Source organism: Microbacterium sp. LWO12-1.2 (genome assembly GCF_040675875.1).
Taxonomy (GTDB): Bacteria; Actinomycetota; Actinomycetes; order Actinomycetales; family Microbacteriaceae; genus Microbacterium.
In genome coordinates, this window is record NZ_JBEGII010000001.1 from 2139398 (window position 1) to 2196259 (window position 56862).

The 56862-nt window shown below is 68.4% G+C and carries 52 protein-coding genes, 2 tRNA genes and 1 other RNA gene (2 of these 55 only partly in view); 16 read left to right on the plus strand and 39 right to left on the minus strand.

Features of this window, described 5'->3' with window-relative positions:
• Together MRBLWO12_RS10265 and MRBLWO12_RS10270 are read right to left on the minus strand one after the other, a co-directional pair.
• A protein-coding gene (locus MRBLWO12_RS10265; protein ID WP_363555141.1) for a type II secretion system F family protein crosses the window boundary here: on the minus strand, positions 1-249 show its 5' portion. It extends 663 nt beyond the left edge of the window; only the first 249 of its 912 coding nucleotides appear in the window; its start codon is at positions 247-249; its stop codon lies beyond the left edge, outside the window.
• Positions 243-1256 carry a TadA family conjugal transfer-associated ATPase gene (locus MRBLWO12_RS10270; RefSeq protein ID WP_363555143.1) on the minus strand — a complete coding sequence of 338 codons (1014 nt, stop codon included), beginning with the start codon at positions 1254-1256 and terminating at the stop codon, positions 243-245. The genes MRBLWO12_RS10265 and MRBLWO12_RS10270 overlap by 7 nt, the downstream gene beginning before the upstream one ends.
• Positions 1257-1640: 384 nt before the next feature.
• Between MRBLWO12_RS10270 and acs the strand changes: the two genes are divergently transcribed.
• On the plus strand, positions 1641-3608 hold the full coding sequence (acs, locus tag MRBLWO12_RS10275) for an acetate--CoA ligase (RefSeq protein WP_363555145.1): 1968 nt from the start codon (positions 1641-1643) through the stop codon (positions 3606-3608).
• 65 nt (positions 3609-3673) lie between these two features.
• On the opposite strand, the gene MRBLWO12_RS10280 is transcribed toward acs, so the two are convergent.
• Together MRBLWO12_RS10280 and MRBLWO12_RS10285 are read right to left on the minus strand one after the other, a co-directional pair.
• A complete protein-coding gene (locus tag MRBLWO12_RS10280) occupies positions 3674-4132 on the minus strand; it encodes a RidA family protein (RefSeq protein ID WP_363555147.1) in 459 nt (152 codons plus the stop codon).
• On the minus strand, positions 4129-4353 hold the full coding sequence (locus MRBLWO12_RS10285; protein ID WP_363555149.1) for a hypothetical protein: 225 nt from the start codon (positions 4351-4353) through the stop codon (positions 4129-4131). Before MRBLWO12_RS10285 ends, MRBLWO12_RS10280 begins: the two co-directional genes overlap by 4 nt.
• Positions 4354-4441: 88 nt before the next feature.
• Between MRBLWO12_RS10285 and MRBLWO12_RS10290 the strand changes: the two genes are divergently transcribed.
• From MRBLWO12_RS10290 to MRBLWO12_RS10310, 5 genes are all read left to right on the plus strand, one after another.
• Positions 4442-7009 carry a transglycosylase domain-containing protein gene (locus MRBLWO12_RS10290; protein ID WP_363555151.1) on the plus strand — a complete coding sequence of 856 codons (2568 nt, stop codon included), beginning with the start codon at positions 4442-4444 and terminating at the stop codon, positions 7007-7009.
• Positions 7003-7944 (plus strand): metallophosphoesterase, encoded by a 942-nt coding sequence (locus MRBLWO12_RS10295; protein WP_363555153.1) that lies wholly within the window; start codon positions 7003-7005, stop codon positions 7942-7944. The genes MRBLWO12_RS10290 and MRBLWO12_RS10295 overlap by 7 nt, the downstream gene beginning before the upstream one ends.
• A gap of 56 nt (positions 7945-8000) precedes the next feature.
• Positions 8001-8077, plus strand: a tRNA-Pro gene (locus tag MRBLWO12_RS10300).
• Between the two features lie 194 nt (positions 8078-8271).
• Entirely contained in the window at positions 8272-9027 is a 756-nt protein-coding gene (locus MRBLWO12_RS10305; RefSeq protein WP_363555155.1) for an HAD-IIB family hydrolase, read from the plus strand.
• 38 nt (positions 9028-9065) lie between these two features.
• Positions 9066-9908, plus strand: a complete 843-nt coding sequence (locus MRBLWO12_RS10310; protein WP_363555157.1) for a DUF1295 domain-containing protein — start codon at positions 9066-9068, stop codon at positions 9906-9908.
• Between the two features lie 39 nt (positions 9909-9947).
• Here MRBLWO12_RS10310 and MRBLWO12_RS10315 read toward each other — a convergent pair whose 3' ends face one another.
• From MRBLWO12_RS10315 to ffs, 16 genes are all read right to left on the minus strand, one after another.
• Positions 9948-11207: an alpha-hydroxy acid oxidase gene (locus tag MRBLWO12_RS10315; RefSeq protein ID WP_363555159.1), complete on the minus strand. Its 1260-nt coding sequence runs from the start codon at positions 11205-11207 to the stop codon at positions 9948-9950.
• 67 nt (positions 11208-11274) lie between these two features.
• Positions 11275-11997 (minus strand): FadR/GntR family transcriptional regulator, encoded by a 723-nt coding sequence (locus tag MRBLWO12_RS10320; RefSeq protein ID WP_363555161.1) that lies wholly within the window; start codon positions 11995-11997, stop codon positions 11275-11277.
• Positions 11998-12218: 221 nt separating this feature from the next.
• Complete coding sequence (locus tag MRBLWO12_RS10325) at positions 12219-12872, minus strand: thymidine kinase (protein ID WP_363555163.1); 654 nt, start codon at positions 12870-12872, stop codon at positions 12219-12221.
• Positions 12873-12878: 6 nt separating this feature from the next.
• On the minus strand, positions 12879-14306 hold the full coding sequence (gene mqo, locus MRBLWO12_RS10330; protein ID WP_414685516.1) for a malate dehydrogenase (quinone): 1428 nt from the start codon (positions 14304-14306) through the stop codon (positions 12879-12881).
• 219 nt (positions 14307-14525) lie between these two features.
• Positions 14526-15596, minus strand: coding sequence for an aspartate-semialdehyde dehydrogenase (locus MRBLWO12_RS10335; RefSeq protein ID WP_363555167.1), 1071 nt, complete (start codon positions 15594-15596; stop codon positions 14526-14528).
• A 218-nt stretch (positions 15597-15814) separates the two neighbouring features.
• Entirely contained in the window at positions 15815-17095 is a 1281-nt protein-coding gene (locus tag MRBLWO12_RS10340; protein WP_363555169.1) for an aspartate kinase, read from the minus strand.
• Positions 17096-17198: 103 nt separating this feature from the next.
• The gene (locus tag MRBLWO12_RS10345) at positions 17199-18122 is read right to left on the minus strand and encodes a DMT family transporter (RefSeq protein ID WP_363555171.1); all 924 of its coding nucleotides are present in this window, start codon (positions 18120-18122) and stop codon (positions 17199-17201) included.
• A gap of 34 nt (positions 18123-18156) precedes the next feature.
• Positions 18157-18750, minus strand: coding sequence for a recombination mediator RecR (gene recR, locus MRBLWO12_RS10350; protein WP_141871047.1), 594 nt, complete (start codon positions 18748-18750; stop codon positions 18157-18159).
• The gene (locus MRBLWO12_RS10355) at positions 18750-21173 is read right to left on the minus strand and encodes a DNA polymerase III subunit gamma and tau (RefSeq protein WP_363555174.1); all 2424 of its coding nucleotides are present in this window, start codon (positions 21171-21173) and stop codon (positions 18750-18752) included. The genes recR and MRBLWO12_RS10355 overlap by 1 nt, the downstream gene beginning before the upstream one ends.
• Positions 21174-21226: 53 nt before the next feature.
• Positions 21227-23737 carry a glycoside hydrolase family 65 protein gene (locus MRBLWO12_RS10360; RefSeq protein ID WP_363555176.1) on the minus strand — a complete coding sequence of 837 codons (2511 nt, stop codon included), beginning with the start codon at positions 23735-23737 and terminating at the stop codon, positions 21227-21229.
• Complete coding sequence (locus MRBLWO12_RS10365; protein WP_363555178.1) at positions 23734-24492, minus strand: HAD family hydrolase; 759 nt, start codon at positions 24490-24492, stop codon at positions 23734-23736. The genes MRBLWO12_RS10360 and MRBLWO12_RS10365 overlap by 4 nt, the downstream gene beginning before the upstream one ends.
• A 104-nt stretch (positions 24493-24596) precedes the next feature.
• Entirely contained in the window at positions 24597-25817 is a 1221-nt protein-coding gene (locus MRBLWO12_RS10370) for an acetate/propionate family kinase (protein ID WP_363555180.1), read from the minus strand.
• Positions 25814-27931, minus strand: a complete 2118-nt coding sequence (gene pta, locus MRBLWO12_RS10375) for a phosphate acetyltransferase (protein WP_363555182.1) — start codon at positions 27929-27931, stop codon at positions 25814-25816. The genes MRBLWO12_RS10370 and pta overlap by 4 nt, the downstream gene beginning before the upstream one ends.
• Before the next feature lie 38 nt (positions 27932-27969).
• A complete protein-coding gene (locus tag MRBLWO12_RS10380; protein WP_363555184.1) occupies positions 27970-28632 on the minus strand; it encodes a hypothetical protein in 663 nt (220 codons plus the stop codon).
• A complete protein-coding gene (locus tag MRBLWO12_RS10385) occupies positions 28629-29243 on the minus strand; it encodes a rhomboid family intramembrane serine protease (protein ID WP_363555186.1) in 615 nt (204 codons plus the stop codon). Before MRBLWO12_RS10385 ends, MRBLWO12_RS10380 begins: the two co-directional genes overlap by 4 nt.
• A 41-nt stretch (positions 29244-29284) precedes the next feature.
• An RNA gene (gene ffs / locus MRBLWO12_RS10390) (signal recognition particle sRNA small type) lies at positions 29285-29381 on the minus strand.
• Positions 29382-29533: 152 nt separating this feature from the next.
• On the opposite strand from ffs, the gene MRBLWO12_RS10395 reads away from it, so the two are divergent.
• From MRBLWO12_RS10395 to MRBLWO12_RS10405, 3 genes are read left to right on the plus strand one after another with little or no spacing between them, the layout of a single operon-like run.
• Positions 29534-30511 (plus strand): AAA family ATPase, encoded by a 978-nt coding sequence (locus MRBLWO12_RS10395; RefSeq protein WP_363555188.1) that lies wholly within the window; start codon positions 29534-29536, stop codon positions 30509-30511.
• 10 nt (positions 30512-30521) lie between these two features.
• Positions 30522-31712, plus strand: coding sequence for a DUF58 domain-containing protein (locus tag MRBLWO12_RS10400; RefSeq protein ID WP_363555190.1), 1191 nt, complete (start codon positions 30522-30524; stop codon positions 31710-31712).
• A complete protein-coding gene (locus MRBLWO12_RS10405) occupies positions 31699-33966 on the plus strand; it encodes a DUF3488 and transglutaminase-like domain-containing protein (protein ID WP_363555192.1) in 2268 nt (755 codons plus the stop codon). Before MRBLWO12_RS10400 ends, MRBLWO12_RS10405 begins: the two co-directional genes overlap by 14 nt.
• Before the next feature lie 22 nt (positions 33967-33988).
• Here MRBLWO12_RS10405 and MRBLWO12_RS10410 read toward each other — a convergent pair whose 3' ends face one another.
• Both MRBLWO12_RS10410 and MRBLWO12_RS10415 read right to left on the minus strand, forming a co-directional pair.
• Positions 33989-34882, minus strand: coding sequence for a rhodanese-related sulfurtransferase (locus MRBLWO12_RS10410; protein ID WP_363555194.1), 894 nt, complete (start codon positions 34880-34882; stop codon positions 33989-33991).
• A 9-nt stretch (positions 34883-34891) separates the two neighbouring features.
• Positions 34892-35635, minus strand: coding sequence for a DeoR/GlpR family DNA-binding transcription regulator (locus MRBLWO12_RS10415; protein ID WP_363555196.1), 744 nt, complete (start codon positions 35633-35635; stop codon positions 34892-34894).
• A gap of 56 nt (positions 35636-35691) precedes the next feature.
• Between MRBLWO12_RS10415 and MRBLWO12_RS10420 the strand changes: the two genes are divergently transcribed.
• Entirely contained in the window at positions 35692-36054 is a 363-nt protein-coding gene (locus tag MRBLWO12_RS10420) for a DUF4406 domain-containing protein (protein ID WP_363555198.1), read from the plus strand.
• A gap of 81 nt (positions 36055-36135) precedes the next feature.
• Positions 36136-36223 (plus strand) — tRNA-Ser (locus MRBLWO12_RS10425).
• Between the two features lie 190 nt (positions 36224-36413).
• Here MRBLWO12_RS10425 and MRBLWO12_RS10430 read toward each other — a convergent pair.
• From MRBLWO12_RS10430 to MRBLWO12_RS10465, 8 genes are all read right to left on the minus strand, one after another.
• On the minus strand, positions 36414-37016 hold the full coding sequence (locus tag MRBLWO12_RS10430; protein WP_363555200.1) for a GNAT family N-acetyltransferase: 603 nt from the start codon (positions 37014-37016) through the stop codon (positions 36414-36416).
• A gap of 30 nt (positions 37017-37046) precedes the next feature.
• Positions 37047-37676, minus strand: coding sequence for a phosphatase PAP2 family protein (locus tag MRBLWO12_RS10435; protein ID WP_363555202.1), 630 nt, complete (start codon positions 37674-37676; stop codon positions 37047-37049).
• A gap of 31 nt (positions 37677-37707) precedes the next feature.
• Positions 37708-39093: a multidrug effflux MFS transporter gene (locus MRBLWO12_RS10440; protein ID WP_414685472.1), complete on the minus strand. Its 1386-nt coding sequence runs from the start codon at positions 39091-39093 to the stop codon at positions 37708-37710.
• A 170-nt stretch (positions 39094-39263) separates the two neighbouring features.
• Complete coding sequence (locus tag MRBLWO12_RS10445; protein ID WP_363555204.1) at positions 39264-40418, minus strand: cystathionine gamma-synthase; 1155 nt, start codon at positions 40416-40418, stop codon at positions 39264-39266.
• A gap of 75 nt (positions 40419-40493) precedes the next feature.
• Positions 40494-41870 (minus strand): cystathionine beta-synthase, encoded by a 1377-nt coding sequence (locus tag MRBLWO12_RS10450; RefSeq protein ID WP_363555206.1) that lies wholly within the window; start codon positions 41868-41870, stop codon positions 40494-40496.
• Between the two features lie 95 nt (positions 41871-41965).
• A complete protein-coding gene (locus tag MRBLWO12_RS10455) occupies positions 41966-42931 on the minus strand; it encodes a carbohydrate ABC transporter permease (protein WP_363555208.1) in 966 nt (321 codons plus the stop codon).
• Complete coding sequence (locus tag MRBLWO12_RS10460; RefSeq protein WP_363555210.1) at positions 42931-44070, minus strand: carbohydrate ABC transporter permease; 1140 nt, start codon at positions 44068-44070, stop codon at positions 42931-42933. Before MRBLWO12_RS10460 ends, MRBLWO12_RS10455 begins: the two co-directional genes overlap by 1 nt.
• Positions 44071-44178: 108 nt before the next feature.
• The gene (locus MRBLWO12_RS10465) at positions 44179-45492 is read right to left on the minus strand and encodes an ABC transporter substrate-binding protein (protein ID WP_363555212.1); all 1314 of its coding nucleotides are present in this window, start codon (positions 45490-45492) and stop codon (positions 44179-44181) included.
• A 289-nt stretch (positions 45493-45781) separates the two neighbouring features.
• Here MRBLWO12_RS10465 and MRBLWO12_RS10470 point away from each other — a divergent pair, with 289 nt between their 5' ends.
• A complete protein-coding gene (locus tag MRBLWO12_RS10470; RefSeq protein ID WP_363555214.1) occupies positions 45782-46786 on the plus strand; it encodes a LacI family DNA-binding transcriptional regulator in 1005 nt (334 codons plus the stop codon).
• A gap of 109 nt (positions 46787-46895) precedes the next feature.
• On the opposite strand, the gene rplL is transcribed toward MRBLWO12_RS10470, so the two are convergent.
• The 3 genes from rplL to MRBLWO12_RS10485 form a co-directional block, all read right to left on the minus strand.
• A complete protein-coding gene (rplL, locus tag MRBLWO12_RS10475; RefSeq protein ID WP_141871027.1) occupies positions 46896-47273 on the minus strand; it encodes a 50S ribosomal protein L7/L12 in 378 nt (125 codons plus the stop codon).
• 48 nt (positions 47274-47321) lie between these two features.
• Complete coding sequence (rplJ, locus tag MRBLWO12_RS10480; protein ID WP_141871026.1) at positions 47322-47810, minus strand: 50S ribosomal protein L10; 489 nt, start codon at positions 47808-47810, stop codon at positions 47322-47324.
• A gap of 303 nt (positions 47811-48113) precedes the next feature.
• Positions 48114-49160 carry a hypothetical protein gene (locus MRBLWO12_RS10485; RefSeq protein WP_363555217.1) on the minus strand — a complete coding sequence of 349 codons (1047 nt, stop codon included), beginning with the start codon at positions 49158-49160 and terminating at the stop codon, positions 48114-48116.
• A 297-nt stretch (positions 49161-49457) separates the two neighbouring features.
• Between MRBLWO12_RS10485 and MRBLWO12_RS10490 the strand changes: the two genes are divergently transcribed.
• Complete coding sequence (locus MRBLWO12_RS10490; RefSeq protein ID WP_363555219.1) at positions 49458-50153, plus strand: YqaJ viral recombinase family protein; 696 nt, start codon at positions 49458-49460, stop codon at positions 50151-50153.
• 37 nt (positions 50154-50190) lie between these two features.
• On the opposite strand, the gene MRBLWO12_RS10495 is transcribed toward MRBLWO12_RS10490, so the two are convergent.
• The 5 genes from MRBLWO12_RS10495 to MRBLWO12_RS10515 are packed head-to-tail and all read right to left on the minus strand — an operon-like array spanning position 50191 to position 53382.
• A complete protein-coding gene (locus MRBLWO12_RS10495) occupies positions 50191-50766 on the minus strand; it encodes a hypothetical protein (protein WP_363555221.1) in 576 nt (191 codons plus the stop codon).
• Positions 50763-51410 (minus strand): hypothetical protein, encoded by a 648-nt coding sequence (locus MRBLWO12_RS10500; RefSeq protein WP_363555223.1) that lies wholly within the window; start codon positions 51408-51410, stop codon positions 50763-50765. Before MRBLWO12_RS10500 ends, MRBLWO12_RS10495 begins: the two co-directional genes overlap by 4 nt.
• Positions 51407-52081, minus strand: coding sequence for a signal peptidase I (locus MRBLWO12_RS10505; protein WP_363555225.1), 675 nt, complete (start codon positions 52079-52081; stop codon positions 51407-51409). Before MRBLWO12_RS10505 ends, MRBLWO12_RS10500 begins: the two co-directional genes overlap by 4 nt.
• A gap of 37 nt (positions 52082-52118) precedes the next feature.
• Positions 52119-52745 carry a SipW-dependent-type signal peptide-containing protein gene (locus MRBLWO12_RS10510; protein ID WP_363555227.1) on the minus strand — a complete coding sequence of 209 codons (627 nt, stop codon included), beginning with the start codon at positions 52743-52745 and terminating at the stop codon, positions 52119-52121.
• A 7-nt stretch (positions 52746-52752) separates the two neighbouring features.
• A complete protein-coding gene (locus MRBLWO12_RS10515) occupies positions 52753-53382 on the minus strand; it encodes a SipW-dependent-type signal peptide-containing protein (protein ID WP_363555229.1) in 630 nt (209 codons plus the stop codon).
• A gap of 283 nt (positions 53383-53665) precedes the next feature.
• Between MRBLWO12_RS10515 and MRBLWO12_RS10520 the strand changes: the two genes are divergently transcribed.
• Both MRBLWO12_RS10520 and MRBLWO12_RS10525 read left to right on the plus strand, forming a co-directional pair.
• Positions 53666-55375, plus strand: coding sequence for an MDR family MFS transporter (locus tag MRBLWO12_RS10520; RefSeq protein WP_363555231.1), 1710 nt, complete (start codon positions 53666-53668; stop codon positions 55373-55375).
• Complete coding sequence (locus MRBLWO12_RS10525; RefSeq protein WP_363555233.1) at positions 55362-55835, plus strand: MarR family winged helix-turn-helix transcriptional regulator; 474 nt, start codon at positions 55362-55364, stop codon at positions 55833-55835. Before MRBLWO12_RS10520 ends, MRBLWO12_RS10525 begins: the two co-directional genes overlap by 14 nt.
• Positions 55836-55840: 5 nt before the next feature.
• On the opposite strand, the gene MRBLWO12_RS10530 is transcribed toward MRBLWO12_RS10525, so the two are convergent.
• Positions 55841-56719 carry a LysR family transcriptional regulator ArgP gene (locus tag MRBLWO12_RS10530; RefSeq protein WP_363555235.1) on the minus strand — a complete coding sequence of 293 codons (879 nt, stop codon included), beginning with the start codon at positions 56717-56719 and terminating at the stop codon, positions 55841-55843.
• 70 nt (positions 56720-56789) lie between these two features.
• Between MRBLWO12_RS10530 and MRBLWO12_RS10535 the strand changes: the two genes are divergently transcribed.
• On the plus strand, positions 56790-56862 hold the 5' portion of the coding sequence (locus tag MRBLWO12_RS10535; RefSeq protein ID WP_363555237.1) for a LysE/ArgO family amino acid transporter. It continues 590 nt past the right edge of the window; only the first 73 of its 663 coding nucleotides appear in the window; it begins with the start codon at positions 56790-56792; the stop codon falls past the right edge of the window.

The following is a 56862-nucleotide window of genomic DNA, read 5'->3' on the forward strand; positions in this document are numbered from 1 at the left end:
TGCAGCGGCGAGGTCGATCCACGCACCTCCTTCGGCCTCGATCGCCGCCAGCAGCGGCATGCCGCCATCGAGGCGTGCGACCACGGACTGCGCGTGCACGTCCCCCGTGTCGGCGAGGTGCCGCCACGCAGCGGCAGGAACGGCGCCGGCCTGGAGGAGGACGGCGAGCGTCTGCACCGATGTCGCCGCGTCCACGGTGGAGGCACCTCCGCGCGGCGCCGACGACGCACGCCAGAGGCGGATCACCACGGCCGCACCTCCTCGATACCCAGACGGTCTCCACGCATCTCGAAGACGCCGGCCTGAGCGATCCGCCGCACGCCGTCGGGGGTCCGCTCGAGATGCAGCACGATCGTGAACGCGCTGACGACCTGACGTGCGAGGGCCGTCGCGTCCATCCCGGCGAGCGCTCCGAGCGCCTCGAGTCGCGCCGGCACGTCACGAAGACCACTCGCATGGAGCGTGCCCGCTCCCCCGTCGTGCCCGGTGTTCAGCGCGCTGAGGAGTTCGCGCACCTCCTCTCCTCGGCATTCACCCACGACCAGGCGATCCGGGCGCATGCGCAGCGACTCCCGCACGAGACGCGCCAGGCTGATCTCCCCCGCTCCCTCGAGATTCGCCTGTCTCGCCTCGAGCGCCACATGGTGCGGGTGTCGCGGCCGGAGCTCGGCGACATCCTCGATCGTCACGATGCGCTCGGCCGGCGGAGCCTCCGAGAGCAGTGCGGAGAGCAGTGTCGTCTTGCCCGTTCCGGTGCCTCCGGTGATGAGGATGTTGGCTCTGCTGTCGACGAGCCCCCGCAACCATCGCTGCTGACCTTCGTCGACTGTTCCTCTGGCGGCAAGAGCATCGAGGTCGGCGGCATGCACGCGCGGGATCCGTATCGACAACGCCGTCCCCGCCGTGGCGATGGGGGCGAGCACCGCGTGCACCCGGATGCCGGAGGCCAGGCGCACGTCGACGCAGGCCGCCTGGTCGTCGAGGTGGCGGCCGCCGAGGCCGACGAGGGCCACGGCGAGATCCCGCACTTCGCGCTCCGATGCGCTCCATCCGACGACCGGCTCCGTACCCTGTCCTCTGTCGACGAAGAGGCCCCGTGCGCCGTTGACGAAGATGTCGGTGACCGTGTCATCAGCGCAGTACTCGGCGAGCGGCCCGAACGCCCCGTCGACACGGAGCGCGGACGCGGACGAGAGCGGATCTGCTCCGGATGCGGCGCTCGCCTGTCGGGGCTGGATGACGAAGGAATCGGCCATGCCCCGACGCTAGGAGCCGGCGCCCCCGCGGGGATGCCGGGATCACACGGCCTGTGAAGAACCGCTCCCGCCGTCCCTCCGTGCAGGACGGTTCGCGAGTGCACCGTCCGACCGATCACGACGGCCGCGGAGACGGAGAAGGGCGGCACCTCACGGGGGGAATGAGATGCCGCCCACGGCGCTCCGCGATCGGGGGAATCGGGGCACGCCAAGGCCGGAATGAGTATTCGGCTGTCGTCGAGTGTACGCAAGGCGACGGTCCTGACAAAACCCGCGGTACTACCTACTTTCGGCAGTATGCGATGTCGGAGGGCGGGGCTAGATTCGCCCTGACTTGATCGTGCCCTCTCACGACCATGCCCTGACGCAAAGGAGCGCCTGCTGATGAGCAGCCAGATCGACCACCTTCTCGACGAGACGCGCAAGTTCCCGCCTTCCGAGGAGTTCGTGGCCCAGTCCATCTCCTCGCCGGAGCTGTACGAACGTGCCGCCACCGACCGCGAAGCATTCTGGGGAGAGCAGTCCCGCGAACTGCTGCACTGGCACAAGCCCTTCACTCGGGTACTCGACTGGTCGGCGCCGCCCTTCGCGAAGTGGTTCGACGACGGCGAGCTGAACGTGGCGTACAACTGCCTCGATCGCCATGTCGAAGCGGGCAACGGCGACCGCGTGGCGCTGCACTGGGAGGGCGAGCCCGGCGACTCCCGCACGATCACCTACGCCGAACTGACCGATGAGGTCAAGCGCGTCGCGAACGTGCTGACCGACCTCGGCGTCGGGCACGGGGACCGCGTCGCGATCTACCTCCCGATGATCCCCGAGGCCATCGCCTCGATGCTCGCGGTGGCCCGTCTCGGCGCCATCCACTCCGTCGTGTTCGGGGGATTCAGCGCCGACAGCCTGCGCGCCCGCATCGACGACGCCGGCGCCAAGGTCGTCATCACCGCAGACGGCGGCTACCGCAAGGGCCGCGTCTCTGCGCTCAAGCCGGCCGTCGACCAGGCTCTCGGCGATCGCGGAGACGGCGAGCAGCAGACGGTCGAGCACGTGCTGGTCGTACAGCGCGGCGGCAACGAGGTCGACTGGGTGGAGGGTCGCGACGTGTGGTGGCATGAGGCCGTCCCTGCCGCATCCGCCGAGCACACCGCACAGGCGTTCCCGTCCGAGAACCCGCTGTACATCCTCTACACCTCGGGCACGACCGGGAAGCCCAAGGGCATCCTGCACACGTCCGGCGGCTATCTCACCCAGGCCGCATACTCGCACAAGTACGTGTTCGATCTGCACCCCGAGACCGACGTCTTCTGGTGCACCGCCGACATCGGCTGGGTGACCGGCCACTCCTACGTGGCATACGGTCCGCTCGCGAACGGCGCGACCCAGGTGCTCTACGAGGGAACACCGGATGCTCCGCACCCCGGCCGCTGGTGGGAGATCATCGAGAAGTACAAGGTCTCGATCTTCTACACGGCGCCGACCGCCATCCGCTCGTTCATGAAGATCGGCCGCGCGGTGCCGCAGAAGTTCGACCTGTCGTCGCTGCGCCTGCTCGGTTCGGTGGGCGAGCCCATCAACCCCGAGGCGTGGATGTGGTACCGCGAGGTGATCGGCGGCAACAAGGCCCCGATCGTCGACACCTGGTGGCAGACGGAGACCGGCGCCATCATGGTCTCCGCCCTCCCCGGTGTGACGGCGACCAAGCCCGGATCCGCGCAGGTCCCCCTGCCCGGCATCTCGATCGACGTGGTCGACGAGCAGGGAGCCGAGGTCGGCAACGGCAACGGCGGGCTCCTCGTGATCACCGAGCCGTGGCCGAGCATGCTGCGCGGCATCTGGGGCGACCCGGAACGCTACAAGGAGACCTACTGGGAGAAGTTCGAGGACCAGGGGTACTACTTCGCCGGCGACGGCGCGCGCCTGGATGAGGACGGCGATCTCTGGCTGCTCGGACGCGTGGACGATGTCATGAACGTCTCGGGTCACCGGCTGTCGACGGCCGAGATCGAGTCGTCGCTGGTCGCGCACGAGGCGACGGCCGAGGCCGCGGTGGTCGGCGCCTCCGACGAGACCACAGGTCAGGCGGTGGTCGCCTTCGTGATCGTGAAGGAGAGCTACCTCGCCGCGCACGACCCGGCCGGGCTCGCCCAGCTGCTGCGTCTCTGGGTCGGCGAGCAGATCGGTGCGATCGCTCGCCCCCGCGACGTCTACATCGTCGGCGAGCTGCCCAAGACCCGCTCGGGCAAGATCATGCGGCGCCTGCTGCGCGATGTGGCCGAAGGTCGCGAGGTCGGCGACACCACCACTCTCGCCGACACGGCAGTGATGAGCATCATCTCCGCACAGGTGAAGTAGATCCAGACAGCGAACGGCCCCTTCCGAAGCCGGAAGGGGCCGTTCGCTGCGTGAAACGGATGCCGTCAGGCCAGGATGAAGACGACGTCGACCTCGACCGGGCTGTCCAGCGGAAGGACCGCGACGCCGACCGCCGCGCGAGCGTGGCGGCCGGAATCACCGAAGATCTCACCGAGCACTTCGCTGGCGCCGTTGATGACGCCGGGCTGACCCGAGAACTCCGGCGCCGAGGCCACGAAGCCGCCGAGGCGCAGCACACCGGCGATGCGGTCGACGCCGCCGGCGATGTCTGCCGCTGCCGCGAGAGCGTTCAGCGCACAGGTGCGGGCGTACGTCTTCGCGTCATCGGCGGACACGGCCGCGCCGACCTTGCCGGTCACGGGCAGAGCGCCGTCTGTGAAGGGGAGCTGTCCCGACGTGTAGACCAGACCTCCGTGGCTGACGGCGGGCACGTAGGCCGCCACGGGGGCCGCAACGGCAGGGAGCTCGATACCGAGCTCGGCAAGGCGAGCACTGACGGTCATGCCGCACCCCCTTCGAACTGGCGCGCGGCTTCGGCCGCCGCAGCGAGGCCCGCGTTGTTCGAGCCGTCCTGCGTGACCGGGCGCTTGAAGTAGGCGACGAGGCCGCCTTCAGGTCCCTGGACGACCTGCACGAGCTCCCAGCCCTGCTTGCCCCACTTGTTGAGGATGGCCGCCGTGTTGTGGATCAGCAGCGGCGTGGTGACGTACTCCCACGTGGTCATGGCACTCCTATCGATTCGGCGTCACCGCACCGAATCGGGCGTGCGCTCGTCAAAGCCGGTATTCAGGGAACTCCCCTACGATCAGCGTATGCCTCAAAAGAATCGCACGGTGAACGGCGTGCTCGGCGGCCTCCTCGGGGTCGTCGGTCTCAGCGCCGTCGCCGGTCTCCTCGTCGCAGCCAGCGTCACCCCCGTCCTCGCGATGACGGGCGTCGCCGGAACCCAGGCCCTCACGCTGTTCGACAAGCTCCCCGAGAAGCTGAACCCGATCACGCCTATGGAGCAGTCGACGATCTACGCGATGGATCCTGACGACAATCCCATCGCACTCGCCTCGTTCTACGAGCAGAACCGCGTGCCGGTGACGTACGAGCAGGTATCCCCGGTGCTGTACGACGCGATCCTCTCAAGCGAGGACAAGAACTTCTACAGCCACGGAGGTGTCAACCTCGGCGCGACGGTCAGCGCCGTCATCGACAACCTCAAGGGCACGTCATCCCGCGGTGCTTCGACGATCAGCCAGCAGTTCGTGAAGAACGTGCTGATCCAGGAGTGCGAGCAGGAGGTCGACACGGCCTCGGAGACCTATTCCGAGGAGCTCCGGGCCTGCTGGGAGAATGCGACCCAGGCGAAGGGCACCGACGGCATCGAACGCAAGCTGCAGGAGATGCGCTACGCGATCCAGATCGAGAAGGACTACTCGAAGAACGACATCCTTCTCGGCTACCTCAACATCGCCAACTTCGGCGGCACGGTCTACGGCATCGAGGCCGCATCCCGCTACTACTTCTCGACCACCGCATCCAATCTGACAGTCGCCCAGGCAGCGACGCTGGCGGGCATCGTGCAGAACCCGAACCTGTACCGCATCGACTTGACCGGGGGCACCTACACGGACAAGGCCGGCGTGGGGCACAACAGCGAGGCGGATGGCTACGCGGAGACCAAGGACCGCCGTCACTACGTCCTCGGCCGCATGCTCGCGAACGGCAAGATCACCCAGGCGCAGTACGACGAGGCCGATGCCTCGGATATCGTGCCGGCGATCACGCAGCCCACTCAGGGCTGCGCAGCGGCCGGTCGCAACGCATACTTCTGCCAGTACGTGAAGTCGATCATCGAGAGCGATGAGGCATTCGGCGCCACGGCCCCCGAGCGGCGCGAACTGCTCCGCCGTGGCGGCCTGAAGATCTACACGACGCTCGACTACCGCATCCAGGATCCGGCTGCGGAGAAGATGGCGGAGGTCGTGCCGACGAACTACGACAACAAGAACTTCGGTGCGGCCGGCGTCTCGATCGAGGTCGGCACCGGGCGCATCCTCTCCATGACGCAGAACACCGTGTTCTCCGAGAGCATCACCGGCGATCAGGCGTACTCATCCCTGGTTTTCGCTGGCGACAAGAAGAACGGCAACTCGAGCGGGTTCCAGGTCGGTTCGACGTACAAGCTCTTCACGCTGATCGACTGGCTCGAGAAGGGGCATTCCGTACGTGAGGTCGTCAACGGCCGGGTTCAGACCAACATGAAGTTCACTGCGGCATCGTGCGGTGGCGGAACGATGACCGCCAACACCAAGGAGATCGGCAACTTCGGTGGTGGCGGCGGCTACACCAACACGGTGATGAACTTCACCGCGCAGTCCCTGAACAGTGGATTCTTCGCGATGGCTTCGAAGCTCGACCTCTGCGAGATCAACAAGGTCGCGGATCGAATGGGCGTCACGCTCGCCAACGGCGACAAGACCACTGACAACAATGTTCCGTCCAACGTCATCGGTTCCGAGAGCATTTCGCCCTTGGCCATGGCGAACGCCTACGCAACAGTGGCGAGCGGCGGCGAGTACTGCACCCCGCGCGCCATCGACCGTGTCGTCGGAGCGGACGGCGTCGACCGCGAGCTGCCGAAGTCGTCGTGCACGCCGGGCGTCATCAGCCCCGAGGTCGCCGCAACGGCGGCATACGCCCTTCAGGGCGTGATGGCCCGTGGCGGTACAGGAAATCAGGCAAACCCCAATGACGGCACCCCGGTCATCGGCAAGACCGGTACCCACGACACCTGGTCGACGATGATGATCGAGTCGAGCACCAAGGTCGCGACCGCTGTGTGGGTCGGCCGTTGGGATGGTCAGGCGAACATCTACCGGCAGAGAGCCGACACCGGCTACCTGCTCAATGAGATGCGATATCCCCTCGCGCGAGCGGCGCAGGCGGCCGCGAACAGCGCCTACCCCGGAGATGCCTTCCCCCGACCGGACGACAAGCTGGTCCGCCAAGTGATGTCATCGGTTCCCAGTGTGGTCGGGATGACTGTGGACGAGGCGACGTCGACGCTCGAAGCGGCAGGCTTCTCGGTCTCGGTTGGCGCCGCGGTCGACAGTGACAAGGCGACGAACATCGTCGTGGCGCAGGACCCCTCAGGACAGGCAGCCGGCGGCGCGACCATCACGATCTCGCCGAGCAACGGCCAAGGTGCCACGGTCCCTGATGTGACAGGGCAGGATCCGACCGCGGCCGGAGCCGCGCTGGTCGGGGCCGGCTTCGGGTCCGTCGACTTCGCAGGTGCCTGTAGTGCCCCCGGCGCGAAAGTGACCGGTACCAGCCCCGCCGCGAACACGGCGGCGAACAGGTCCACCAAGATCTCGGTGTCGTGCTGACGGCCACTCGGTCGCCCGCTCACCCGGCCCTCATCGCGCTCGGCGCGGTGGGGGCCGCGGGCGTCGCGGCCGCCGTCTGGGGCATCGGCATCGAGCGGTACCTGTTCACGGTGCGTGAGGTGACCGCCCCCGCCCTCGCGCCCGGCTCGACGCCACTCCGCGTGCTGCACCTGTCGGATACGCACATGGCGCCCTGGCAGCACCGCAAGCAGGACTGGCTGGCATCCCTCGCGCAGTTGCAGCCGGATCTGATCGTGAACACCGGGGACAACCTCGGTCACCAGGACGGTCTCGCCGGGATCCGTCGCGCCTTCGAGCCGTTCGCCGGGATCCCCGGGGTCTTCGTGCACGGGTCGAACGACGTCAACGGCCCTGCGCCGCGCAACCCGCTGCGCTACTTCTCCGGGCCCTCGAAGCGACACCGCGAGCCCACCTTCCTCGACACGGACGCGATGGATCGTTTCTTCACGGATGACCTCGGCTGGACGGACCTCAACAACGCCGCCGCACGCCTCACGGTCGCCGGGCACACGCTCGACCTGTTCGGCGTGAGCGATGCGCACCGGCAATGGGACAAGCTGGAGGTGCTCCCCGAGGCGATCTCCGCGCTCGGTCCACGGAATGCCGGAACCTCGGTCCTGGGCGTCACTCACGCGCCGTATCAGCGCGTACTGAACAGCTTCACGGATCTCGGTGCGGATGCCGTCTTCGCCGGCCACACACACGGGGGTCAGGTCTGCATCCCCGGTTTCGGCGCGATCGTCGCCAACTGCGACATCCCCCTGAAGCAGGCCAAGGGTCTGAGCACCTGGTCGCACGGCGACCGCACGGTTCCGCTGAACGTCAGCGCCGGGTGCGGGCACTCGATCTACGCGCCCGTGCGCTTCGCGTGCCGGCCCGAGGCGACGCTGCTGACGCTGACGGCGCGGAGCTGATCCGCCCCTCGATTCGGTGCTGCGAGGTTTTCCCTGTAGACTCGGAGGGTTGCAAACGGGGTGTGGCGCAGCTTGGTAGCGCGCTTCGTTCGGGACGAAGAGGTCGCAGGTTCAAATCCTGTCACCCCGACCAGTGACACCGGAAGGCCGCCCTCAGGGGCGGCCTTCTCTGTACCGGGAACGCCACGAAAGGGAAGGCATGAGCCCGATGCTCCCCGCTCCTCGGCGCCGCACGCGCGGCTGGGCGCTGGCGCTGTGCGCTCTCGCCTGTACTCAGCTGTTCGCTCCACGTGTCGCACAGCATCCATCTCCTACGCTGGAAGCATCATGACCACGCCTGCTCTCGTCGCCTTTGACCTCGATGACACCCTCGCCCCCTCCAAGGGCGCGATCGACCCGCGTATCGCGACTCTGCTGCGGGCACTGCTGCGGTCGGTCGATGTCGCGATCATCTCCGGGGGCAACGAGGCGCAGTTCCGCACGCAGGTGATCGCCCAGCTGGGCGATGCGGATGCCGCCGACCTGGCGAGACTGCACCTGCTGCCCACCTGCGGCACCCGCTACCTGCGCCACGACGGCGTCGAGTTCGCGCCCGTGTACGCGCACGACCTCAGCGACGACCAGAAGGCGGCTGCGCTGACCGCGCTGCGCGAGGAAGCGCAGCGCCTGGGTCTCTGGGAGTCAGAGCCCTGGGGAGAGATCCTCGAGGACCGTGGGTCGCAGATCACCTTCTCGGCGCTCGGGCAGCGCGCGCCCCGCGACGCGAAACACGACTGGGACCCCAGCGGGGCCAAGCGCTCCTCGCTGCGCGATGCTGTCGCCGCGCGCCTCCCCGGCCTGGAGGTCCGCTCCGGCGGATCGACCTCGATCGACATCACCCAGGCGGGGATCGACAAGGCGTTCGGCATGCGAGAGCTCGCCGCGCGCACCGGCATCCCGCTGACATCGATGCTGTTCTACGGCGATCGCCTGGACGAGGGTGGCAACGACTACCCCGTGCTCGCGATCGGCGTACCCTCCGTCGCCGTCGAGGGCTGGGAAGACACCGCCGACAAGCTCGACGCGCTGCTGAAGACGCTGTAAAGCGCGACTCCGCTGCGCGCGGGTCCTAGCATGGCGTCATGGATGCCCTGCTGATCGTCATCATCGTCGCCGCGATCGCCAGCATCGGATGCTGGGTGCTCTCGCTGATCACCCGTGACACCTCATGGGTGGATCGTGCGTGGTCGATCGTTCCCGTCGTCTACGTATGGATCTTCGTCGTCGGGGCATTCGCCCACGGCGACGGCTCGGCCCGGGTCGTGCTGATGGGCGTCCTCGCCACCGCCTGGGGCGCGCGTCTGACGTTCAACTTCGCGCGCAAGGGCGGATACTCCGGTGTGGAGGACTATCGGTGGGCGATCCTGCGGGCGCGGATGCGGCCGTGGCAGTTCCAGATCTTCAACGTGCTCTTCATCATCGGCTACCAGATGACTCTGCTCGTGCTCATCACCCTGCCGGCCTCCGTCGCCGCGCAGCATCCGTCCAACCTGACGGCGTGGGATGTCGTGTTCGCACTCGCGTTCGTGGCATTCCTGGCGGGAGAGACCGTGGCCGACCAACAGCAGTGGGCCTTCCATCAGCGCAAGAAGCGCGCGGGCGGCACACTCTCCCCCGGTTTCGCGACCACGGGACTGTTCCGCTTCAGCCGCCACCCCAACTTCTTCTTCGAGCAGGCGCAGTGGTGGGCGTTCTACGCGATCGGGGCGACCGCGGCCGTCGTGTCGGGCGGCGGTGTGGTCGGGGGCGTGCTGAACTCGAGCATCGTTGGCGCAGTGCTGCTGACCGGACTGTTCATCGGCTCGACGATCTTCACGGAATCGATCACGGCGTCGAAGTATCCCGCCTACGCCGACTACCGGAGCACCACGTCGATGCTCATCCCGTGGCCTCCGCGCGCCCGCGCGACCGCTCCGCAGCCCTGAGACCGGTCGGAGCAGCCGCACGGGCGGTACGGGAGAGGTTCAGCGGGCGTCCACCTTGGTGGCGGCGCGCGAGACCGGCACCAGACGCGTGAGCTGCGTCACGTGCGAGGGCTCGAGCTCGGCGAGCGACGCCACGCCGAGCAGTCGCATCGTGCGCTCGATCTCGCTGCGCAGGATGGCGATGGTGCGATCCACGCCCTGTCGTCCACCGGCCATCAGGCCGTAGAGGTAGGCGCGGCCGATGAGAGTGAAGTCGGCGCCGAGCGCGACAGCGGCCACGATGTCGGCACCGTTCATGATGCCGGTGTCGATCATCACGGTGAAGTCGTCCCCGACAGCCTGCCGCACCTCGGGCAGCAGGTGGAAGGGGATCGGCGCACGGTCGAGCTGACGACCGCCGTGGTTGGACAGGACGATGCCGTCGACGCCGGCATCCCGCAGGCGGACTGAGTCCTCGACGTTCTGCACGCCCTTGATGATGAGCTTCCCGGGCCAGATGTCGCGGATGACGGCAAGGTCGTCATAGCTGATGGTCGGATCCATCGCCGCATCCAGCAACTCGCCGACCGTACCACCGGTGGTGCTGAGCGAGGCGAACTCGAGCTTGGGAGTGGTGAGGAAGTCGAACCACCACCACGGACGCGGGATCGCGTTGATGATGGTTCCCAGCGTCAGCTGCGGCGGGATGCTGAAGCCGTTGCGCTTGTCGCGCAGGCGGGCGCCGGCGACCGGGGTGTCGACCGTGAACTGCAACGTGTCGAATCCGGCCGCGGCGGCGCGACGCGTGAGCTCGTACGAGATCTCTCGGTCGCGCATCACGTACAGCTGGAACCAGTTGCGCCCGGTGGGGTTGGCCGCCTTGACGCCCTCGATCGAGGTGGTGCCGAGCGTGGAGAGGGTGAAGGGGATGCCCGCGGCTGCGGCGGCGCCTGCTCCGGCGACCTCACCCTCGGTCTGCATCAGCCGCGTGAAACCGGTCGGTGCGATACCGAACGGCAGGGCCGACGGACCGCCGAGGATGTCGACGCTGGTGTCGACATCGGGCGCGGGGCGGAGGATGCCGGGGTGGAACTCCACGTCCTGGAACGCCTGGCGAGCGCGTGTCAACGAGAGCTCGCCCTCGGCCGCGCCATCCGTGTAGTCGAACGCGGCCTTGGGCGTACGGCGCTTCGCGATCGTGCGGAGGTCGTCGATCGTGAGGGCACCGTCCAGACGACGTTTGCGTCCGTTCAGCTCGGGCTTCTTGAACTTCATCAGATCGAGGAGTTCTGCGGGATTGGGAACCTGGCGCTGGACCATGGTGTTCCTCTCAGTCGTGGTTCGCGATATCGGGCCCCGAGGCAGGCTCAGGGGGTGTTCGGATGGATCAGGGTGCCGCCGGCGAACGGCGCGGGCCGAGTGCTTTCTCGTAGTAGCCGGTGATGTGGGTGCGCACGAGAGCACGTGCCGCGTCACCGTCACCCGCATCGATGGCGGCGACGAGCGCATGATGCTCGGCGCGCAGGTGGGATGCCATGGCCGTCCAGTCCGGGATCGAGGCGGCACCGGCCTGCACGTAGGACTCGATCGAGGAACGCAGCCCCGCCATCATCGCCGCGATCACCGTGTTGCCGCTGGACTCGGCGAGCGAGAGGTGCAGTTGCGCATCGAGGGCCAGGAACTCCCCCGGTGTCAGGTCGGGCTCCTCCATTGCCGCGAGCAGCTGATGCGCACGCGTCGTGTCACGCTCGTCGGCGGCGGCCAGTGCGGCGACCACGGCATCCTCCAGCACGAGGCGGGTCTCGACCACATCGTGCAGCGGGAAGCCCTGCGCGGCGACCTGAAGGCGCAGCAGCGCCGACATCCCGCCGGTGGGCGTCGCGATCACGATCGCACCCGACTGCGGCCCTGAGCCGGTGGCGGTGCGGATCAGTCCCATGACCTCGAGCACCCGGAACGCCTCGCGGACGCTCGATCGCCCTAAGCCGAGTTCGGTGGCGAGGTCGCGTTCCGAGGCCAGGCGGTCCCCCGGGCCGAGACGGCCGTCGAGAAGGTCGCTCTCGATGCGCTCGAGAACGAGTCGCCATGCACGCGCCGGCTGCTCCGCCATCTCGCCTCCTGTGGTCAGACCACAGAGTATCGCGTGTGGTCTGACCACGCAAACAGGGCGTGCGTTTCTCCACCGCGGACGCAGCTCAGGAAGAACACGAGAAAACGGCGCGCGGGCGTCGTTTTCTCCGTGCGGGCCGAACATCTTCCTGAGTTGTGCACGTGCGCGGGGCGACACCGGCTGATCGAACGAGCTACCGGAGAGGGCAGCGGGCGGCGGGCTCAGCCCAGGCGTCCGCCGGACTCCTGGAGGTAGCAGGTGCCGCAGAGCGACTCGTAGGTCGTCAGCTCGGGAGCCGCGGAGCCGTCGGCCCCCTCGTCGATCGCGACCTGGTCGCCGTCGAAGACGAACCGCCCGCCGACCACCCGGCCGTTGAAGACCGCCTTGCGACCACAGCGGCAGATCGTCTTGAGCTCCTCCAGGGAATGCGCGATCGCGAGAAGGCGGGCCGACCCGGGGAAGGCGTGCGTGCGGAAGTCGTTGCGGATGCCGTACGCCATCACCGGGATGCCGTCTTCGACCGCGATACGGAACAGGTCATCCACCTGCTCGGGGGTGAGGAACTGCGCCTCGTCGATGAGCAGACAGGCCACGTCGACCGGCCCACTGGGCAGGAGCTCGTCTTCCGCAGAGCGCCGTGCACGCTCTCGGTTGCGCGCGAACAGTTCGCGGGCATCGTCCTCCGGCGCGATCAGGAAGTCGACCGCACGAGTGACACCGAGGCGGCTCGCGATCTCCCCCGCACCCTTGGTGTCGATCGCGGGCTTCGCGAGCAGCACATGCTGCCCGCGCTCCTCGTAGTTGTAGGCGGCCTGGAGCAGTGCGGTGGACTTGCCCGAGTTCATCGCGCCGTAGCGGAAGTAGAGCTTGGCCACGGTCTCTCAGACGTTGATGCCGAGGGTGGCGGCGGTCGCCGCCGTCGACTCCTCCGCGAGCGCGGCGTTCGTGTTCAGCTGCTCGCCGAACGTGGGGATCAGCGCGCGCAGCTCCGACTCCCAGCCGGGGTACTCCTCCGGGAAGCAGGACTTGAGCAGGCTCAGCATGATCGGGACAGCCGTGGATGCTCCGGGCGATGCGCCCAGCAGTCCAGCGATCGAGCCGTCTGACGCGGCGACGACCTCGGTACCGAACTGCAGCACGCCGCCCTTCTTCGGATCCTTCTTCATCACCTGCGCGCGCTGACCGGCATCGATGAGGGTCCAGTCCTCATCCTTCGCGGTGGGCATGAAGGTGCGCAGGCTGTCGACCTTCTTCGCGTGGTTCTTCAGCAGCTCGCCGACCAGGTACGTGATCAGGTCGGGATTCTTGACGGCCACCTGCAACATGGGCAGCAGATTGTGCGTGCGCACCTGCGAGACGATGTCGAGCATCGAACCGTTCTTCAGGAACTTGGGGCTGAACGTCGCGAACGGGCCGAACATGAGCGAAGCCTCGCCGTCGACCACACGCGTGTCGAGGTGCGGCACCGACATGGGCGGAGCGCCGACGGATGCCTGCGAGTAGACCTTCGCCTTGTGCTGCGCGACGACCTGCGGGTTCGTCGTCTTGAGGAACTGGCCGCCGATCGGGAAGACGCCGTACCCCTTGATCTCGGGGATTCCGGCGTTCTGGAGCAGCTTGAGCGCCCAGCCACCCGCGCCGACGAAGACGAAGCGCGCCTTGATCTCGTTGGGCGTGTGGCCGATGCGGTTACGGTACTTGACCAGCCAGGTGCCGTCCTTCTGCTTCTTCAGAGAGCGCACCTCGTGGTTCGTTCGCAGCGTCACGCCCGAGTCGGTGAGGTGGTCGAAGAGCTGATGCGTGAGCGCCCCGAAGTCGACGTCGGTGCCCGCGGGCACGCGCGTCGCGGCGAAGGGTTCGCCCTTGCGGCGCTGCTGCATGAGCAGCGGCGCCCACTTGTTGATGACGCGGGAGTCCTCGCTGTACTCGATGCCGGCGAACAACGGCTGCTTCTTGAGCACCTCATAGCGGGCCTTGAGGTACGCGACATCCTTCTCGCCGCGCACGAACGTCATGTGCGGCGTCGCGTTGATGAACGTCGAGGGCGCGTCGAGCACACCGCGGTCGACGAGGGAAGACCAGAACTGACGGCTCTGCTGGAACTGCTCGTTGATCGAGACGGCCTTGGCCGGGTCCAGCGGACCGTCGCCCTGCGGCATGTAGTTCAGCTCGCAGAGTGCGGCGTGGCCCGTTCCGGCGTTGTTCCAGGGGTTGGAACTCTCCTGAGCCACCTCCGAGAGTCGCTCGAAGGCGACGATCTTCCACTCCGGCTGCAATTCATGCAGCAGAGTACCCAGGGTGGCGCTCATGATGCCACCACCGATCAGGACGACATCGACGGTTTCGGTCACCAGAACAGTCTAGTTCGGAGGCGCGGCGCCCCGGACCATCCGCGGGGTTCGTGACGGGCCTCCGAGCCACCGCATCCAGAGCACAGTTCTGCGGCCAGAGCACAGTTCTGCGGCCCGATCGCCCGATCACGGCCGCAGAAAGTGGGAACGGCCGCAGAAGGTGCGGCCGTTCCCAGATCAGACGGAGACGCCCAGGCGCTCCGCGAGGACCTCGGCGATCTGCACGGCGTTCAGTGCTGCGCCCTTGCGCAGGTTGTCGTTGCTGATGAACAGCACGAGACCCTTGCCCTCAGGGGCGGACTGGTCCGCGCGGATGCGACCCACGTAGCTGGGGTCCTTGCCAGCGGCGTACAGCGGGGTGGGAACCTCTTCGACGACGACACCGGGAGCGACCGAGAGAACCTCGCGCGCCCGCTCGGGGGTGATGTCGCGAGCGAACTCGACGTTGATCGACAGCGAGTGCCCGGTGAAGACCGGGACGCGCACGCAGGTGCCGGCCACGCGCAGTTCGGGCAGCTCGAGGATCTTGCGGCTCTCGTTGCGGAGCTTCTTCTCCTCATCGGTCTCGTTCTGTCCGTCGTCGACGAGGTTGCCGGCGAACGGGATCACGTCGAACGCGATCGGCGCGATGTACTTCTCCGGCTGCGGGAAGTCGACGGACGAGCCGTCGTGCACCAGGCGCAGCGTGTCGCCCTGGGCGAGGACGCCCTCGACCTGCCCCAGGAGCTCCTGGGCACCGGCGAGGCCGGAGCCGGAGACGGCCTGGTAGGTCGACACGATCAGACGCTCGAGTCCGGCTTCGGCATCCAGCACCTTGAGCACCGGCATCGCCGCCATGGTGGTGCAGTTCGGGTTCGCGATGATGCCCTTGGGGCGATCGTCGATCGCGTGCGGGTTGACCTCGCTGACCACGAGCGGAACCTCGGGGTCGTTGCGCCAGGCGCTGGAGTTGTCGACGACGATCGCGCCGGCCGCCGCGAAACGGGGCGCGTAGGCCCGGCTCGCGGTGGCTCCGGCCGAGAACAGGGCGATGTCGATGCCCGCGGCATCCGCCGTCTCGACGTCTTCGACGATGACCGTCGCTCCCCCGAACTCGATCGCCGTGCCCGCGGAACGCGACGAGGAGAACAGGCGCAGCTCCCGGATCGGGAACGCCCTCTCTGCGAGAATCTCGCGCATCACGGTGCCCACCTGGCCGGTGGCGCCAACGATGGCGACGGAGAGTCCTGAGTCGGAGATGCGGGTCATGAGGTTCCTTGGCGTCGTGCGGTGCTGCGTACGAGGCGGAAGGCGCGGCGTCGGGATGCGGATGCTGCGCCTGGCGCCGATGTCAGGGTTCCGGCGAGTCTATCGTGACCCGCGGGACGGCGGATTCAGTGCAGGAGAATACTCCGGCGTAGGTCGATGTGGCGGGGATGCTCCTCCCCCGCCTCGTTCGCCTACCTCCGTGATGGAGGTGGAGGCGGTCAGCGTCCGGTGCCGGCGTGGATCGTGGCGTCGAACTCGCCGTCGAGACCGTAGGCGGTGTGCACGGTGCGTGCGGCCTCGGCGAGATCGTCGCCACGCAGCACGACCGAGATGCGGATCTCGGACGTCGAGATCATCTCGATGTTGATACCCCCGGCCGAGAGGGCCTCGAACAGCACGGCCGAGACACCGGAGTGCGTTCGCATGCCTGCGCCGACCACCGAGAGCTTGCCGATCTGGTCGTCGTGAACGAGGTTCTGGAAACCGACCTCGGTCTGCTCCCCTGCGAGCGCCTTGAGCGCGGCGGCCGCGTCGGCCTTCGGCACCGTGAAGGAGATGTCCGTGCGGCCGGTGGCCGACACGTTCTGCACGATCATGTCGACGTTGGCGCCGGACTTGGCGACGATCTTGAAGATCTCGGCGGCCTTGCCCGGAACGTCGGGCACACCGGCGACGGTGATCTTGGCCTGGCTGAAGTCGGTGGCGACGCCCGCGACGATCGGTTCTTCCATGTCTGCTCCCTCGGCTTCGCGCGGGTTCTTCATGCCCTCGCCCAGAACGTACGTACCCTCGGACGACGAGAACGTCGACCGGGCGTGAATGAGGACGCCATGACGGCGTGCGTATTCGACAGCGCGGATGTAGAGCACCTTCGCGCCGTTGGCGGCGAGCTCCAGCATCTCCTCGCTCGAGATGTGGTCGAGCTTCTGCGCCCGCGGGATCACGCGGGGGTCAGCCGTGAAGATGCCGTCGACGTCGCTGTAGATCTCGCAGACGTCCGCGTCGAGCGCTGCAGCGAGAGCCACGGCCGTCGTATCGGAGCCGCCGCGTCCGAGCGTGGTGATGTCGCGGGTGTCGCGGTTGAAGCCCTGGAAACCGGCGACGATGACGATCGCACCTTCGTCGAGAGCCTCCCGCAGACGCACCGGCGTCACATCGACGATGCGCGCGGCGCCGTGCTGCGAGTCCGTGATCATGCCGGCCTGGCTGCCGGTGAACGAGCGCGCCTCGAAACCCATGGAGTGGATGGCCATGGCCAGCAGCGCCATCGAGATGCGCTCACCGCTGGAGAGCAGCATGTCGAGTTCGCGCGGTGCCGGGATGGGCGCGACCTCGTTCGCGAGGTCGAGAAGCTCATCCGTCGTGTCGCCCATCGCGCTGACGGCGACGACCACGTCGTGGCCGGCACGGCGCGTGTCGACGATGCGCTTGGCGACGCGCTTGATGCTCTCTGCGTTGGCGACGGACGAGCCGCCGTACTTCTGCACGATGAGGGCCACGATCACTCCCTGGGATGTCGGGCGGATCCGCCCACGCTCATTCTACGATCGGCCCATATGCCCCGGTGCGCATGTGACGACGGGCGCGATCACTCGGCTCCGCCTACGGGGCGGGTGGCAGCGGGACGGAGACCGGCGGTGGCGGACGCAGCCTGCCACCCGTGGCGGCGAACCAACAGCCGGCGATGATGAGGGGGAAACCGACGAGCAACCCCGGCGTGAGCGGCTCGGCGAGGACGAGGGCTCCGAGCAGGATCGCCACGACCGGATTGACATAGGTGAACAGCGGAGCACGCACCGGTCCGACCTCGCGGATCAGCGCGAAGAACGCCAGGAAGGCCACAGCGGTGCAGATGACCGCGAGTGCCAGCAGCGCGAAGATCGACGGCAGCGTCGGGACCTCGTGCTGGGTCAACGCACCGATGGGCAGATAGAACACGCCGATCATCAGCAACGAGAGGGTGATGGTGCCCAGCGACGGCACATCGCCGAGCTTGCGTGCGACGATGAACGGCGCGATCGCGTAGAGGACCGCGACGAGCAACACCTCACCGGCCGCGAGCAGGCTCATCTCTCCGCCGAACAGTCCGGGACCGGCGACCACGATCGCGACCCCCAGGAAGCCGACGATCAGCCCGATCGCCCGTGACGGCTTGAGCACCCCGCGATCCCCGCCGCCGAGCGCGATCAGCGCGGCGAACAGCGGAACCGTGGCGACGAGCAGTCCGGTCATGCCGGACGGAAGCGTCATCTCGGCATGTCCGAGCAACAGGAACGGTCCCGCCATCTCGACGGCGCCGAAGGCCAGCACCCAGGGCCAGTGCTTCCACGCGGCGCGCAGAGCGCCGCTGCGGATGGCGAACGGCAAGAGCAGCAGTGCCGCGATGAGGGTGCGGCCCGCGACGATGGCCGCGGGCGAGATCGACTCGACCGCGATGCTGATGAACAGGTAGGGCACGCCCCACAGCAGGGCCATCGCTCCGAACAGCAGCCATCCTCGGCGGGAGAACCCACCGCCGGCGTTCACCGAGTCACCGCGCGCTGAGACGCGACGACGCTGGTCACAGGACGCGCCGGCCTTCGAAGGCGCGCCCCAGAGTGACCTCGTCGGCGTATTCCAGATCGCCTCCCACCGGAAGACCGGATGCGAGACGCGAGACCGTGATCTGCATGGTCGTGAGCAGACGGCTCAGGTAGCTGGCCGTCGCTTCGCCCTCGAGGTTCGGGTTCGTGGCGAGGATGACCTCCTGCACCGTGCCGTCGGCGAGGCGCGTCATCAGCTGGGTGATGCGCAGGTCGTCGGGTCCGACGCCGGCGATCGGGCTGATCGCCCCGCCGAGCACGTGATACAGCCCGCGGAACTCCCGGGTGCGCTCGATCGCCGAGACGTCCTTGGCATCTTCCACGACGCAGATCAGCGTCTGGTTGCGTCGCGGGTCACGGCAGATGGCGCAGCGATCCTGCTCGGACACGTTGCCGCACACGTCGCAGAACTTCACGCGATCGCGGATGTCGCGGAGCAGCTCCGACAGGCGCGCGACATCGAAGGTCGGTGTCTGCAGGATGTGGAACGCGATCCGCTGTGCGGACTTCGGGCCGATGCCCGGAAGACGACCGAACTCGTCGATCAGTTCCTGAACGATGCCGTCGTACATCAGGCGAACCTCGTCGGGGGCTCATAGGGCTCTTCGCGCACGAACGTCGCGCCGAGCACCTGGCGGATCACGGCCTCACCGTAGCGCTGCACTCCGCCCACGGTGGGGGCGCGCTCAGTGACGGTCGGAGTGGGTGCGGAACGGGGCGCCGGCGGCGCGACCGTCCGTGGAGCGGCGCTCTGGGCAACTGTCTGCGCAGGGTTCTGCGCGGAGTTCTGGACAGGACCCCGGGCGGACGGGAGCGGCGCGGACGATGCGCCTCGCGTCGAAGCCCCCTGGCCCTGTGACGGCGCCGGCTCGTACGAGGGATCGTACGGCGGCTCATCGTCGAAGTACGGTACGTCGTCGTCGCCGGGAAGGGGCGGCTCCCCTCTGTCGACACCACCGTCGACAGGGGGCGTCGGTGCGGATGCTTCCGCTTCGACCTCTTCGGGCTCTTCGTCGACCGGCAGCGGCGCCTGGGGGGCACTGAGCGGCGCTCCTCCTGGTTCGCCCGCGGGGATCGGCGCGACCGCCCACTCGGTGACCGCAGGCGCGGAGGAGCCGTGCGACTGCGGACGAGAGGGAGCGGGAGCTGACGACTTCGCGGCCGGCGCGGCTGAGTCCTTCGACGCGGCCGAGTCCCTAGATGGGGCTGAGTCCTTCGACGCGGCTAAGTTCTTCGGAGTCGCAGCGTTGTTCGGAGCCGCACCGTTCGGCGGTGCCGAGGATCCTGCCGGAGCCCCCGACGACCCCGCAGCGGGCAACGGTGCCGGCAGGTACTTCACGCGCACGCCGAGCTCCTGCTCGATCGCGGTACGCAGGTGATCGGAGGTGCCGGCGCCGGGCGTGGTGCCCTTGAACTTGCCGACATCGTGCTGGCTGGCGAACCCGAGCGTGAGCACCTCGGTATCGGTGTCATAGGCCAACGGCTGCACGGTGGTGACGACCAGCCACGACGTGCGGCTGATGGTCTCGAGCCGCGCGAGCACCGCAGGCCAGACCGCCGTGATGCGAGCGAAGGTGACCGGACCGGTCGGCGCGGCGACAGGCTCCGGAACCGGTGCGGCTGCTTCGACCTCGGCAGCCGCCGGGGCGACGACCGGTGCCTCATCAACCGCGGGAGCCGCCGGTGTGGGAGCCGCCGGCGTCGATACCGGTGCATCCGTGGGCTGAGCCGCCGGAGCCGCCGGGGACGGAGCGTGCGTCGCCTGAGCCACAGCAGCCGGCGGGGCAGACTGCGCCTGCGGGAGGCCTGCTGCCGTGGTGCGTGCGGCCGGAGCGGCCGCAGGCGCCGAGGCCACCGCCGGAGCCGAGGCATCCGCAGACGCCGCGGCGAGAACGCGCGCGACCATGAGCTCGAGGTGCAGGCGCGGCGAGGTCGCACCCGACATGTCGTCGAGCGCGGCACTGACGACGTCGGCGGTGCGCGACAGGCGCGCGGCACCGAACCCCTGCGCCTGACCGCGCATGCGCTCGAGCTCGTCGTCGGCGATGCCGCGGAGCACGGCAGATGCACCGCTTCCGACGGCGGCGATCACGATGAGGTCGCGCAGACGCTCGAGCAGATCGTCGACGAAGCGACGCGGATCCTGACCGGTCTGCACCACACGATCGATCGCGGGGAACGCGGCAGCCGCATCTGCGGCCGCCAGCGCGTCGACGATCTCGTCGAGCAGGGCGCCGTGGGTGTAGCCGAGCAGAGCAACGGCGCGCGCGTAGCCCACAGTGACCGTGGGCGAATCGGCGGGGGCGTCGGAACCGGCGATCAGCTGGTCGAGCAGCGACAGCGTGTCACGCGGCGAGCCGCCACCGGCACGGACGACGAGCGGCAGCACACCCTGCTCCACGAGCACGCCCTCTTCGGTGCAGAGCTTCTCGACGTACTCAAGCATCGCCGCAGGCGGCACGAGCCGGAACGGGTAGTGGTGTGTGCGCGAGCGGATGGTGCCCAGGACCTTCTCGGGCTCGGTGGTCGCGAAGATGAACTTCACGTGCTCCGGCGGTTCTTCGACGAGCTTGAGCAGCGCGTTGAACCCCTGCGGGGTGACCATGTGCGCCTCGTCGAGGATGAAGATCTTGTACCGGTCGCGGCTCGGGGCGAAGGTCGCGCGCTCGCGCAGGTCGCGGGCGTCGTCGACACCGTTGTGGCTGGCAGCGTCGATCTCGACCACGTCGAGCGATCCACCGCCCGCGCGAGAGAGCTCCACGCAGCTCGGGCAGGTCCCGCACGGCACGTCGGTCGGCCCTTCCGCGCAGTTCAGGCAGCGCGCGAGGATACGGGCGGAGGTCGTCTTGCCGCAGCCGCGCGGCCCGGAGAACAGATAGGCATGACCGACGCGGTCACCGCGCAGGGCCGTCATCAGTGGATCGGTCACCTGGGACTGCCCGATCATCTCGCCGAACGTCTCGGGGCGGTAGCGGCGGTAGAGGGCTGTGGTCACCTCAACAGCCTACGGCGTGCCACGGACGTTCGGCGGGCTCCGACGTTCACCTCTCAGTCGATGGGCTCGATCACCGGGATCGCGGTCGTGATCACGGGGACGGACGCCGACAGGCGGGTGCCGTCCTCGCGACGGGCGTCTGCGAACTGCCGCAGGGTCGGGCGTCCGGGGATCAGCGGTCCCTGGTCAGCGAGCGGCACGACGACCTCGGCGTCGGCGGTGGCGATGTACGCCTCGCCGCGCACCGTGAACGGCACCGGATCGCCGGAGCGCACCTGCACCCGCAGCTCGTCCTTGGTGATCGTCACCTGCACAGCGGACCCCTGCCACTGCAGCGGGTACGACAGCGACGGCCATCCGGCGGGGAGCCGCGGATCGAAGCTGAGCTCCCCTGCGTAGTCGCGCATGCCGCCGAAGCCGCACACCAGCGCCGTCCACACGCCACCGGCCGATGCCACGTGCACGCCATCCGCCGCGTTGTGGTGCAGGTCGTGCAGGTCGACGAACAGAGACTGCGAGAAGTACTCCAGAGCGAGGTCCTGGTAGCCGACCTCGGCCGCGAGGATCGACTGCACCACGGCAGACAGCGTCGAGTCGCCCGTGGTCAGCGGATCGTAGTAGTCGAAGTCCGCGCGCTTCTCCTCTGGCGAGAAATGGTTGCCCTGCAGGAACAGCGCGAGCACGACATCCGCCTGCTTCAAGACCTGGAAGCGGTAGATCACGAGGGGGTGGAAGTGCAACAGCAGCGGGCGCTGCGAATCGGGCGTGTGCGCCAGGTCCCAGACCTCGCGCTCGAGGAAGAGCGAGTCCTGCGGGTGGATTCCGAGGGCTTCGCTGTAGGGGATAAACATGGCCTCGGCCGCGCGCTCCCATGCGTCGGCTTCGCCCTCGCCGAGCCCCGTGCGTTCGACCAGCAGGGCATAGTCCTCGGGGTAGCTCTCGGCGATCTCGCGCACGATACGGCTGGCGTAGCGCAGGTTGTAGCGCGCCATGACGTTCGTGTAGAGGTTGTCGTTCACCACCGTCGTGTACTCGTCCGGGCCGGTCACGCCGTGGATGTGGAAGGTCTGGATGCCGTCATCCGCACCGACCTCCTCGACCAGGCGCGAGCTGCGCCAGAAGCCCAGCGTCGCCCACAGGCGCGCGGTCTCGACCGCGACATCCGCGCCTTCCCTGCGCAGGAACTCCTCGTCGCCCGTGGCACGCACGTACTTGCCCAGCGCGAAGCTGACGTCGGCGTTGATGTGGTACTGCGCGGTGCCGGCGGCGTAGTAGGCCGAGGCCTCCTCGCCGTTGATCGTGCGCCACGGGAACAGGGCGCCGGCCTCGTTGAGCTGCGCGGCGCGACGGCGCGCGGCCGGCAACATGTGCACGCGGGCGCGCAGGGCGTTGCGCGCCCACTGCGGCGACGTGTACGTGAGGAACGGGAGCACGTAGATCTCGGTGTCCCAGAAGTAGTGGCCGCTGTAGCCCGAGCCGGAGACGCCCTTCGCGGGCACACCGGTGCCGTCAGCGCGCGCCGAGGCCTGGGCGAGCTGGAACAGGCACCAGCGTGTGGCCTGCTGCAGGTCGTCGCGACCGCCGATCTGCACGTCGCTGCGCTCCCAGAACGCGGCCAGCCACTCCTGCTGACGCTGGAACTGCGTCTGGACACCCTCGACGATCACGCGGTCCAGCGACCGGCGGCAGCGGTCGACGAGCTCACGCGGCGGCACACCACGCGAGGTGTGATAGCTCACGAGCTTCGTGACGTGGATCGGGACCCCGGCCTTCGCCTGCACCCGGAACACGTTCTTGGCGATGTCGGCTTCGATCAGCGTGCGAGCGTTGTACTCGTTCTCGGTCTCGATGATGTGATCGGCCACGACGGCGACCGTCATCCCGGAATCGGCGACCTGGTACGACAGCGCTGAGCGCAGTCCGTCCTGCCAGTGCTCGGCCGGCTCGAGCACCCTGTCGGCAATCTTCTCGGCCTTGCGCGGGTCGAATCCGGCCGGCTTCTTGGCCGCGGCCGGCGTGCCGGCGTAGACCCCGGCGCCGTCCTGACGGTTCAGCAGCTGGCAGCTGATCGTGACGGGGGCGTCGGAGTTCTCGACGACGACCTCCAGGCGGAGCACCGCGAGGTGGCGCTCCTGGAAGCTCACGATGCGCTCGTCGCGGATGCGCACGCGCTTGCCAGACGGCGTCTCCCAGACCACGATGCGCTCGAGCACACCCGTGCGCATGTCGAGCGTGCGGCGGTACTCGCGCACATCGGCGACGTCGAACGAGATCGGCTCGTCGTCCACGTAGACGCGCATGACCTTCGCATCCGGCGCGTTGACGATGGTCTGGCCGACCTCGGCGAAGCCGTATGCCTGCTCCGCGTGGCGGATCGGCCAGGTCTCGTGCAGTCCGTTGATGAACGTGCCGTGCTCGTGCGCGCCTCGTCCTTCGATGTGGTTGCCGCGCAGGCCGAGGTAGCCGTTGCCGACGGAGAACAGCGTCTCGCCGACGCCCTCCTCCGAATAGCGCGTCTCGACGAGACGCCACGGGTCGACGGGGAAGCGGTCGCGGTCGATCATGCGGTCTCCGTGGTGAGGTTCGGGTTGAGCGGGAGGAAACGGGAGAGATCGTCGACGACGACCGTCGCGCCGGATGCGCGCAGTGCGTCGGCACCGGAGCCACGGTCGACACCGATGACGTCGGCGAACCCGGCCGCGGCAGCGGAGGCCACGCCCGAGGTGGCGTCCTCCACCGCGATGCTGCGCGCAGGGTCGACACCGAGGTTCTCCGCGCCGGCGCGGAACATGTCGGCAGCGGGCTTCGAGGCGAGGTCATCGCGCTCGGCGACGACACCGTCGACGACCACTCGGAAGTAGGAGCGGAGGCCGGCGGCGGCCAGCACCTCTTCGGCGTTCTTCGAGCTCGACACCACTCCGAGCGGCACTCCGGCGTCGTGCAGCCCCTGCACGACGGCGAGCGAGCCCGGGTACGGGGCGATGCCCTCCGCACGCAGCGAGGCGGCGAACGCGGCGTTCTTGCGGTTGCCGATGCCGCAGATCGTCTCGGCCTCCGGCGCATCGTCGACATCACCCCACGGCACCTCGACGTTGCGGCTGTGCAGCAGGCTGGCGACGCCGTCGTAGCGCTTCTTGCCATCGACGTAGTCGTAGTAGTCGGCATCCGAGTAGGCGGGCGTGATCCCCCACTGCGCGAACACCTGATCGAACACGACCTTCCAGGCGCGCATGTGCACCTCGGCGGTCGGGGTGAGCACGCCGTCGAGGTCGAACAGCACGCCATCCGCGGCGAGCAGATCGGGAAGGGCTTCGGGCACAGGAGCCTCCAGGAGAAGGGGCGAAAGGTCGGCACCTCTCCGTGCCACTGTGCCAGCGTAGTTGCCGAGTGCCGTCGGGGGTAACCCCTCGGATGAGCGGTTGTTCAGAGGAGCTCCGAGGTCTGCCTGGCGATCTGCAGCTCCTCGTTCGTCGGCACGACCAGAACGGTCACGGCAGAGGCATCCGTGCTGATCCGACGGATGCCGCGTTCCCGCTCCTCGTTGCGCGCCGGATCGATCTCGACTCCGGCGAATCCCAGTGTCGCCATGGCCGCCGCCCGTACCCGCGCCGCGTTCTCACCGACACCGGCGGTGAATGAGATGACGTCCACTCCGCCGAGCTGGGCGATGTACGCACCGGCGTAGCCGCGCAGCCGGTGCACGTAGACGTCGAAGGCGAGGGTGGCCGCCTCCTCCCCCGCATCGACGCCGGCGAGGATGTCGCGCATGTCGCTGCGCCCCGCGAGCCCCTGCAGTCCGCTGCGGGTGTTGAGCAGCGCGTCGAGGTCGTTGATCGAGAGTCCGGCCCGGCGCGAGAGGTGCACGAGCGCGGCAGGGTCGAGGTCGCCGGAGCGCGTGCCCATGACGAGGCCCTCGAGCGGGGTGAGCCCCATGGAGGTCTCGACGGAGCGTCCGCCGTCGATCGCGGTGGCCGATGCACCGTTGCCGAGGTGGAACACGATCTGACGTAGCGAGGCGAGGTCTCGACCCAGGTGCGCGGCCGCCGCCTCGCTCACGAACTGGTGGCTCGTGCCGTGGAAACCGTACCGGCGCACGCGGTGATCCTTCGCCAGCTGACTGTCGATCGCATACGTGTAGGCGGCCGGAGGAAGGGTCTGGTGAAAGGCGGTGTCGAAGACCGCGACGTGCGGCACTCCCCGGAACACGGCCTTCGCCGCGAGGATGCCGGAGAGGTTCGCCGGGTTGTGCAGCGGCGCGAGGACCGAGAGCTCTTCGATCTGGCGCTCCACGTCGGCGTCGATCAGGGTCGGTGCGAAGAACCGGGCTCCGCCGTGCACCACGCGATGCCCGACCGCGACAGGCGGGTGCGTGGCCAGTGAGGGACCGTGCTCGGCGAACTGCTCGAGCATGACGGCGAAGGCGGCGTGATGGTCGGCGATCTCGCGCTCGTCGCTGTAGGTGGCGTCGAGCATCGTGGGGACCGCATCCCGGTCGGTCTCCGGACGCACCGTGTGCGCGACGGGGCTGACGGACTGACCGATGCGTTCGATGAGACCGCTCGCCAGCTCGTTCTCCCGTTCGATGTCGATCAGGCTGTACTTCAGCGAAGAGGAACCGCTGTTGATCACCAGGATCGCGCTCATACCGCCCCTCCCTGGGCCTGGATCGCGGTGATCGCGACGGTGTTCACGATGTCGTCGACCAGCGCTCCGCGGGAGAGGTCGTTGATCGGCTTGTTCAGCCCCTGCAGCACCGGGCCGATCGCCACGGCACCCGCCGAGCGCTGCACGGCCTTGTAGGTGTTGTTCCCCGTGTTGAGGTCGGGGAACACGAACACGGTCGCGCGCCCTGCGACTGCGGAGTCGGGCAGTTTCGCCTTCGCGACCGCGGCGTCCGCCGCCGCGTCGTACTGGATCGGGCCTTCGACCGGCAGCTCGGGCGCCCGCTCGCGCACGAGGGCGGTGGCCTCGCGCACCTTGTCGACGTCGGCGCCGGAACCGGACTCCCCGGTCGAGTACGACAGCATCGCCACACGCGGGTCGATGCCGAACTGGCGCGCGGTGGCCGCAGAGGAGATCGCGATATCAGCGAGCTGCACGCTGGTTGGATCCGGGATCACGGCGCAGTCGCCGTAGACGAGCACGCGATCGGCGAGCGCCATCAGGAAGACGCTCGAGACGACCTTCACGCCCGGCTTGGTCTTGATGATCTCGAACGAGGGCCGGATCGTGTGCGCGGTGGTGTGCGCGGCCCCGGAGACCATGCCGTCCGCGAGTCCGAGGTGCACCATCATGGTGCCGAAGTACGACACATCGGTCACGGTGTCTGCCGCCTGGGACACCGTGATGCCCTTGTGGGCGCGCAGCCGGGCATACTCCTCGGCGAAGCGCTGCACGAGCTCCGGATCGTGCGGGCTGACGACCTGGGCGCCGGAGATGTCGATCCCCAGCTCGATCGCACGGGCACGGATGGCCCGCTCATCGCCGAGGATCGTGAGATCCGCGACCTCTCGGGCGATCAGGGTGGCCGCGGCGCGCAGGATGCGGTCGTCATCGCCCTCGGGAAGCACGATGCGCCGCCGATCGGCGCGCGCCCGCTCGATCAGACCGTACTCGAACATCAGCGGCGTCACGACCCGCGACTCCGCGAGCCCGAGCTGGGTGGTCAGCGAGGTGTAGTCCACGTGGGTCTGGAAGAGCCCGAGCGCGCGGTCGTAGCGGCCCCGCGAATCCGGGGAGATGCGTCCGCGCGCGCCCATCACCCGCACGGCGGTGTCGTACGTGCCGAGGTCGGTCGCGATGATCGGCACCGTCGACGAGAAGCCGTCGAGCAGCCGCACGATCGGCTCCGGCAGAGGGAATGGTCCGTTCAGGATGATGCCGGCCACGCGGGGGAAGGTGCCGGAGGCATCGGCGAGAAGCGTCGCGAGCAGCACCTCGGTGCGATCGGCGGGGATCACCACGACCGCCTCCTCGGTCAGCCGCGGCAGCACGTTCACCATCGACATTCCCGCCACCACGATCGTCAGGGCCTCACGCCCGAGCCGGTCCGCGTCTCCCTTGATCAGGCGTCCATCCACGGCCGACAGGATGCCGCGGATCGACGGGGCCACCAGCGTGCGGTCCTCCGGGATCGCCCACACCGGGGTCTCCTTCTGCGGACGGATACCCCGGACCGCGGCGATGATGTCGTCCAGCGCCTCAGGGTCGGCACGGTTCACGATGACCGCGAACAGCTCTGCGCGCTCCGCGTCGAGCTCGGCGAGGGCGAGTGCCGCGATCTGACCGACAGCCCCGGCGACGCGCGCCGTGGTGGTACCGAGCTGCTCGGCCTGACGCTGCTGGTCTCGACCGCTGAGCACGAGCAGCACGGGGGCGCCGAGGTTGGCGGCGATGCGGGAGTTGAACCCGAGCTCGGCAGGGCTCGCGACATCCGTGTAGTCGCTGCCGATGATCACGACAGCGTCGCACTGCGCCTCGACGGCTTTGAAACGCGAGACGATCGTCGACAGCGCCGCTTCCGGATCGTGGCGCACATCGTCGTAGGTGACGCCGATGCAGTCCTCGTAGTCGAGGTGCACCCCGTCATGCGCGAGCAGCAGCTCGAGGATCTCGTCGCGCTCGGCGACCGAGCGGGCGATCGGGCGGAAGACCCCGACGCGGGGGCTGACGCGCATCAGCGCATCGAGAACTCCGAGCGCGATCGTGGACTTGCCGGTATGACCTTCGGCCGAGGTGATGTAGATGCTCCGCGCCACCCCTTCAGCTTAGGCGGGTCGCGTGGAGGGCGCGCCGGTCAGCACCCGTGGGAAAGCCCGTCGACCACGGCAGTGGCATCCGCCTCGTAGCGGGAGTAGTAGTCGCGGTCGGTGTTGATCTGCACCCGGTGGATCGCGTGCGACGGCTCCATCTGCTGCCAGTCGGGCAGCCGGACCAGTCGGGTGAAGAACAGGGTGGCCGAGGTCGCCGGGTCCATCCGCTGCTCCACGCTCCCCCACCAGTCCTGCTGTTGGAAGAGCCCGATGCTGCTGGTGCGCGTGCCGTCGGGGTTGGTGAATCCGCTGGTCTCCCAGTCGCCGTAGTCGATGTTGCGCAGGCTGCTCTCGCCCATCGCGGTCATGACGCCCAGGATCTGTCCGTCGCGCCCGAGCCCCAGCGCAGACGCCGTGGTCATGATCGTCGCGGCGTTCTGGAGTTGCTCGCCCTGCCATCCCTCGATCCCCGCTTCGGGGAAGGTGCCGGGGTCGTCGGCGCACACCACGACGGGATCGTGCGCGATGCTCAACGGGACCAGCACCGCGACCCCCACGACCACAGCGACCACGGCGGTCGAGATGAGGATGCGGCGCAGCATCCGCCGCCGACGCAGCCGGATCGCGGCGCGAGCGCGCGCCCCCGGCTTGCGCTTCTTCGCGCGCTTCCGCGGCCGCGCGCGGCTCTTCGCGCGCGGGGCGCTCATCCCGCGCGGTCCCGGAGCGCCGCCTGGCCGGTGCGACGGCCGGTCAGTGCGGCAACGCCTCCGCCGACCGCGCCGAATAGGTGCGCCTGCCACGAGATGCCCTCGCTGACACCGACGACGCCGGCGAGCATGGTTCCGCCGTACAGCACGATCACGACCAGCGCGACGACGGCGTACAGGATGCGGTGCGCGACCTTCGCCGGTGCGAACACCCGCATCACGATGTAGCCGAAGTACCCGAACACGAGACCGGAAGCACCGACCGTGAGGGTACCGGGGGCGTTGAACACCCAGGTGCCGAGACCGCCGATGACGGCGATGACCGCGGTGACCGTCCAGAAGCGGCGAGCGCCTTCCACCGCGACCAGGCAGCCGAGCACGAGGAACGGGAGGGAGTTGGCCAACAGGTGACCCCAGCTCGCGTGCAGCAGCGGTGCGGCGACGATGCCGCCGAGACCCGCGAGGTCCCAGGAGCGCAACCCGAAGCCGGAGAACGAACCCGGCAGGATCGCATCGGCCAGTTGGATGATCCACATCAGGGCGAGCAGGACGACCGGCGAGGCGAAACGGCTCAGCGTGGTCGAGCGCGGGGAATCGGCGGGGCTGGTCACGTCACGATCCTCGCAGTGCCGCCCCGGAGGACGCTGAAAAAGAAAGTGACCCTCCGCGCACCCAGCAGAGCCCGGTTACCCTTGCTGCGTTTCCGCCCTGGGGGAATTGGCCTGGATGCCGCCACGCGGAGAGCCGTCAACCATCCTAACCCGACGATGCCCGATGCTCCGACACCCGGCGTCCTCCCCCGCCGACATGCATCCTCAGGGCAACCTGCCAGAGCAGCGCCCTCTTCACCGGGTTACGATCGAGTAACGCGCACAGAAGCGCCTCACGCGAGAGGGAACGCATGCCCGACAACTCCCCCCTGATCACGGCCGAGCAGTTCGCGGCGCAGACCTCCGCGATCCTCGGCTCCGTGGGCCAGGTGATCGACGGAAAACCGGATGCCGTTCGCAGCGCACTGGTCTGCCTCCTCGCCGAGGGCCACCTGCTGATCGAAGACGTGCCCGGTGTCGGGAAGACGATGCTCGCCCGCGCACTCGCCGCCAGCGTCGACGCCACCGTGCGTCGCATCCAGTTCACGCCCGATCTGCTCCCCGGCGATGTCACCGGCGTCTCGGTGTACAACCCCGTCGACCGGGAGTTCGAGTTCAAGCGCGGCGCCGTGTTCGCGCACATCGTGATCGCCGACGAGATCAACCGCTCCTCACCCAAGACCCAGTCCGCACTCCTGGAGGCGATGGAGGAGGGCCAGGTCACGGTCGACGGCTCCACGCATCCGCTCCCCGACCCGTTCCTGGTCGTCGCGACCCAGAACCCGCTGGAGATGGAGGGCACGTACGCCCTCCCCGAAGCGCAGCGCGACCGCTTCATGATGCGTATCTCGATGGGATATCCGGATGCCGCCGCCGAGGCCCTCATGCTGCGGCAGCGCGATGTCGTGAACCCTCTGAGCGCGGTATCCCCCGTCGCCGACGCGACCTCCATCGCGCAGCTCATCGCCTGGGGACGCGCCGTGCACGTCGCGCCCGCTCTCGAGGAGTACGCGGTCGCTCTCGCCCAGGCCACCCGTTCGGACCCCAACCTCCACCTGGGCGCGAGCCCACGCGCCACCCTGCAGCTCATCAGGGCCGCCAAGGTGTGGGCGGCTCTCGACGGCCGCGACTATGTGATCCCCGACGATCTGACCGCCCTGCTGATCCCCGTGTTCGCGCATCGTCTGCTGCCCGCGCGCGGAGCTCATCGTGCCGGCGCGCAGCCGATCGAGGCAGCGCTGACCCAGATCGTCGAACGCGTGCGGGTTCCCGTCGCCACCCGTTCCTGATCGAGCGACCATGGGACGCCGTCGAGCACTGACCATCCGCGGGGCGGGTGCACTGGTGGCTGCACTGGGCTGCATCATCGTCGCGAACCTGGTGGGCGCGCCCATCCTCATCTACCTCGGCGTGCTCCTGGCCCTGGTGACGGGATTCTCGCTGATCGTGGTGCATGCGCCGCGGCGCACCGGGACGATCTCGCGACAGGTCTCGACGGACCTGCTGACGGTCTCCGAGACGTCCAGGGTCACTCTGCGCTTCGCCCTCCGCTCCATCCGCGTCCCCCACGGGCTCTGGCACGACGTGCTGCCGGATGCGGTGTCCGGCGATTCCAGCGGCGAGTATCCGCCGGAGTCCGGCCAGCTCAGCTATCTGATCACCGGTATCCGGCGCGGCGTCTGGCCGATCGGACCGCTCCTGCTGCGCACGGTCGACCCCTTCGGCCTTGCCCAGAGGGAGCAGGCGTTCGGCGAGCACCGCACCGTGACGGTCGTGCCGGAGGTCATCGCCCTCGCGCCGCTCTCCGTGAAGGTCGGCGCCGCGGGCGGAACGGCCCAGACGTCCTCGAGCCGTCTGGGGCAGGGCAGTGACAACCTCTCGCCCCGGCGCTACATCCCCGGCGACTCGATGCGACGCATCCACTGGCGGGCCACGGCTCACCGCGGGCAGTTGATGGTGCGTCAGGAGGAGGAGGAGTCCAGTCCGGACGCGCTCGTCGTGCTGGATCGCAGCAGCGCCCGCTGGGGCACCCCCGGCGAGGATGCGGACGCCGCCTTCGAAGCGGCCGTCTCCCTCTGCGCCTCGTCGGCGATCCACCTGGCCGACGAGGGCTACGGCGTCGACGTGATCGACAGTGCCGGCCTCTCCCTCGGCACGCTGCGCGGACACGAGGACGACCGCGACGGGCTGCTGGTCGCCTTGGCAATGGTCTCGCCGCGCGGCGAGTCCCGCGATCTGACGACGCTGATCGGTGGCACGCCGCCCGGACCGCTCGTCTACATCACCGGCCGCATCGACGGGGAGGATGCCGCTCTGCTCCGCCCATCGGGCGCGGCAGCAGCGCTGCTGTTCAGCACGGACCCGCTCGCGGGCGCGAGTGCCGCGGCGGCGCAGCACGGCTGGACGGTGACGACTCTCGGCGGCGACGTCGCGGAGGCCTGGGAAGACGCCCTGCCCGCGCGGATCGGAGTCGGCGATGTTCCGCGCTGAGGACGGCCGGACCGGACGCGCGGCACCGGCACGCCCCGCGCCCACCTGGCATCGCGAGCACGAGGACGAGCACGGGGTGCTGGTACCGGCCGTCCTCGCCGCGGTGGCCGGGCTCGTCGCGATGTGGCCGTACACGTCGGTCATCGAACCGGGAGCCTGGTCGTTCACCGTCGTGGCCGTGATCATCATGGTCGGCGTCACCGGGGCGCTCATGCGCACCTGGATGCGTCGGCGCAGCGAGTGGATTCGCGACCTGACGACCTTCGCCGTGCAGATCGCGGTCGCCGTCGCAGTCCTGATCCGGCTCGTCGCCGGCGACTCCGCCGCGCTCGGGATCATCCCGACCTCCACGACGTTCTCCGTGTTCCGCACCCTCGCCGCGGCGGCCTGGGAGGAGATCGCCTACGGATCGGCCCCTCTCGCGGCGACCGCTGGACTCGCCGCCGTGCTCGGCGCGGGCTTCGCCCTGGTCGCGATCCTGCTCGACCACCTCGTCTCCCACCGGTCGGCGATCCTCGCGATCGTGCTCACCGGAGTGCTCGGGGCCGTGCCGATGATCGTGACGCTGGGCGACACGAACGTCGTCTGGTTCGTCCTCCTCGGCATCTTCGCCCTCGTGCTGCTGCGCTTCACCGCACGCCGCCATCCGCTCGCGCCACGCCGATCCTCGACCTCGCTCGCCGCGGGCGTGGGGGTCGCCGCGCTGGCGGTGACGATCGTGATCGCCCCCGGACTCCCCGTCGCGGCGAGCCTCGCCGGCACCGGAGCAGGCATCACGGTCGACGCTTCCCTCCGCCTCGGCGACGACCTGCGTCAGCCCAACCCCGTCGAGGTGCTGACGGTCGCGACGAAGAACGATGTCGCGCCCTACCTGCGTCTGACCACGCTGTCGCAGTTCAACGGCCGGGTGTGGCAGCCCGACCGTGGAGACCTGAACGCGCAGAGCGAGGGTTTCGGCGAGCCGGAGTGGGGCGAGGACATCGTGACGAAGGACACGACGACCTCGATCCGTGTGCTCCGGATGTCGAGCTCCTGGCTGCCTCTCCCGTACCCTGCGACCGGAGTGCAGGGCCTCGCCGACACCTGGCGGGTGATGCCGGACAACCGCACGCTCGTGTCGCGCAACGGCGATGCCGTCGGCAATGACTACACCGTCGCATCCACCCGCGTCTCACCGACCCTCGAGCAGATCCGCGCGATCGATGCCGCCCCTCCCGTGGTCGACGACGACGAGGACCCGGTCGAGCTGCCGTCCGTCATCGGCGAGCTCGCCGCAGAGGTCACCGAGGACGAGACGACGGACTACGACCGCCTCGTGGCCCTGCAGACCTGGTTCCGCAGCTCCTTCATCTACTCGCTGGAGACCCCGGTCGAAGAGGACTTCGACGGCACGGGTGCCGACGCCGTCGCCCGGTTCCTCGATGTGCGTTCGGGGTACTGCGTGCACTTCGCCGGAGCATTCGCTCTGATGGCCCAGAGCCTCGACATGCAGGCGCGGATCGTGGTCGGGTACCTTCCCGGCTCGCTCACCGACGAGAAGCGGGGCGACGAGTCGATCTTCTCGGTGGAGAGCGATCAGCTGCACTCGTGGCCGGAGGTGCTGTTCCCCGGCGTCGGCTGGATCCCCTTCGAGCCCACCGCCTCGCTCGGCGTTCCGACCGCCTTCGCCGCCGCCGCGACCGCAGGCACGGGGACGGGCGGCGCATCGACGCCCGCGCCGACGACCGCGCCTCAGGCCGAGCAGACGACCGGCCCCGAGGTCGACCGCGCCGATGCCGGCGACAACAGCTCGTCCACCGGCACGTTGCGGCGCCTGGACCCGACCCCGGTCGTGCTGACCGTCGTCGGCGCGCTCGTGCTGCTGCTCCTCCCCGCCCTCGTGCGAGGCACCGAGCGCGGGCTGAGGCTGCGACGCGCACGCCGCGGCGACGCGGGAGCGGCCTGGGCCGAACTGCGCGACACCATGATCGACCTCCGTCTGCCGGTGTCGGACGCCGACACCCCCCGCGTGCGCGGATCGGCGCTGGTGCGCGAGTGCGGCGTCGATCCCGTGGAGATGCGCGCCCTGACGGAGGCCGTCGAGCAGGCGAACTACGCCCGCCCCGGAGCGGACGCCGAAGACCTCTCCGGTCCGCTGCGCAGCGTGCTGGGTTCGATGCACGCGCACAGCGATCGGTTCGCCAGGACCAAGGCGCTGCTCGTGCCGCGGTCGCTGTTCGCGACGCGCGACGTCGACGCAGCGACGGTGGTCTGACGGCGATCAGAGCGCCGCGCCTTCAGGCTCCGGCGTGCTCCGCGCAGTACACCGCGTCGCAGTTCTCGCACACGACGGACTGCACGCGGCAGCTCAGATCGGGGCAGTTCGCGGTGCGTTTGGTTGCGGTCCCGCACCCGACGCATTCTCCGATCACCGCCGCATGGTCGGAGAAATCGACCGATCCGCGCTTGTCGAACACGTAGAGCGACCCGTCCCAATAGCCGTCATCGCCGTACTTCTCGCCGTACCGGACGATGCCGCCTTCCAGTTGGTACACCTCGCCGAACCCTCGAGCGGTCATCAGGCTCGACAGCACCTCGCAGCGGATGCCACCGGTACAGTAGGTCACCACCGGCTTGCCCTTGAGGTCGTCGTACGCACCGGAGTCGAGCAGGCGCACGAAATCACGTGTCGTCTCGGTATCGGGCACGACAGCTCCGCGGAACCGTCCGATCTGCGCCTCCAGGGAGTTGCGGCCGTCGAAGAACACGACGTCGTCGCCTCGCTCGTCCATCAGCGCGTGCAGGTCCTCGGGGCTGAGCCTGGTGCCCCCGCCGACCACTCCGTGCTCATCGACGCGGAGCTCGCCCGGTGCACCGAACGACACGATCTCATCGCGCACCTTGACGCTGAGCTTGGGGAAGTCCAGGCTCCGCCCGTGGGCGTCGACACCGGTCCCTTCGCTCCACTTGATGTCGACATCCGCGAACGGCGTGTAGGAGCGGAACGACCTCGCCCACTTCTTCAGCGCGGGCAGGTCGCCGCCGAGGGTGCCGTTGACGCCGTCCTTCGAGATGAGGAGACGCCCACGCAGCCCGAGCGCTTCGCCGAGGTCACGCTGCCAGAGCCGAATGGCCTCCGGATCCGCGAGCGGGGTGAAGGCGTAGAAGAGGACGATCTTGGGTGTTGCCACCTAGGGATCCTACGTCGAGGAGAACCCTCGCCACTGCCGAGCAAGCGGCGATGCGTCTTCGGGATCCGTGATGATGCCGGACACCTCGTCGAACCCGACGACGGGGAATCGCGACACGGCGCCGATCTTCTCCGCGCTGCCGAGCACGTACACGTCGGCGCTCCGTGCGGCGAGCGCTCGCTTGACCACGGCGTCGTCGAGCACACCGGTGCTGAGCCCGTGGTCCGGGTGGATTCCGGTGACCCCCAGGAAGAACGCGTCCGCGCCGAGGCGTCCGATCGCCTCCAGCGCCAGCGCCCCGCCGGTGACGAGCGAGTGTCTGCTCAGCTCTCCTCCGACGATCAGCACCCGCGCCGGGGAGCTCTCGGCGACCGCAACGGCCACCGCGGGGCTCGGGGTGATCACGGTGAGAGCGGGGTCGTCCGGCAGCATCCGCGCCATGGCGAGCGTCGTCGTGCCCGCGTCGAGGATGATCGTCGACCCCGGGCGGATCAGTGCGACGGCCGCCCTCGCCACGCGCTCCTTGCTGTCGGTCGCGACGGCGCCGCGCTGCGCGACCGGCACGTCGGCGGGCGGCACGGGGAGCGCCCCGCCGTACACCCGCACACAGAGCCCCGCGTCGGCCAGCTCCCGGAGATCCCGGCGGATGGAGTCCTCCGACACCTCGAGGTCAGCGGCGACGTCTTTCGCGACCACACGGCCGTCCCTCGTGAGGAGTTCGAGCAGATGATCCTTGCGCTGCGCACCCAGCATTCATGCTTCTTCCGATTGTTTCACGTTCTTGCACGGTTAACGCTACAGTCTCTGACATGCAGAAGCCACTCTTGATCCTGATCGCCGGCCCCTACCGCTCCGGAACCGACGGCGACCCCGCCGCTATCGCCCGCAATCTCGAACGACTCGAGGCCGCGGCAGCACCCATCCACCGCCTCGGGCACGTCCCCATGATCGGCGAATGGGTCGCTCTCCCCGTGCTTCGCGGTCTCGACGCCGCCGAAGCCGCAGAAGGAGACGTGATGTACGACGTCGCCGCTCGACTGCTGCAGCACTGCGATGGCGTTCTGCGGCTTCCCGGCGCCTCCGCCGGCGCGGACAACGACGTCGCCATCGCCCGCGAGCGCGGTCTCCCCGTGTACTTCTCGATCGACGAGATCCCCGCGGCGAACGCCTGACGCGCCTCTTCCCGCGCGGCGGCGACCGCAGTCGGTCACGGGACCCCCGAACCATCGGATAAGATGAACAGGTTGTTCCCTGGTGACGTGTCCGAGCGGCCGAAGGAGCACGCTTGGAAAGCGTGTGTTGTGCAAGCAACCGCGGGTTCGAATCCCGCCGTCACCGCCAAACACAGAAGAAGGGCCCCGCTCACGCGGGGCCCTTCTTCTGTGTGTCTGGCCGTGTCACCGCAGCCGGGTGTTCATAACTCCGGAACAATCGACGGATTCCGGACCTGGCGTCCCGATTTCGCCCGATTCGAGACGGTTTCTGCGGAGTTATGAACACCGCCCCGAACCCGCAGCATCCCCGAAGAGCCTCAGTCCGCGAAGCGCACGCCGAAGCTCTGTCCGCCTGGGGCCGTCGGCAGCGGCTGCATGCCGAGTCGCTCATAGAACGCGGCAGCGCCGGTGTTGTTCGGGTCCATGCCGAGGTGCAGTCCGGAGACGCCGCGGCGGGTCAGCTCGGCGAAGAGCGTCTCGATCAGGCGACGCCCGAGGCCCTGCCCCTGTGTCTCGGGCAGCAGATCGATGTGGAGGTGCGCGGGGTACTCCCCTGCGTTCGGCTCCTTGCCCGGACCTCGACCATAGGCGTACGCGAGCATCTTCTCCTCGCGCGACGCCGGATCGGCAGGCTGCGGGAAGCGCTGGTGGAACGCCGGCCACCACTCGTCGCGGAACCACTGCTCGAACGCGTCGGTGTCGTCGGTCGCGACGATGTAGCCGATCACGCGCCCGTCGTCGGACTCGACCACCCAGGCCAGATCCGGATGCCGCTGCGCATAGGGCACGGCGAAGAGGTCACCCCAGAGACGATCGTCTGAGAAGATGCCGGTCGCATCTCCCCCCGCATCCGCCGTCTTCACGCACACCTCGTACAGGGCGTCACGGTCGGCGGGACGGTACGGACGGATGCGTGACACAGCGGGCTCCTCGGCAGGGGTCGGAAGCCCTCAGCCTAGCGCCGGTTCGACCGTCTCCCGGCGCTGCAGCACCCACGGGAGCAGCCACGCGCCGAGCACGAGCACGACCCCCGCACCGACCAGCGCGCCGCCCAGTGTGTCGGTCGCCCAGTGCACCGAGAGCACTGTGCGCGACAGCGCCATCACGAGGATCCAGAGTGCTCCGGCGATGGCGATCCAGACGCGCGGGAACACCAGCCAGAGGACCAGCGCGATCGTCGCGGCATTGGCGGTGTGGCCTGACGGGAACGACCCGAAGTCGCTGATCACCAGCATGTCCTCGGGGCGCGCGCGACCGAAGAGCTGCTTGAGCAGCTGCACTGCTCCGGCGCTCGCGGCGAAGCAGATGGCGGCGAACACGGCGGTGCGCCAGCGACGGGCGAGCAGGAACGCGACGATCACGAGCAGCGGCACCACGAAGATCGCGATCCATCCGCCGCCGACCTCGTTGGTGAGGTGGGCCACCGCGAGCATCCAGTCGGCGCGATTCGCGGCGATCGTGGTGTTCCACCACACGTCGAACCCCGGAGGCTCGGTCAGACCGAAGACGACGGCCGCACCGAGGGCGGTGGCCAGCGCCAGGAAACCGGCGCCCCACCAGAGCATCGTCGATCTGTTCATCGTCCTATTCTGGCGGACGACGCCTGTGGACTCAGGGAGTGAGCATCCCCACGGTGCGCGGGCGCACGATCAACCAGAGCGACAGGATGCCGATCGCGGCGCAGCCGACCATCACCGAGGCCATGGTGGTGGCGGTGATCCCGGCATCCTTCGAGATCCAGCCGACCACGGGCGAGATGAGCCCGGCGACACCGAAGTTCGTCGCACCGAGGACGGAGGCCGCGGTTCCCGCCGCCTTGCCGTGGCGGTCGAGCGCCAGCACCTGCACGTTCGGGAACGTGAATCCGCACGCGGTCATGAACACGAACAGCGGCACGACCGTGCCCCACAGTCCGAGGCCCAGCTGGTCCGCGACGACGATCGCGACGGCGGCGATGAGCAGCACCGAGGTCGAGTACGCCATGACCCACTGCGGGCCGAAGCGTGCGGCCAGACGCGAAGCCGTCTGCACGCCGAGCACGACGCCGAGCGAGTTGACGGCGAACAGCAGACCGTACTGCTGCGCGTCCAGCCCGTGCGTCTGCTGGAACAGGAACGGCGAGGCCGACAGGTAGGAGAACAGTCCCGAGAACGTCATCCCTCCGATGATGAGCACACCGATGAAGACCCGATCCGAGAGCACGGAGCGGTAGCGCTGCAGCACCGTCGATCCGCCGCGCTCCTGTCGCCGGGCGACCGGCAGCGTCTCCGGGATGAACAGGATCGTCGAGAGCAGCATCAGCACGCCGTACGCGGCGAGCACCACGAAGATCCCTCGCCACGGCATGAGGGTGAGCAGCCACGACCCGATCAGCGGCGCCACGACCGGCGCCACCCCCGACACCAGCGCGAGGCGGGACAGCATGACCACGAGCCGTCGCCCGCCGAACAGGTCGCGCACGATCGCCATCGCCACGACGCCTCCGGCGGCAGCACCCATCCCCATGAGCACACGGGCGACGCTGAGCAGCTCGAGCGAGGGCGCGAACGCGGCCCCGACGCTGGCGAGTACGTGCACCGCAGTGACGACGATCAGCGGGATGCGGCGTCCGACCTTGTCGCTGAGCGGTCCGACCACGAGCTGACCGATCGCGAAGCCGATCATCGTTCCGGTCAGGGTGAGCTGGATCGCCGCCGCCGTGGTCTGGAAGTCCTCCTCCAGCACCGGGAAGGCGGGAAGGTAGAGGTCGATCGTGAACGGTCCGAGCGCTGTGAGCGCACCGAGCAGCAGGATGTAGAGCACCCGACGCCGGTTCGGGATCGAGTCGCCGGGGTGCAGCATGATCGGCGCCGTCGCCGGGTTGGATCCGAGAGTGCGGATGGCCCCCGTCGCGGTCGACGTGCGGATGCTCCCTGTCGCGGTCGGGATGCTGCCCGTTGGCGCGCGCTCCGGTGAGGGAACCGTCGGCAGGGAGTCGGTGCGGGGGGCGTCGGACACGGAGGTCCTTCCGGAATCGGAGGAGAGGTCGAATCGATTCGACCTGGGCAAGCACCCATGTTACCGCCGCGTCGGCATCCGTCACCCCGTTGCGCGGTCGAAAAAGCACCGCGGGGCCCGCCCGCGAGTGTCTTCTCGACCACGCCACCGGCGGGCCGGTGCGCCCCCGTTCAGCGGGAGAGGCGCGCGAGGCCCTGCTCGAGGTCGGCGATCAGGTCGGAGACATCCTCGATGCCGACCGACAGCCTCACGATGTTCTCCGGCACGGCGAGCTCGGTGCCGCGCACCGAGGCGTGGGTCATGTCCGGCGGGTAGCCGATGAGCGACTCGACGCCACCGAGTGACTCCGCGAGCTGGAACAGCTCCGTGGACTCCGCGAACGCACGGGCGGCATCCGCGCCGGCGGAGAGCCCGAGCGAGAGCATCCCGCCGAATCCACTCATCTGCGATGCCGCGATCTCGTGTCCGGGGTGCGAGGCGAGCCCCGGGTAGAAGACCTGTGCGAACTCCGGCCGCGCTGCCGCCCACTCCGCGATCGCCTGCGCGTTCTCGGAGTGCTGGCGCATGCGCACCGACAGGGTCTTGATGCCACGGGTGGTGAGCCAGGCGTCGAGCGGGGCCGACACGGCACCCACCGCGAACTGCTGGAACTTCACCTGATCGTAGAAGCGGTCGTCGCGGAAGACGACGGCGCCGCCGAGCACGTCGGAGTGCCCGCCGAGGTACTTGGTGGTGGAGTGCACGACCAAGTCGGCACCCAGGGCGAGCGGCTGCTGCAGCGCCGGCGAGGCGAAGGTGTTGTCGACGACCAGGATGACGCCGGCCGCGTGTGCGACCTCGGCGACGGTCGCGATGTCGACGATCTTGAGCAGCGGGTTGCTGGGCGTCTCGAGCCAGATGATCTTCGTCTCGGGGCGCAGCGCGGCGCGGATCTCGTCGAGGTCGCCGAGCTCGACGGTGGTCGTCTCGATGCCCCATGCGGCGTACACCTTCGTGAACAGCCGGTAGGTGCCGCCGTAGACGTCATTGCCGAGCAGCACGTGGTCGCCTGGCTTCAGGATGCCCCGCAGCAGTGCGTCTTCGGCCGACAACCCCGACGCGAACGAGAGAGCGCTCGCACCCCCCTCGAGGGCGGCCAGCTGTGTCTCGAGCGAGGAACGTGTCGGGTTTCCCGAGCGGTTGTACTCGTACCCCTCGCGGAGCCCTCCGATGCCGTCCTGCACGTGCGTGGAGGCCTGGTAGATCGGCGGGATGATCGCGCCGGTCGTCGGGTCGGGGGCTTGGCCCGCGTGGATGGCTCGGGTGGCGAAAGCGTGCTCGGACATGCCCCCAGCCTACGACCGGCCTCCCCCGGGGGTGGCCCCCTGTTACGTCGCGGGTCCGCTCACGGCGATGCGTCGTCAGCGGGACAGATACGCGAGGAGGTCCTGGCGGGTGAGCACCGTATGCGGCTTGCCACCCTCGGTCACCAGCAGTGCATCGGCCTCGGCGAGTGCAGCGCGCGCCTGGGCGATCGAGGCATGGATGCCGATCAGCGGCAACCGCTCACCCGTGTGCGAGCCGACGGCGTCGGTCGGCTTGGCCTCGCCGCGGAACAGCAGATCGAGCAGCCCCTTCTCGTCGACCGTCCCGACGACCTCCCCCATCATGACCGGAGGCTCGGCGCTGAGCACGACGAGCTGCGACACGTCGAACTCGGTCATCATGCCGATGACCTCGAGCACGGTGTCGGTCGGGTGCGCGTGCACCAGGTCGGGGATCCCGTCGCCCTGCCGCGCCGTGCGAGCCGCGACCACATCGGCCACGGTCTCACCCGCCTCGACATCGCTGAAGCCGTAGGAGCGCATCCATCCGTCGTTGAAGATCTTGCTGAGGTACCCGCGTCCGCCGTCGGGCAGCAGCACCACCATGACGGCATCCGCCGGGAGGCCGCGTGCGATACGCAGCGCCCCGACGACCGCCATGCCGCTGGAGCCGCCGACGAGGATGCCCTCCTCGCGCGCCAGGCGACGGGTCATCGCGAAGGACTCAGCATCCCCCACTGCCACGATCTCGTGCGGCACGCTCGGGTCGTAGGTGCCCGGCCAGATGTCCTCGCCGACTCCTTCGACCAGATACGGACGCCCCGTGCCACCGCTGTAGACGCTGCCCTCGGGGTCGATGCCGATGATGCGCACCCTGTCGTCCGACACCTCTCGCAGGTAGCGCCCCGTGCCGGTGATCGTGCCGCCGGTGCCGACCCCCGCGACGAAGTGCGTGACGGCGCCGTCGGTGTCGCGCCAGATCTCGGGTCCCGTCGTCTCGTAGTGGCTGCGGGGGCCGTTCGGATTCTCGTACTGATTCGGCTTGAAAGCGCCGGGAATCTCGCGGGCGAGCCGGTCACTGACGCTGTAGTAGGACTCCGGACTGTCCGCCGGAACGGATGTGGGTGTCACGACGACCTCCGCGCCGTAGGCCCGCAGCACGTCGTTCTTGTCCTCGGCGACCTTGTCCGGTACCACGAAGACGCACTTGTAACCGCGCTGCTGCGCGACGAGCGCGAGACCGACCCCTGTGTTGCCGCTGGTCGGTTCCACGATGGTGCCACCCGGCTTCAGGTGGCCTGCGGCCTCCGCGGCGTCGATGATGCGCGAGGCGATGCGGTCCTTCGCCGAGCCACCGGGGTTCAGGTACTCCAGCTTCACCAGAACCGTGCACGCGACGCCCTCGGTGACGCGGTGGAGCTTCACGAGGGGCGTGTTGCCGACGAGGTCGACGATCGAGTCTGCGTACTTCATGGTCTCAGGGTACGTGCGCGGATGCCGTGACCGGGGCTGTGTTGCGCCCGGTCACGGCATCCGTGTGCGAAGGTTCTCCCGCTCCTGCCGAAGCGTCAGCCCTTCGTCGATCCGGCCAGCAGGCCGCGGACGAAGTATCGCTGGAGTGCGAAGAACACGATCAGCGGAACGATGATCGACACGAAGGCACCGGCCGTGAGCAGATACCAGTCGTTGCCTCGGGTACCGGTGATCTCGGCCAACAGCTTCGTGATCGGCGCCGCGGCCCCGTCGGCGAAGACGAGGGCGACGAGCAGGTCGTTCCAGACCCAGAGGAACTGGAAGATCGCCACCGACGCGATCGCGGGCATCGTCAGCGGCAGCACGACACGGAAGAAGATCTGTCCGCGCGATGCCCCATCGACGCGAGCAGCCTCGATGATCTCACCGGGGATCTCCGACATGAAGTTGTGCAGAAGGTAGATCGCCAGCGGCAGCGCGAACATCGAGTGTGCGATCCACACCTGCGCGTAGCCTTGCGAGGCGTCGAGCGGGAGCGTGACCTGCAGTCCGAAGAGGTTGATCCCTCGGGAGAACGAGCTCAGCAACGGCACGAGGGCCATCTGGATGGGCACGATCTGCAGCGCGAACACGAAGATGAACAGCGCGTTGCGTCCCTTGAAGTCGATCCACGCGAACGCGTAGGCCGCCATCGCGGCGATCATCAACGGGATCACGGTCGCGGGAATCGTGATCGCGATCGAGTTGACGAACGACTCGAGGATCGTCAGCTGCGTCGTTCCCGATTGCAGCACATCGACGTAGTTCTCCAGCGTCACCTCAGGATTGGCGAAGAACTCCCACCATCCGCTGGACTGGATCTGGTCGCGCGGGCGGAACGAAGAGATGAACAGCCCGAGCGTGGGAATCGTCCACAGCACCGCGATCAGGATCGAACCGACGGATGCCCACGGCCGTGACAGCTTCTTGCGCGCACGCCCTGCGGCGCCGTCAAGGCCCCCGCCGGTCGTGATCGCCCGCGTGCTGGTCGCGCCGGTCTGAGTCTTCACCGTGTCGCTCATCAGCGCACCTCCCGCTGCTTCTTGATCTGTCTCGCGTTGTAGATGACGATCGGCAGCACGAGGATGAACAGGATGACCGACAGCGCGGCGCTGCGGCCCGCCTCGAACTTCGAGAACTGCGTGTACATCTCATTGGCGAGAACGGAAGTGCCGTAGTTTCCGGCAGTCATCGTGCGCACGATGTCGAACACCTTCAGCGAGGCGATCGAGATGGTGGTGAGCACCACGATCAGCGCAGGGCGGATCGAGGGGATCGTGACGGCGATGAAGCGCTCCCAAGCGTTCGCTCCATCGAGCTCCGCCGCTTCGAGCAGTTCCTGAGGAACGCCCTTGATGGACGCTGAGAGCACGACCATCGCGAAACCGGTCTGGACCCAGATCAGCACCACGATCAGGAACAGGTTGTTGAACGGCTCGTTGAGCAGCCATTGCTGCGGCTCGCCGCCGAACCACACCAGGATCTGGTTGAGCAGACCGATCTGCTTGAACTCCGGCCCGCGGTACTCGTACATGAAACGCCAGATGATGCTGGCGCCGACGAACGAGATCGCCATCGGCATGAAGACGAGGACCTTGTAGATCTTCTCTCCGCGTGTGCGATCGATGAACACCGCATAGGCGAGACCGACGATCGTCGACACCGTCGGCACGAGCAGCACCCAGATGATCGAGTTGACGACCGAGGTGATGCCGTCGGACTGCGTGAAGATCCACAGGTAGTTGGCGAACCCGACGAAGTCCTTTCCGGACGAGCTCAGGAACGACGCATACATCGTCTGGATCGACGGCAGGATGAGCCCGACGAGCAGCAGGAGCAGTGCCGGTGCCATGAATGCGACCAGCTGGATCAGGTATCCCACACCGTCGCGGGAGCGATAGTCGAGTATGAAGAACAGCGCGCCCACGACGACGGCGACTCCCATGGCCCAGTAGTAGGAGCTGAAGAAGAACATCACGGCGAGCGGAATGAGCAGGCACATCGCCAGCCGCACCCAGGTGTAGATCTTTCCCTTGCGTGGAGCCACATCCACGAGGAGCAGGATGACGGCCACGACCACCGCGAACGCGATGACCACGACGACGGCCTGCAGGATCGGCGGGAGCGTACCGACCCATTGGAAGAATACTGTCGCGTTCACGGAATCCCCTTCATGACGCGTTGCGGATCAGCGGCGCGCACGTCTGTGTGCGCTCCGTGGATAGGAGAAGGAGGGCCGCCCCCTCGCGGGGCGGCCCTCCTCATCCGATCAGCTGGCAGGCCAGCCGGTCTCGATCTGCGTCAGGACCTCATCGGTCGAGGTTCCGTTGACCCAGGCGACCATGCCCTTCCAGAAGGTTCCGGCGCCGACGGCACCGGGCATCAGGTCGGAGGCGTCGAAGCGGAACGTCGTCTCCGGGTCCTGCAGGATCTTGATGGTCTCCTGCAGGATCGGGTCCTTGGCGTTCTCCGGGTCGAGCCCGTTGTTCGCCGAGGTGACGCCGCCGAGGCTGACGCGGCTGTTCGCCCACTCCGGGCTGGACAGGTACGCGAGCACCTTCTGCGTGGCCTCGGAGTCGCTGAACGCACCGACGATCTCGCCACCACCCGTGACGGTGGTCTCGCCCGCGGTCTCACCCGGGAGCATGAAGGCCCAGACATCGCCGTCCTCGGCGATGTTCGTGCCCTCGGGGTAGAAGCCCGAGAGGAACGACGCCTGGTGCGTCAGCGCGCAGTCGCCATTGGCCAGAGCCGGGGCCACGTCGCCGAATGCGGTCGAGTTGATCGAGCGCACGTCGCCGAAGCCGGCGTTGACGTAGTCCGGGTTGAGCAGGATCTCGCCGACGGAGTCGAACGCGGTCTTGATCTGCGGGTCGGTGAAGGGGACCTCGTTGGCGACCCACTGGTCGTAGACCTCGGTGCCCGACTGGCGCAGCACGTAGTCCTCGATCCAGTCCGTTCCCGGCCAGCCGGTAGCGGTGCCGGACTCGAACCCGGCGCACCACGGCGCGGCTCCGCTCGTGCTCTGGATGGTCGCGGTGAGCGTGTTGAGCTCGTCGAGAGTGGTGGGCACCTCGACGCCCCACTCCGCGAACTTCGTCGGGGAGTACCAGATCCACCCCTTGACGTTGGCCATCAGCGGTGCGCCGTAGAAGGTGTCGCCGACGGTGCCGTAGTTCACCCAGTCTTCGGTCCAGTACTCGTTGGCGTTCTTCTCGACCTCTTCCGGCGCGGGCTTGAGGTACTCGCGGTCTGCGAAGTCCTTGAGCAGGCCGGGCTGCGGGAAGATCGCGATGTCCGGCGGGTTCCCACCCTGCGCTCGCGTGCCGAGCTGCGTCTCGAAGTCCTGGCTGCCCTCGTACTTGATGGTGATGCCGTTCTCGTCGGCCCAGTCCGACCAGGACTCCTGGAGGAGCTTCGCCTCGTCGTCGACGATGGTGCCGTAGATGGTCACAGTGGCGTCTTCACCCCCGCCGCCGTCGCCCGGTGCGGCACCGGGAGCACCGCAACCTGCGATCGCGATACCCGCGACCCCCAGCAGAGCGAGCGGCGCGAGCCGCCTGGAACGCTGCGAAAGACCCATGTGAATTCTCCTCTTCGAGTTCACGGCCCCTACCTCGTCCGACGCCACCCCCGGCGTCGTTCGGGAACCGATTCCAGGTAAACCTACTGGCCTTCCACACCCGCGCACAATGGGGAAGTATCACAAGCTCGCAACCTTTCGAGGGATGGCTGCTCCGCAAATGGGAGCGCTCCCGCGTCGATCATGTGGAACCGGTTCCTTTCGGAGCCTGGAACGGCTACCATGACATCCGCGAGCTGCCTTCGGCGCATCGCAGGACGCGCAGGCGTCGCCTGGTCGAGGAGGACCGATGAGCACGATCGCGGACGTCGCCGCGCGAGCAGGCGTGTCTAAGGCGACAGCGAGCCGCGCGCTCAGCGGACGTGGTTACGTGTCGGAGGAGACGCGCCTTCGGGTCGTGGACGCGGCGGACGCACTCGCCTACGTCGCGCACTCCTCTGCGACGAGTCTCGCCACCGGCCGCACGCAGACCGTCGGCATCGTCATGCCGCCCGTCGATCGCTGGTTCTTCGCCGAGCTGCTCGCCGGCATCCAGGAATCGCTGTTCGCGCTGGACTACGACCTCTCGCTCTACGGCGTCCCCGAGGGGTCCGAGACCAGGGAGCGCCTCTTCGAGAGCGTCCTCCCCCGCCGACGCTTCGACGGCATCATCGCCGTGGGCATCCAGCCGAGCGCCCGCGAACTCGAACGGCTGCAGAGAACCGGACGCCCTCTGGTGAGCGTGGGCCCGTACAGCGCTGGTTCCAGCTCGATCTCGATCGATGACACCGCTGCGGCCCGCATCGCGACCGAGCACCTCATCGAACTCGGCCACAGGGACATCGCCTTCGTCGGGGGCTCGACGGATTCCGGCGAGCTGAGCTTCGGCGACGCGAGACGGCTCGACGGGTACCACGGCGCCCTGCATACGGCGGGGCTCTCGGCACACGCGAGGGTCGCCGGCGCGACCCCGACCATGCCGGGCGGATACACGGCAGCGGCCGGGCTGCTGGGCGACCGTCGACGACGCCCGACCGCGATCGTCGGCGTGTGCGATGAAGCCGCAATCGGTGCCGTGATCGCCGCACGACGCCTGGGGATCGCGGTGCCGACCGAGCTCAGCGTGGTCGGCATCGACGACCACGAGCATGCCGAGATGTTCGCCCTCACGACGATCGGGCAGTCGCCCCGCGAACAGGGGCACGAGGCGGTGCGACTGCTGACTCTGCGGATGAAAGAACCCGATGCAGCACTCGAGCATGTCGCGGCGGCATCCGCTCTCGTGGTGCGCAGCTCCACGGCGCCGCCGCGCTGACCGCGAGCATCGGCGCCGGAGACGCACGAAGGCCCCGGGCGAACCCGGGGCCTTCGGTGAAGCGATGAGACGCCGGGCCGATGCGTTGGACGCGTCGACCCGGAGACGATTACTTGAGGGTAACCGTGGCGCCTGCCTCTTCGAGAGCAGCCTTTGCCTTCTCGGCGGCTTCCTTGGTTGCGCCCTCGAGCACAGCCTTCGGAGCACCGTCGACGACAGCCTTGGCCTCGCCGAGGCCGAGCGAGGTGAGCTCGCGGACCGTCTTGATGACCTGGATCTTCTTGTCTCCAGCAGCCTCGAGGACGACGTCGAAGGAATCCTTCTCCTCGACCTCTTCCGCGGCGCCTCCACCTGCGCCGGCAACGGCGACGGGGGCAGCAGCGGTGACCTCGAACTTCTCCTCGAACGCCTTGACGAAGTCGTTGAGCTCGACGAGGGTCAGGCCGGCGAACTGCTCGAGCAGCTCCTCAGTGGTGAGCTTAGCCATGATGTATCTCCTAGATAGATGGGGTTAGTAGACGAGATCGCAGGTCGCTTACGCGGCTTCTGCGGTCTCCAGCTTTTCGCGAAGAGCATCGATGGTGGCCGCAGCCTTGCCCATCGTCGCCTTCATCATGCCCGCAGCCTTCGCCAGCAGAACCTCACGGCTCTCGAGCGCGGCGTACTTGTTGACCTCGTCGGCAGAGAGGGCGTTGCCCTCGAAGATGCCGGCCTTGATCACGAGAAGCGGGTTGGCCTTGGCGAAGTCACGAAGAGCCTTGGCAGTGGCGACGAAGTCACCGTGCACGAAAGCGACAGCCGACGGACCCTTGAGGTCGTCATCCAGCGCAGTGATGCCGGCCTTGTTGGCGGCGATCTTGGTCAGCGTGTTCTTCACCACGGCGTACTCAGCGTCCTGACGGATGCTGTTGCGCAGCTCCTTGAGCTGGGCAACCGTCAGACCGCGGTACTCGGTCAGCAGAACGGCGGACGAGTTCTCGAATGACTTCGTGAGCTCGGCAACCGATGCATCCTTCTGCGCCATGGTCACTCCTTGGTGTGTACGAGGCGCCCCACGGTGGTGAGGCACCAACCCCGACCGCCTGCAAAAGAAAAAGCTCCGGCGCAAGCGCACGGAGCTTCAGAAGTTCGTGACACCTGCGCGGGCCCCTGCGATGCAGAGTTTCAATCTCCGTGCACTTGCGCGCACGACGATGACCAGCGGTCTTCGGTTGTGACCAGAGTACCCCACCCGCTCCCGTCCCCCAAATCAGCGCGCGCTCCTTCTCATCGCCGAGTGCCGCACTCCCCCGAAGCCCTGCTCCCTCCCCGCCTCCGCCGAAGCCCATCACTCTCGTCGAGACCCATCGGCGCCGACGTGTTCGCTGATGGGTCTCGGCAGGAACGGTGGGTCTGGAGTCAGGGGCGGATGCCGAAGGATGCCAAGCGTGCCCCGAGACGTTCTGCGGAGACGATGTGTGACGATTCCCAGCGCACGATGCGCCAGCCGGTGACACCACGAATCGCGTCCTCCCTCCGCTTCTCCGCGAGGAGGATCTCGTCCATTGAACGCCCGCCGCGTCTCGTCGTCGAGGTACTTTCCGAGCCCGTCGAACTCGCCGAACACACGCGCTTTCGGAAACACGAAGTCCGTCCAGTAGTCCTCGCCGTCAGGGCCGACCACGTGAGTCTGCAGTCCGACACCCGTGAAGCCGAGACGGTGCAGTTGCAACCGACTCACGCTCTCTCCAGGCAGCTGGGCCCTGCCATCGGCGAAAGCGATCACTCGCCGAGCGCGACGGATGCCGCGAGTGGATATACCCGCAGCTCGTTCGAGCAGCCTGTCGCGCCACGCGGCCGCACGCGCTTCATCCTGATGTTGCTCGTGCACGGCGAAGCGACGCAGCGCCGCATCTGCGCTGGCGACTGCGGCCTCGGGCGTCATCCGCTGCGCGAGGTCGAGGACGGTGCGCTCCACCGAGGTACAGCGCAGGCCATTCACCTCGACCACGTCGTCGGGCGCGATACGCAATGCATGTCGGGCGGCGCCCGCTCGAGCTCGGCTATGACTGGTGTCTCCGACGAGCGTGTGCACCACGGCCGGCGCCGAACGATAGAGCGGCAGTCCGTGGATGACAGCCGCCGACTCGAAGCAGAAGGGTGGTGCCGCGTAGGACGAGTCGTGGTGCACGGCGACGACCGCCAGAAGATGCCGCCCCTCGTTCCAGAGCCCTTGCCAGGCTGCGGCGTCGACATACCAGCCGCGCCGGATCCGGATCAGCTCGCCGGACGCGACCGCGCCCATCACCTCGCGATCTGTCGATCCGGACTCGCGCAGCTGCGTCCACGAGCGGAGCATCCGCTTCGCATTCTCGATCGTGATGGCTCTCGGCATCCGACCATCCTGACCACACCTGCCGGTAGCTCGCGCGGACAGATGTGCGTCCGGTGGGCAACGGATCCGAAACGCGTGTCGTGCAGTAAGAGTGCGCACGCAGCCGCCTCGCCCAGACCCACCAGCCGCGCCGGAACCCATCGTGCGCGACGTCGCCGGCGATGGGCCCGGGCAGGCGTGATGGGTCTGGGCGAGACGCGGATGCACTCGGCGACACAGCAAGCCGGAGCCGGGCGGGATGCGGGGAAGGCGGCGTGTGGGGGGAGCGAGGTCCGTGGGCGGAGTTAGGCTCGAGGAGTGAATCAGGACCTCGCCGCACGCATCGTCGCGGACTCCCGCGACCGGGTGGCGTGGCTGCGAGCACGGTCCCGAGGCATCACCGCGACCGACGTCGCCGGACTCACCAGTGAGCGTTCCATCGCACGCGCTGCCGATGCCAAGCTCGGCGGAGGCCCCCGGTTCGGCGGCAACGCCTACACCGACCACGGTCGGCGCCGCGAGCCCGAGATCGCCGCGTGGGTGGCCGCGACCCATGGCATCCTCCCCTCATCGGCGCTGTTCCGCGCCGAGGTCGAGCACCGTCACCTCGCCACTCCCGACGGCATCGCTGTCGATGCCGACGGCCGGGTCAAGCTCGCCGAGATCAAGACGACGAACAAGGCGTTCCGCGGCATCCCTCGCACCTACCTTCGCCAGATCTGGTGGCAGCAGCACGTGCTCGGCGCCGAGCGCACCCTGTTCGTCTGGGAGGAGCACGTCGACTTCGCCCCGATCCACGACGAGCCCCGCTGCGTGTGGATCGACCGCGACGACAAGGAGATCGCGAAGCTGGTCGGCCTCGCGACCGACCTCATCGACGAGCTCTACCGCCGCACCACCGGGCAGCAGCCGCCGTCCTCGCGGATCGCGGATGCCACAACTGCCGCGGCCGCGAGTCGGCGCGAGCACCTGCGCGAGCGCGACGCGTTCCGCGCCCTGGCTCTGGCCGACTGACGCCGAGCGTCTGCGGGCGGGCACCCGCGATAAACCGCTACGCAGCGGCGAACGTGCATGTCGTCGCCCCACCCGCGAGAAGAGCGGCGTACGTCACGGTGATCTTCACCTTGGTCGGCGACCGCCACGTGACACCTCCGGCCGTGACCCACGACGTGCCGAAGTAGATGACGTACTGCCCGCCGCCGAGCAGGAACCCCAAGCCACCCAGGAGCCCGTCGAGCACACCCTTGCTCACCGCGGTGGTGTACACCCCCGCAGTCGCCGTCCCCGGCGCGACGATCGACCCTCCCGAGCCATCGGCCGCTGCGGTGAGGTACACGTTGAGCGCGGTCGTGGCCGGGTAGCCGGTCGGCGTGGTGGGCCAGCGCCACTTGATGGTCAACGCGGTTCCGCCGAGGAGCGTGCTCAGAGGGTTCGGACAGGTCAGCCCGCCCGGCAACGGCTCGACCGCCGGCGGCAGCAGCGCCAAAGCGGTGACCGTCGCCCCGGCGTACTCGACATCGGTGAAGGCCGCCTCGGTGTCCTGTACGGGCGGTGCCACGACGAGGCCGAGCAACAGCGCCAACCCGGCAGCACCGGCGAGCATCCGACGCCCCGTACCCCGCGTCATCGGGCATCCTCCTTCTCGCGCGGCGCGCGCCGGCGACGGTCGAGGAGCAGCACGACACCGGTGGCCACGAGCAGCGCACCGGCACCGAACGCCAACGGCACGATGGGCGAGAGTCCGGTCGTCGCGAGCCCTCCCCCTGGTCCGACCACCGCCGACTCGCCCGCACCGTGCGCGTGCACGCGGATGTCGGTGGTGCCGCCCTCGTCGTGCGTGCTCAGGGTGATGGCGAGCCGGAGGTGCGCGACCTCGGTGTCGGCGATCTCGGCGAGCGCGATCTCGGCGCCGTCACGCGGGATGCTCCACGCCGTGCGCAGCGCGGTCGCGCCGCCGGGGCAGCCGGCGTTCTCCCACTCCCTCATGCAGAGTGTGGCGTCGAGGGTCAGCGGCGCGTCTCCGGCCGCGCTCACCGCGATGCGGACGGTGCCGGGGTCGGGGGCATCCGCACTGATCGCGACGTCCCACTGCACCGGCTCGCCCGGCAGCAGGCGGGATGCCGCCTCCCAATCGGCGACCGACACGAGACGGAGCACCTCGCCCTGGATCACCTGCGTGGTGGGCGCAGCCCATGCTGCGGTCGGCGTGACGAGCCCACTCCCGACGGCGAGCGCGGAGAGCAAGGCGACGGGCCGACTTCTGATCATCATGGGCTGTCGTCGCTTCTCCGGTGCCTCTCGGACCGCTCGGACCGTTCAGACCGTTCCGACCGTTCGGCCCGTTCAGCCCGTTCAGCCCGTTCAGCCCGTTCAGCACGGGGCCAGAACGCCCAGACGACCAGCGCCGTCGCCCCGAGGGTGAGCCCGCCGAGTACGTACGGGTTCCCCATCCCGACGATCACCGTCGCGATGCCGGGGATCGAGAACAGCACGATGCGCACCGACGTCACGGCGTACGGGAACGGATCGTCATCCGCGTTTGCATCTCCACGCATCGTGATGATGCGCTCGTCGGCCGTCGCGCCGGACTCCACGGAGGTGACGCGGTGCGTGATCGGGAGCTCATCCACCCGGTCGACGGTCACGACGTCGCCGATCGCGATGTCGGCCGCCGGGACGCGCTGCACGACGGCGACCGAACCCGCGGGGATCGTGGGCGACATCGAGCCGGTGCGGAACATGATCAGGGTGATCTGCGCGGTGAAGGCGAGCACCACCAGCACGATGCAGACCACCCCTCCCACAGCCGCGAGCCAGAGCAGCACATCGGCGATGACCCGCCCCGGGCGACGACGCGGGACAGACACAGGAGGCGCGTCGATGGGCGCGTCGGTCGAGGCGGACTGCTCCCGCAGACTCCGTCTCGTCGTCGGCATCGTCATCTCGGTCCCCTCGTCCCGTTCGTCTGGAGCATCTCGCTCATGGGGCAGCCGCCGTACCGAGCACCTGCCACGTGAGCGTGGTGCTGGCACCCTGCACGGTGTTGTCAGCCGCTGCCTGGAGTGTCACCGCGATGCAGTAGTTCACGGTGGATCCGCCGTCGGCCGACACCGCCTGGGTTGCGGTGCCGTTCGTGGTGAGCGCGGAGACGTCGGGAACCACCGATGTCCCCGCGGCATAGCTGGTGGAGTTGCAGGCGGTCGCCGCGGGGATCGTCCGCACCCCGTATCGCAGGTAGACGGCGAGTCCGGTGGTCGCCGGCGTCACCGCGTTCCACTGCAGGTTCCCCGCCACCGAGGGATTCGCTGTCTTGACGCTGAACAGCGCATACGTCGTCGCTCCTGGAACCATCAACGACGGGGCTGCGGCGAACGTCAGCGCCGCAGCCGCTCCCGTGGTCGCATGACTGGTGAAGGTCGTTCCGTCAGCCGCACCCACGATGTCGAAGCGCCCGGCGGTGAAGGTCGCGGATCCGTACTCCGAGTCGTTCCAGGCAGCGAGAGTCGCACTCGCGCCGATGCCGAGCACGAGTCCGCCAGCGAGGAGGGCCCGTATGCGGCGGGAGCGGTTGCGCTTCGCCTCCCGCACGTGTCGGCGGGTGTTCATGGTGGGCTCAGTTCGTCGAGGTCGCCGTGAACTTCCACGTCGCCGTCGTGGCGAGGCCTTGCTCCAGGTTCGCATCGGCGGTCACCGCGAAGCACAGCTGCACTGCAGCTCCTGCCGTCGACACGTCTGCTCCTTCGAGAAGCGCGACGGTCGTCGTGCCGGTCTGCACGTCGAGCGTGGCTCCCGTCGCGATCGGCGTGCCGGTCGCGGATGCGGCGTTGCACGTCGCGCCCGGTGCGAGCTGATAGATCGCGTACGAGAGGTGCTCGGAGTTCGAGCTGCCGGCCGCATCCGCGGTGGTCCCATCAGCGACGAGATCAGCGCCGGTGGTCGTCCCCGCAGCGAGACGCACCCAGAAGCCGGCATAGACGGAATCGCCCGGCGCCATGCTGTCGACCACACCGGTCGGAAGAGTGAAGGCGAGAGTGGCCGCGGTGTCGCCGTCATCCACGTTGTGGTCGCTGTAGTTCGCGTTGCCGGTGCTCGACCCCTCGAGGTTGAACGTGCCGGCGGTGAACGTGCCCGTTGCGAACTCGGAGTCGTTCCACGCGGCGAGCACGGCAGCGACGCCGACTCCGAGAACGAGGCCGCCTGCGAGCACCGCGAGCACCTTGCGCTGATTCTGCTTTGTGACCATGGTCAATTCCCCCTCAGGAATCCATCGACCGTGCGAAACGCCTGGGAATGGTCGCCCCTCAGAGACCTGCGTGTACAGCCGTACTCAATACTCGCGAGACAAATCCCAGACGACAAGGCGATTCCGCGCAGGAAGAGCACTCATTGCGCGCAGGAGATCACAACCTCATCACAGAGATGGTTGACGAATATCAACCAGATACGTATGGTTGACGAAGTTCAACTATCTTCCGGGCGCCAGAGCTGTCGCCGCCACACCCTGCGACTCACATGAAAGGTCCCGTATGACCACGGATTCCCCCGTCACGATGACGCATCGCCAGGTGCTCGAGGCCCTCACCGGGCTCCTGCTCGGCATGTTCGTCTCGATGATCGCCACGACGGTGGTCTCGACCTCGATGCCGGTCATCGTGCATGACCTGGGCGGCGACCAGGCCGCCTACACCTGGGTCATCACGGCCACCCTGCTCACCACGGCCATCTCGACGCCGATCTGGGGCAAGCTCGCCGACCTGTTCAACCGCAAGCTGCTGATCCAGCTCGCCATCGTCATCTTCGTCGGGGCCACGGCAGCTGCCGGCTTCGCGCAGGACACGAGCACCCTGATCGCGTTCCGCGCGGTCCAGGGCATCGGCGGCGGTGGCCTCGCGGCCCTCGGCCAGGTCATCATGGCCGACATCATCAGCCCGCGCGAGCGCGGGCGCTACATGGGCCTCTTCGGCGCCGTGATGGCCGTCGCCACTGTCGGCGGACCGCTGCTGGGCGGATGGATCACGGATGCTGCGAACTGGCGCTGGAACTTCTTCGTCGCGCTGCCGTTCGCGATCGCCGCGCTGATCATCCTGCAGAAGACCCTGCACATCAGCACCGAGCGCACCCGCAAGGCCTCGATCGACTACGCCGGGATCGTGCTGCTCTCGACCGCCGTATCCCTGCTGCTCATCTGGATCACCAACGCCGGATCGACCTTCGACTGGTGGGGCATCGAGACCATCCTCATGGTCGGTGGCGCGATCGTCGCGACGATCGTCTTCATCATCGTCGAGATCAAGGTGCGCGAGCCGCTCATCCCGCTCTCGCTGTTCCGCGGGCGCACCTTCACGCTCTCGGTCATCGCCTCGATCTCCATCGGGGTGGCGATGTTCGGCACCTCGGTGTACCTGGCGCAGTACATGCAGCTGTCGCGCGGCGCCTCCCCGACCGAGGCAGGTCTGATGACGCTGCCGATGATGGCCGGGTTGCTGATCTCCTCGATGGTGGTCGGCCAGCTGGTGACCCGCTTCGGCAAGTGGAAGGGGTACCTAATCCTCGGCTCCGTGCTGCTGATCGCCGGTTCCGCGCTGCTGTCGACCCTGCACTACGACACCGACTTCGTGCTCGTCTCGCTGTACATGTTCCTCACCGGCGCCGGCGTCGGCATGACGATGCAGAACCTGGTGCTCATCGTGCAGAACGTGGCGAGGCCGAGCGAGATGGGCGTCGCGAGCTCGGGAGTCACCTTCTTCCGCAGCCTCGGCGGCACCATCGGCGTCTCGGCCATGGGCGCCGTGCTGGCGAACTCGCTCACGTCGCTGTTCGCGGACGGCAAGGAGCGCATCGGGGCGGCGATCGCCGAGCTCGGCGCCAAGGGAGCGGATGTCGCCGCGCAGCTCTCCAGCGGCACGATCCCCGAGGTCCGGCTGCTTCCTGAGCCCGTGCGGTCGATCATCGAGGACTTCTACGCCCAGGCGATCTCGCACGCGTTCCTGATCGGCATCCCGCTCGCGGTGATCAGTCTGGTCGCGATCCTGTTCCTGCCGAACCGTCCGCTCACGACCATGACCACGAGCGAGCGGGCCCGGGCCGATGCGGCGAAGGCCGAATCCGGCACGAGCACTGGAGAGCCCGGCGGCACGGTCGACGAGGCGGCCGATATCGCGATCGCCGACGCCACTGCTCTCTCCGGGGCACCGACCGGAACGATCACGACGGCTCCGAGCGATGACCGCCGCTGAGCACACCACCGACTCCCCCGAGGCGCGGGCCGCTGCGGTCCGCGCCCTCGAGGCGGAGTTCGGTGAGCTGATCACCCACTTCCGCAGGCTCATCATGGAGAACGCCAACCGCGTGAGCCCCGGCATGCTCCCCGGCGCCTACAAGGCACTCACCACGATCGCACGATGCGAGCAGGTGACGGCCTCAGCGCTGGCCGAGCGGATGCTGATGGACAAAGGACAGGTGAGCCGCACGGTCCGCGAGCTGGAAGAACTCGCGCTCATCGAGAGATCACCCGACCCGAGCGACGGCCGCTCGTCACTGCTGCGACTGACCCCGCTCGGCACCGACCGGCTCGCCGCGGCTCGCGCCCCCCAGGAGGGGATGCTGATGAGCACTCTCCACGACTGGAGCCTCACCGACATCGGCAACCTCACCCGCTTGCTGCACGCTCTCGCGTCCGGCGTGACGCCCGAGTAGCGGGGCTAGGGGCGCAGGATCCTGCGCGCCTCCGCGGCCACCTCGGCGGCGATGGTGTCGAGCAGGGCGGAGCGCAGGTTCCACTGCTGCCAGTACAGCGCGGTCCGCACCGACGGGCCTCCGAGTCGCACGAGACCGGCGGAGCCCTGCGGGAACGGCAGCATCCCCCATCCGAGCCCGAGCTCGACCGCGAGCGCATAGTCGTGCGATGCCGGAACGTAGTGGCGCGGCACCTCCTGATGAGCCACGCCCCGCTCGCGCAGCCATTCGTGCTGCAACGTGTCGCGCCGGTCGAAGTCGACGAAGGGCGCCTGTGCCAGGGCATCGGCGGTCGCCCCGTGCGGGAACCAACGGTCGGCGAAGGCGGGTGCAGCGACCGCTTCGTACTCGAGCACGCCGAGCGGGGTGACCGAGCATCCGGCGACCGCCACGCTCTCGCTCGTCACGGCCGCCATCACGGTGCCCGACTCGAGCAGCCGCGCGGTGAAGTTCTGATCGTCGCGGTGCAGGTCGAAGTCGATATCGTGCTGGGCCGACAGCCGTGCGAGCGGGGCGAGGAACCATGTCGCCATCGAATCGGCGTTCACGGCCAGCGGCACGGTGATGCGCCGAGCGCCGTTCTCGTCGTCGAGCCCGACGCCTGCGAGAGCATCGTGCTCCAGGAGCGCGATCTGGCGGGCCAGTCGCACGACGGCTTCTCCCGCCTCCGTCAGCCTCGCCGGCTTGCTGCGCACGATGAGGATGCGGCCGAGCTGCTGCTCGAGCGTCTTGAGCCGCTGACTCACCGCCGAAGGGGTGATGCGCAGCAGGCGGGAGGCCGCGTCGAGCGTGCCTTCGTCAGCGACCGCCGCGACGGTGGCTGCCAGTTCCGGATCGATCCTCACATCAGCGATGCTAATGGTTCTGTAGAAATCCTCGCTGGTGTTGATGATTGCCTCTTTCTACTCTGGAGACATGCTCTCGGTTCTCGCAGGCCTCGGCCTGGGCCTCTCGCTCATCGTCGCCATCGGCGCACAGAATGTCTTCG

Excerpts from the sequence above, each read along its gene's own strand:
- MRBLWO12_RS10270 (WP_363555143.1), bottom strand. The coding sequence starts at position 1,256 with ATGGCCGATTCCTTCGTCATCCAGCCCCGACAGGCGAGCGCCGCATCC.
- acs (WP_363555145.1), top strand. The coding sequence starts at position 1,641 with ATGAGCAGCCAGATCGACCACCTTCTCGACGAGACGCGCAAGTTCCCG.
- MRBLWO12_RS10280 (WP_363555147.1), bottom strand. The coding sequence starts at position 4,132 with ATGACCGTCAGTGCTCGCCTTGCCGAGCTCGGTATCGAGCTCCCTGCC.
- MRBLWO12_RS10285 (WP_363555149.1), bottom strand. The coding sequence starts at position 4,353 with ATGACCACGTGGGAGTACGTCACCACGCCGCTGCTGATCCACAACACG.
- MRBLWO12_RS10290 (WP_363555151.1), top strand. The coding sequence starts at position 4,442 with ATGCCTCAAAAGAATCGCACGGTGAACGGCGTGCTCGGCGGCCTCCTC.
- MRBLWO12_RS10305 (WP_363555155.1), top strand. The coding sequence starts at position 8,272 with ATGACCACGCCTGCTCTCGTCGCCTTTGACCTCGATGACACCCTCGCC.
- MRBLWO12_RS10310 (WP_363555157.1), top strand. The coding sequence starts at position 9,066 with ATGGATGCCCTGCTGATCGTCATCATCGTCGCCGCGATCGCCAGCATC.
- MRBLWO12_RS10315 (WP_363555159.1), bottom strand. The coding sequence starts at position 11,207 with ATGGTCCAGCGCCAGGTTCCCAATCCCGCAGAACTCCTCGATCTGATG.
- MRBLWO12_RS10320 (WP_363555161.1), bottom strand. The coding sequence starts at position 11,997 with ATGGCGGAGCAGCCGGCGCGTGCATGGCGACTCGTTCTCGAGCGCATC.
- mqo (WP_414685516.1), bottom strand. The coding sequence starts at position 14,306 with ATGAGCGCCACCCTGGGTACTCTGCTGCATGAATTGCAGCCGGAGTGG.
- MRBLWO12_RS10335 (WP_363555167.1), bottom strand. The coding sequence starts at position 15,596 with ATGACCCGCATCTCCGACTCAGGACTCTCCGTCGCCATCGTTGGCGCC.
- recR (WP_141871047.1), bottom strand. The coding sequence starts at position 18,750 with ATGTACGACGGCATCGTTCAGGAACTGATCGACGAGTTCGGTCGTCTT.
- MRBLWO12_RS10360 (WP_363555176.1), bottom strand. The coding sequence starts at position 23,737 with ATGATCGACCGCGACCGCTTCCCCGTCGACCCGTGGCGTCTCGTCGAG.
- MRBLWO12_RS10370 (WP_363555180.1), bottom strand. The coding sequence starts at position 25,817 with ATGAGCGCGATCCTGGTGATCAACAGCGGTTCCTCTTCGCTGAAGTAC.
- MRBLWO12_RS10380 (WP_363555184.1), bottom strand. The coding sequence starts at position 28,632 with ATGAGCGCCCCGCGCGCGAAGAGCCGCGCGCGGCCGCGGAAGCGCGCG.
- MRBLWO12_RS10395 (WP_363555188.1), top strand. The coding sequence starts at position 29,534 with ATGCCCGACAACTCCCCCCTGATCACGGCCGAGCAGTTCGCGGCGCAG.
- MRBLWO12_RS10400 (WP_363555190.1), top strand. The coding sequence starts at position 30,522 with ATGGGACGCCGTCGAGCACTGACCATCCGCGGGGCGGGTGCACTGGTG.
- MRBLWO12_RS10405 (WP_363555192.1), top strand. The coding sequence starts at position 31,699 with ATGTTCCGCGCTGAGGACGGCCGGACCGGACGCGCGGCACCGGCACGC.
- MRBLWO12_RS10415 (WP_363555196.1), bottom strand. The coding sequence starts at position 35,635 with ATGCTGGGTGCGCAGCGCAAGGATCATCTGCTCGAACTCCTCACGAGG.
- MRBLWO12_RS10420 (WP_363555198.1), top strand. The coding sequence starts at position 35,692 with ATGCAGAAGCCACTCTTGATCCTGATCGCCGGCCCCTACCGCTCCGGA.
- MRBLWO12_RS10435 (WP_363555202.1), bottom strand. The coding sequence starts at position 37,676 with ATGAACAGATCGACGATGCTCTGGTGGGGCGCCGGTTTCCTGGCGCTG.
- MRBLWO12_RS10445 (WP_363555204.1), bottom strand. The coding sequence starts at position 40,418 with ATGTCCGAGCACGCTTTCGCCACCCGAGCCATCCACGCGGGCCAAGCC.
- MRBLWO12_RS10450 (WP_363555206.1), bottom strand. The coding sequence starts at position 41,870 with ATGAAGTACGCAGACTCGATCGTCGACCTCGTCGGCAACACGCCCCTC.
- MRBLWO12_RS10455 (WP_363555208.1), bottom strand. The coding sequence starts at position 42,931 with ATGAGCGACACGGTGAAGACTCAGACCGGCGCGACCAGCACGCGGGCG.
- MRBLWO12_RS10465 (WP_363555212.1), bottom strand. The coding sequence starts at position 45,492 with ATGGGTCTTTCGCAGCGTTCCAGGCGGCTCGCGCCGCTCGCTCTGCTG.
- MRBLWO12_RS10470 (WP_363555214.1), top strand. The coding sequence starts at position 45,782 with ATGAGCACGATCGCGGACGTCGCCGCGCGAGCAGGCGTGTCTAAGGCG.
- rplL (WP_141871027.1), bottom strand. The coding sequence starts at position 47,273 with ATGGCTAAGCTCACCACTGAGGAGCTGCTCGAGCAGTTCGCCGGCCTG.
- rplJ (WP_141871026.1), bottom strand. The coding sequence starts at position 47,810 with ATGGCGCAGAAGGATGCATCGGTTGCCGAGCTCACGAAGTCATTCGAG.
- MRBLWO12_RS10485 (WP_363555217.1), bottom strand. The coding sequence starts at position 49,160 with ATGCCGAGAGCCATCACGATCGAGAATGCGAAGCGGATGCTCCGCTCG.
- MRBLWO12_RS10495 (WP_363555221.1), bottom strand. The coding sequence starts at position 50,766 with ATGACGCGGGGTACGGGGCGTCGGATGCTCGCCGGTGCTGCCGGGTTG.
- MRBLWO12_RS10500 (WP_363555223.1), bottom strand. The coding sequence starts at position 51,410 with ATGATGATCAGAAGTCGGCCCGTCGCCTTGCTCTCCGCGCTCGCCGTC.
- MRBLWO12_RS10505 (WP_363555225.1), bottom strand. The coding sequence starts at position 52,081 with ATGACGATGCCGACGACGAGACGGAGTCTGCGGGAGCAGTCCGCCTCG.
- MRBLWO12_RS10510 (WP_363555227.1), bottom strand. The coding sequence starts at position 52,745 with ATGAACACCCGCCGACACGTGCGGGAGGCGAAGCGCAACCGCTCCCGC.
- MRBLWO12_RS10515 (WP_363555229.1), bottom strand. The coding sequence starts at position 53,382 with ATGGTCACAAAGCAGAATCAGCGCAAGGTGCTCGCGGTGCTCGCAGGC.
- MRBLWO12_RS10520 (WP_363555231.1), top strand. The coding sequence starts at position 53,666 with ATGACCACGGATTCCCCCGTCACGATGACGCATCGCCAGGTGCTCGAG.
- MRBLWO12_RS10525 (WP_363555233.1), top strand. The coding sequence starts at position 55,362 with ATGACCGCCGCTGAGCACACCACCGACTCCCCCGAGGCGCGGGCCGCT.